Origin of the sequence: Nostoc sp. (genome assembly GCF_036917515.1) — a bacterium.
Taxonomy (GTDB): Bacteria; Cyanobacteriota; Cyanobacteriia; order Cyanobacteriales; family Nostocaceae; genus Nostoc.
The window spans coordinates 1-57,671 of record NZ_JBALDE010000189.1 but is presented as its reverse complement, the minus strand read 5'-3'; the positions used below and the strand labels follow the sequence as shown (position 1 = coordinate 57,671).

The 57,671-nt window shown below is 40.6% G+C and carries 54 protein-coding genes and 3 pseudogenes (1 of these 57 running past the window's edge); 34 read left to right on the top strand and 23 right to left on the bottom strand.

The window, feature by feature from the left end; genetic code table 11:
* The 3 genes from V7K89_RS25265 to V7K89_RS25255 all read right to left on the bottom strand — a co-directional run.
* On the bottom strand, positions 1-1,655 hold the 5' portion of the coding sequence (locus tag V7K89_RS25265) for a glycoside hydrolase family 15 protein (RefSeq protein WP_335192052.1). Its footprint begins 742 nt before the window's first position; 1,655 of the gene's 2,397 nt are visible here — the first part of the coding sequence; its start codon is at positions 1,653-1,655; its stop codon lies off the left edge, out of view.
* A 70-nt stretch (positions 1,656-1,725) separates the two neighbouring features.
* Positions 1,726-2,661: a cation diffusion facilitator family transporter gene (locus V7K89_RS25260; RefSeq protein WP_335192050.1), complete on the bottom strand. Its 936-nt coding sequence runs from the start codon at positions 2,659-2,661 to the stop codon at positions 1,726-1,728.
* Positions 2,662-2,822: 161 nt separating this feature from the next.
* Positions 2,823-3,635: an SDR family oxidoreductase gene (locus tag V7K89_RS25255; RefSeq protein WP_335192048.1), complete on the bottom strand. Its 813-nt coding sequence runs from the start codon at positions 3,633-3,635 to the stop codon at positions 2,823-2,825.
* Between the two features lie 771 nt (positions 3,636-4,406).
* On the opposite strand from V7K89_RS25255, the gene V7K89_RS25250 reads away from it, so the two are divergent.
* The 9 genes from V7K89_RS25250 to V7K89_RS25210 all read left to right on the top strand — a co-directional run bounded on the left by V7K89_RS25250 (position 4,407) and on the right by V7K89_RS25210 (position 12,312).
* Positions 4,407-4,901, top strand: coding sequence for a DUF2231 domain-containing protein (locus V7K89_RS25250; protein ID WP_335192046.1), 495 nt, complete (start codon positions 4,407-4,409; stop codon positions 4,899-4,901).
* Positions 4,898-5,503: a DUF2231 domain-containing protein gene (locus tag V7K89_RS25245; RefSeq protein WP_335192044.1), complete on the top strand. Its 606-nt coding sequence runs from the start codon at positions 4,898-4,900 to the stop codon at positions 5,501-5,503. The genes V7K89_RS25250 and V7K89_RS25245 overlap by 4 nt, the downstream gene beginning before the upstream one ends.
* 32 nt (positions 5,504-5,535) lie before the next feature.
* Entirely contained in the window at positions 5,536-6,456 is a 921-nt protein-coding gene (locus tag V7K89_RS25240; protein ID WP_335192043.1) for a cytochrome c oxidase subunit II, read from the top strand.
* Positions 6,446-8,104, top strand: coding sequence for a cytochrome c oxidase subunit I (locus tag V7K89_RS25235; protein ID WP_335192041.1), 1,659 nt, complete (start codon positions 6,446-6,448; stop codon positions 8,102-8,104). The genes V7K89_RS25240 and V7K89_RS25235 overlap by 11 nt, the downstream gene beginning before the upstream one ends.
* A gap of 103 nt (positions 8,105-8,207) precedes the next feature.
* Positions 8,208-8,873 carry a cytochrome c oxidase subunit 3 gene (locus V7K89_RS25230; RefSeq protein ID WP_335192078.1) on the top strand — a complete coding sequence of 222 codons (666 nt, stop codon included), beginning with the start codon at positions 8,208-8,210 and terminating at the stop codon, positions 8,871-8,873.
* A gap of 39 nt (positions 8,874-8,912) precedes the next feature.
* Positions 8,913-9,158, top strand: coding sequence for a hypothetical protein (locus V7K89_RS25225; RefSeq protein ID WP_335192039.1), 246 nt, complete (start codon positions 8,913-8,915; stop codon positions 9,156-9,158).
* Positions 9,159-9,312: 154 nt separating this feature from the next.
* Positions 9,313-10,677 carry an NAD(P)/FAD-dependent oxidoreductase gene (locus tag V7K89_RS25220; RefSeq protein WP_335192037.1) on the top strand — a complete coding sequence of 455 codons (1,365 nt, stop codon included), beginning with the start codon at positions 9,313-9,315 and terminating at the stop codon, positions 10,675-10,677.
* A 29-nt stretch (positions 10,678-10,706) separates the two neighbouring features.
* Entirely contained in the window at positions 10,707-11,642 is a 936-nt protein-coding gene (locus tag V7K89_RS25215) for a VOC family protein (protein ID WP_335192035.1), read from the top strand.
* 256 nt (positions 11,643-11,898) lie between these two features.
* Entirely contained in the window at positions 11,899-12,312 is a 414-nt protein-coding gene (locus tag V7K89_RS25210; protein ID WP_335192033.1) for a peptidoglycan-binding domain-containing protein, read from the top strand.
* 664 nt (positions 12,313-12,976) lie between these two features.
* On the opposite strand, the gene V7K89_RS25205 is transcribed toward V7K89_RS25210, so the two are convergent.
* The 3 genes and pseudogenes from V7K89_RS25205 to V7K89_RS25195 all read right to left on the bottom strand — a co-directional run.
* Positions 12,977-13,168 (bottom strand): hypothetical protein, encoded by a 192-nt coding sequence (locus tag V7K89_RS25205; RefSeq protein ID WP_335192031.1) that lies wholly within the window; start codon positions 13,166-13,168, stop codon positions 12,977-12,979.
* Positions 13,165-13,410, bottom strand: a complete 246-nt coding sequence (locus V7K89_RS25200; protein ID WP_335192076.1) for an SMP-30/gluconolactonase/LRE family protein — start codon at positions 13,408-13,410, stop codon at positions 13,165-13,167. Before V7K89_RS25200 ends, V7K89_RS25205 begins: the two co-directional genes overlap by 4 nt.
* 50 nt (positions 13,411-13,460) lie before the next feature.
* Positions 13,461-13,559 (bottom strand): annotated as a pseudogene (locus V7K89_RS25195) (IS1/IS1595 family N-terminal zinc-binding domain-containing protein); the annotation flags it as partial.
* A 486-nt stretch (positions 13,560-14,045) separates the two neighbouring features.
* On the opposite strand from V7K89_RS25195, the gene mutS reads away from it, so the two are divergent.
* Complete coding sequence (gene mutS, locus V7K89_RS25190; protein ID WP_335192029.1) at positions 14,046-16,640, top strand: DNA mismatch repair protein MutS; 2,595 nt, start codon at positions 14,046-14,048, stop codon at positions 16,638-16,640.
* 286 nt (positions 16,641-16,926) lie between these two features.
* Here mutS and V7K89_RS25185 read toward each other — a convergent pair whose 3' ends face one another.
* Together V7K89_RS25185 and V7K89_RS25180 are read right to left on the bottom strand one after the other, a co-directional pair.
* On the bottom strand, positions 16,927-17,496 hold the full coding sequence (locus V7K89_RS25185) for a peptidylprolyl isomerase (protein ID WP_335192027.1): 570 nt from the start codon (positions 17,494-17,496) through the stop codon (positions 16,927-16,929).
* Positions 17,497-17,616: 120 nt separating this feature from the next.
* Entirely contained in the window at positions 17,617-19,596 is a 1,980-nt protein-coding gene (locus V7K89_RS25180; protein WP_335192025.1) for a primary-amine oxidase, read from the bottom strand.
* A 195-nt stretch (positions 19,597-19,791) separates the two neighbouring features.
* Here V7K89_RS25180 and V7K89_RS25175 point away from each other — a divergent pair, with 195 nt between their 5' ends.
* Positions 19,792-20,295 carry an NINE protein gene (locus V7K89_RS25175; RefSeq protein ID WP_335192022.1) on the top strand — a complete coding sequence of 168 codons (504 nt, stop codon included), beginning with the start codon at positions 19,792-19,794 and terminating at the stop codon, positions 20,293-20,295.
* A gap of 379 nt (positions 20,296-20,674) precedes the next feature.
* On the opposite strand, the gene V7K89_RS25170 is transcribed toward V7K89_RS25175, so the two are convergent.
* The 4 genes from V7K89_RS25170 to rpmI form a co-directional block, all read right to left on the bottom strand.
* Complete coding sequence (locus tag V7K89_RS25170; RefSeq protein ID WP_335192020.1) at positions 20,675-21,199, bottom strand: tetratricopeptide repeat protein; 525 nt, start codon at positions 21,197-21,199, stop codon at positions 20,675-20,677.
* 83 nt (positions 21,200-21,282) lie between these two features.
* On the bottom strand, positions 21,283-22,098 hold the full coding sequence (locus tag V7K89_RS25165; protein WP_335192018.1) for a transporter substrate-binding domain-containing protein: 816 nt from the start codon (positions 22,096-22,098) through the stop codon (positions 21,283-21,285).
* 12 nt (positions 22,099-22,110) lie between these two features.
* On the bottom strand, positions 22,111-22,467 hold the full coding sequence (gene rplT, locus V7K89_RS25160) for a 50S ribosomal protein L20 (RefSeq protein ID WP_179065135.1): 357 nt from the start codon (positions 22,465-22,467) through the stop codon (positions 22,111-22,113).
* Between the two features lie 19 nt (positions 22,468-22,486).
* On the bottom strand, positions 22,487-22,684 hold the full coding sequence (rpmI, locus tag V7K89_RS25155) for a 50S ribosomal protein L35 (RefSeq protein ID WP_334916457.1): 198 nt from the start codon (positions 22,682-22,684) through the stop codon (positions 22,487-22,489).
* A gap of 115 nt (positions 22,685-22,799) precedes the next feature.
* On the opposite strand from rpmI, the gene V7K89_RS25150 reads away from it, so the two are divergent.
* Entirely contained in the window at positions 22,800-23,339 is a 540-nt protein-coding gene (locus V7K89_RS25150) for a GrpB family protein (RefSeq protein ID WP_335192016.1), read from the top strand.
* 5 nt (positions 23,340-23,344) lie between these two features.
* On the opposite strand, the gene V7K89_RS25145 is transcribed toward V7K89_RS25150, so the two are convergent.
* Positions 23,345-24,070 carry a hypothetical protein gene (locus V7K89_RS25145; RefSeq protein WP_335192014.1) on the bottom strand — a complete coding sequence of 242 codons (726 nt, stop codon included), beginning with the start codon at positions 24,068-24,070 and terminating at the stop codon, positions 23,345-23,347.
* A 437-nt stretch (positions 24,071-24,507) separates the two neighbouring features.
* Between V7K89_RS25145 and V7K89_RS25140 the strand changes: the two genes are divergently transcribed.
* The 4 genes from V7K89_RS25140 to V7K89_RS25125 all read left to right on the top strand — a co-directional run bounded on the left by V7K89_RS25140 (position 24,508) and on the right by V7K89_RS25125 (position 27,504).
* Positions 24,508-25,206 carry a HupE/UreJ family protein gene (locus V7K89_RS25140; protein WP_335192012.1) on the top strand — a complete coding sequence of 233 codons (699 nt, stop codon included), beginning with the start codon at positions 24,508-24,510 and terminating at the stop codon, positions 25,204-25,206.
* Positions 25,207-25,362: 156 nt separating this feature from the next.
* Positions 25,363-25,926 carry a leucine zipper domain-containing protein gene (locus tag V7K89_RS25135; protein WP_335192010.1) on the top strand — a complete coding sequence of 188 codons (564 nt, stop codon included), beginning with the start codon at positions 25,363-25,365 and terminating at the stop codon, positions 25,924-25,926.
* Positions 25,927-25,979: 53 nt separating this feature from the next.
* A complete protein-coding gene (locus V7K89_RS25130; protein WP_335192008.1) occupies positions 25,980-26,357 on the top strand; it encodes a DUF2358 domain-containing protein in 378 nt (125 codons plus the stop codon).
* 286 nt (positions 26,358-26,643) lie between these two features.
* Positions 26,644-27,504, top strand: coding sequence for a hypothetical protein (locus V7K89_RS25125; protein ID WP_335192005.1), 861 nt, complete (start codon positions 26,644-26,646; stop codon positions 27,502-27,504).
* A 72-nt stretch (positions 27,505-27,576) separates the two neighbouring features.
* Here the strand turns inward: V7K89_RS25125 and V7K89_RS25120 are convergent, their stop codons facing one another.
* On the bottom strand, positions 27,577-27,765 hold the full coding sequence (locus V7K89_RS25120; RefSeq protein ID WP_335192003.1) for a hypothetical protein: 189 nt from the start codon (positions 27,763-27,765) through the stop codon (positions 27,577-27,579).
* A 130-nt stretch (positions 27,766-27,895) separates the two neighbouring features.
* Here V7K89_RS25120 and V7K89_RS25115 point away from each other — a divergent pair, with 130 nt between their 5' ends.
* The 4 genes from V7K89_RS25115 to V7K89_RS25100 all read left to right on the top strand — a co-directional run bounded on the left by V7K89_RS25115 (position 27,896) and on the right by V7K89_RS25100 (position 33,538).
* The gene (locus V7K89_RS25115; RefSeq protein ID WP_335192001.1) at positions 27,896-28,270 is read left to right on the top strand and encodes a hypothetical protein; all 375 of its coding nucleotides are present in this window, start codon (positions 27,896-27,898) and stop codon (positions 28,268-28,270) included.
* 136 nt (positions 28,271-28,406) lie between these two features.
* Positions 28,407-28,688, top strand: coding sequence for a hypothetical protein (locus V7K89_RS25110; protein WP_292778263.1), 282 nt, complete (start codon positions 28,407-28,409; stop codon positions 28,686-28,688).
* 104 nt (positions 28,689-28,792) lie between these two features.
* The gene (locus V7K89_RS25105; protein WP_335191999.1) at positions 28,793-29,980 is read left to right on the top strand and encodes a TRC40/GET3/ArsA family transport-energizing ATPase; all 1,188 of its coding nucleotides are present in this window, start codon (positions 28,793-28,795) and stop codon (positions 29,978-29,980) included.
* Positions 29,981-30,235: 255 nt separating this feature from the next.
* A complete protein-coding gene (locus V7K89_RS25100; protein ID WP_335191997.1) occupies positions 30,236-33,538 on the top strand; it encodes a GAF domain-containing protein in 3,303 nt (1,100 codons plus the stop codon).
* Positions 33,539-33,686: 148 nt separating this feature from the next.
* Here V7K89_RS25100 and dnaN read toward each other — a convergent pair whose 3' ends face one another.
* Together dnaN and V7K89_RS25090 are read right to left on the bottom strand one after the other, a co-directional pair.
* Positions 33,687-34,850, bottom strand: a complete 1,164-nt coding sequence (gene dnaN, locus V7K89_RS25095) for a DNA polymerase III subunit beta (RefSeq protein ID WP_335191995.1) — start codon at positions 34,848-34,850, stop codon at positions 33,687-33,689.
* A gap of 56 nt (positions 34,851-34,906) precedes the next feature.
* A pseudogene (locus V7K89_RS25090) lies at positions 34,907-35,099 on the bottom strand (Uma2 family endonuclease); the annotation flags it as partial.
* Between the two features lie 449 nt (positions 35,100-35,548).
* On the opposite strand from V7K89_RS25090, the gene bchB reads away from it, so the two are divergent.
* The 3 genes from bchB (at position 35,549) to V7K89_RS25075 (ending at position 37,990) form a co-directional block, all read left to right on the top strand.
* Entirely contained in the window at positions 35,549-37,075 is a 1,527-nt protein-coding gene (gene bchB, locus V7K89_RS25085; RefSeq protein ID WP_335191993.1) for a ferredoxin:protochlorophyllide reductase (ATP-dependent) subunit B, read from the top strand.
* Positions 37,076-37,239: 164 nt separating this feature from the next.
* On the top strand, positions 37,240-37,623 hold the full coding sequence (locus tag V7K89_RS25080; protein ID WP_335191991.1) for a hypothetical protein: 384 nt from the start codon (positions 37,240-37,242) through the stop codon (positions 37,621-37,623).
* A 16-nt stretch (positions 37,624-37,639) separates the two neighbouring features.
* Positions 37,640-37,990, top strand: a complete 351-nt coding sequence (locus tag V7K89_RS25075) for a hypothetical protein (protein WP_335191989.1) — start codon at positions 37,640-37,642, stop codon at positions 37,988-37,990.
* A gap of 839 nt (positions 37,991-38,829) precedes the next feature.
* Here the strand turns inward: V7K89_RS25075 and V7K89_RS25070 are convergent.
* On the bottom strand, positions 38,830-39,633 hold the full coding sequence (locus V7K89_RS25070) for a hypothetical protein (RefSeq protein WP_335191987.1): 804 nt from the start codon (positions 39,631-39,633) through the stop codon (positions 38,830-38,832).
* Positions 39,634-40,674: 1,041 nt separating this feature from the next.
* Between V7K89_RS25070 and V7K89_RS25065 the strand changes: the two genes are divergently transcribed.
* Positions 40,675-43,842, top strand: a complete 3,168-nt coding sequence (locus V7K89_RS25065) for a plasmid replication protein, CyRepA1 family (protein ID WP_335191986.1) — start codon at positions 40,675-40,677, stop codon at positions 43,840-43,842.
* Positions 43,843-43,947: 105 nt separating this feature from the next.
* A pseudogene (locus tag V7K89_RS25060) lies at positions 43,948-44,094 on the top strand (ISKra4 family transposase); the annotation flags it as partial.
* 309 nt (positions 44,095-44,403) lie between these two features.
* On the opposite strand, the gene V7K89_RS25055 reads toward V7K89_RS25060, so the two are convergent.
* Positions 44,404-44,778, bottom strand: coding sequence for a hypothetical protein (locus tag V7K89_RS25055; protein WP_335191984.1), 375 nt, complete (start codon positions 44,776-44,778; stop codon positions 44,404-44,406).
* 398 nt (positions 44,779-45,176) lie between these two features.
* Here V7K89_RS25055 and V7K89_RS25050 point away from each other — a divergent pair, with 398 nt between their 5' ends.
* Both V7K89_RS25050 and V7K89_RS25045 read left to right on the top strand, forming a co-directional pair.
* Positions 45,177-45,554 (top strand): DUF6632 domain-containing protein, encoded by a 378-nt coding sequence (locus V7K89_RS25050; protein WP_335191982.1) that lies wholly within the window; start codon positions 45,177-45,179, stop codon positions 45,552-45,554.
* Positions 45,555-45,619: 65 nt separating this feature from the next.
* Positions 45,620-45,784 carry a hypothetical protein gene (locus tag V7K89_RS25045; protein WP_335191980.1) on the top strand — a complete coding sequence of 55 codons (165 nt, stop codon included), beginning with the start codon at positions 45,620-45,622 and terminating at the stop codon, positions 45,782-45,784.
* A 74-nt stretch (positions 45,785-45,858) separates the two neighbouring features.
* On the opposite strand, the gene V7K89_RS25040 is transcribed toward V7K89_RS25045, so the two are convergent.
* Both V7K89_RS25040 and V7K89_RS25035 read right to left on the bottom strand, forming a co-directional pair.
* Positions 45,859-46,431, bottom strand: a complete 573-nt coding sequence (locus V7K89_RS25040; protein WP_335191978.1) for a DUF3611 family protein — start codon at positions 46,429-46,431, stop codon at positions 45,859-45,861.
* 48 nt (positions 46,432-46,479) lie between these two features.
* On the bottom strand, positions 46,480-46,719 hold the full coding sequence (locus V7K89_RS25035) for a hypothetical protein (RefSeq protein ID WP_335191977.1): 240 nt from the start codon (positions 46,717-46,719) through the stop codon (positions 46,480-46,482).
* 640 nt (positions 46,720-47,359) lie between these two features.
* On the opposite strand from V7K89_RS25035, the gene V7K89_RS25030 reads away from it, so the two are divergent.
* On the top strand, positions 47,360-48,430 hold the full coding sequence (locus V7K89_RS25030) for an aldo/keto reductase (protein WP_335191975.1): 1,071 nt from the start codon (positions 47,360-47,362) through the stop codon (positions 48,428-48,430).
* Positions 48,431-48,515: 85 nt separating this feature from the next.
* On the opposite strand, the gene V7K89_RS25025 is transcribed toward V7K89_RS25030, so the two are convergent.
* Complete coding sequence (locus tag V7K89_RS25025) at positions 48,516-48,710, bottom strand: hypothetical protein (protein WP_335191973.1); 195 nt, start codon at positions 48,708-48,710, stop codon at positions 48,516-48,518.
* Positions 48,711-48,775: 65 nt separating this feature from the next.
* On the opposite strand from V7K89_RS25025, the gene V7K89_RS25020 reads away from it, so the two are divergent.
* From V7K89_RS25020 to V7K89_RS25000, 5 genes are all read left to right on the top strand, one after another.
* On the top strand, positions 48,776-49,453 hold the full coding sequence (locus tag V7K89_RS25020; RefSeq protein WP_335191971.1) for a DUF4142 domain-containing protein: 678 nt from the start codon (positions 48,776-48,778) through the stop codon (positions 49,451-49,453).
* Between the two features lie 241 nt (positions 49,454-49,694).
* Positions 49,695-49,907: a hypothetical protein gene (locus V7K89_RS25015; protein ID WP_335191969.1), complete on the top strand. Its 213-nt coding sequence runs from the start codon at positions 49,695-49,697 to the stop codon at positions 49,905-49,907.
* 52 nt (positions 49,908-49,959) lie between these two features.
* Positions 49,960-51,276: a Gfo/Idh/MocA family protein gene (locus V7K89_RS25010; RefSeq protein ID WP_335191967.1), complete on the top strand. Its 1,317-nt coding sequence runs from the start codon at positions 49,960-49,962 to the stop codon at positions 51,274-51,276.
* 212 nt (positions 51,277-51,488) lie between these two features.
* Entirely contained in the window at positions 51,489-52,646 is a 1,158-nt protein-coding gene (locus tag V7K89_RS25005) for an XdhC family protein (RefSeq protein WP_335191965.1), read from the top strand.
* A 5-nt stretch (positions 52,647-52,651) separates the two neighbouring features.
* The gene (locus V7K89_RS25000) at positions 52,652-53,284 is read left to right on the top strand and encodes a nucleotidyltransferase family protein (protein WP_335191963.1); all 633 of its coding nucleotides are present in this window, start codon (positions 52,652-52,654) and stop codon (positions 53,282-53,284) included.
* Positions 53,285-53,645: 361 nt separating this feature from the next.
* Here the strand turns inward: V7K89_RS25000 and V7K89_RS24995 are convergent, their stop codons facing one another.
* Together V7K89_RS24995 and V7K89_RS24990 are read right to left on the bottom strand one after the other, a co-directional pair.
* Positions 53,646-54,200 carry a PEP-CTERM sorting domain-containing protein gene (locus tag V7K89_RS24995; RefSeq protein ID WP_335191961.1) on the bottom strand — a complete coding sequence of 185 codons (555 nt, stop codon included), beginning with the start codon at positions 54,198-54,200 and terminating at the stop codon, positions 53,646-53,648.
* Positions 54,201-54,824: 624 nt separating this feature from the next.
* The gene (locus V7K89_RS24990; RefSeq protein ID WP_335191959.1) at positions 54,825-55,085 is read right to left on the bottom strand and encodes a hypothetical protein; all 261 of its coding nucleotides are present in this window, start codon (positions 55,083-55,085) and stop codon (positions 54,825-54,827) included.
* A gap of 124 nt (positions 55,086-55,209) precedes the next feature.
* Between V7K89_RS24990 and V7K89_RS24985 the strand changes: the two genes are divergently transcribed.
* On the top strand, positions 55,210-57,671 hold a 2,462-nt coding region (locus tag V7K89_RS24985), incomplete at its 3' end, for a tetratricopeptide repeat protein (RefSeq protein ID WP_335191957.1).

Below are 57,671 nucleotides of genomic sequence, written 5' to 3'. Positions count from 1 at the left end.
TAGCGTACTAATTGGAGAAATCCGCCATCGACAATTTCCTTGGCTGGAAATTCTGCTGGTTCACCAGCTGGTTGACTGGTGATGAAAACAGTTCCTTGGTTAGGATTGTCGTCGGCTTGAGGATTATTAATATCTGAGGGAGTAATTCGGATATAATGCCGTTTGATCCCAGGAACTAAAGTTCCTTCAGTAGTTACTGTCCAAGCTTCGATGTGAGATTCTAAAAAATCTGCGTATTCTTCTATAAACTTTGCTGTTGCTTCATCTCCATGTTGACAAACAAATTGAGCAGCACAGATTAAGGCGGCAATATTGGATGCTAGTGTTGATGGTGAATAACCACTGTTTTCTTCCCAGCGTTCTTGTTGAGTAACCGGGCCGTTACGAATTAAATAACCCGCTGCCCGCAGAACCATCGGATAAATATCGAATTTTAAACAAGTCTTCTGTTGGTGCAATAGCCATGCTAAAAGAATCGGAAATGCCACCTCATCTAGTTGGATACCTTTCCAGTAAGGTTCACCATCAACCCAGAAATTTTGGGCAAAACCGCCATCTTCCTGCTGACTAGTGGCGAGATAAATTAACGATCGCACTGCTGTTTCTGTTTGACCAGCAGCCACTAAACCTGATGCACTACTTACCATATCCCGCGTCCAGACAAGGTGATATCCTCCTTCGTCTTGGTCGTTTTTGGCTTCACCCCAAGGGATGGCAAGGGATGCAATCAACGCACCTGGATAAAGTTTGTCTTCATGTGCTAATAACAAACTAATGCTGTTGTGATACAACTTTCCATCGTTATATGAAACATCTTCTAGCGGTCGGATATTACGGCGCGATCGCTCCCACTGTTGGTTGTATTGCTGCTTCTGCTGTTCAAAAGGAATATCGAGCGATTGAAATAGTGTAGAAATTGCATTGTGCTGGTTTGTACCAAATGCCAGCCCTAAAGTAAACTCTTTAGTGCAATCTAGATTTAGTTTTCCAGTTAGAGCAAGGTTGCCATCTACAGCACGATCAAATTCCCAATCCATCTGGAAGTTATCAGCTAAATCTGTCCAGCCATCACTTTTACCGACGTAACCACAGGAAAGGCGGGTAAAGGGAACTGTTGCACCCAGCGCCAGCCATGTTCCTTGTTTCTCGGCTATCAGAATTCGATGCCCAGCAACTTCTACAGCGTAACCATTATTACCCATACCTCCAACTTCTAGATGCGGCGCACAAAAAGCATATAAATGAAGTTGGGAGATAAAATCACCCTCTCCTGTTAATTTTGTATGCTGTAAAATACAGGATAAATGCGGGTCGGCAATCACTTCTTTGATTACAGCATAACGTCCTTGGGGATCAGAATTAGTGATACGGTATCCTAAACCATGAGTCCACATCGGTTCCACTTTGGATTCGAGATGGCGTTTCTCTTCGTGGAAAAAGCTTTTATCATCAGAAATTAGATACTGCAAATCCCGAATTTGAGGTCTATCTACTGTGGGATAGTAGACTTCAGTAACAACACCATTCCAGATAGTAAACCAAACGCGACTAGAGGTAGAGTAAGCTGTTCCGACTCCATCTTTATTCGCTTGAGTCCATCGAGGTTCAATACCTGGCGAGCCAAAAGCTTCTGCTTGACCAATAATTTTTACCATATTTTCTTGTGTAGATAAGTTTTGAATATTTTTGGAAAATTTTGTATTTGATATTTATGTGATTAAAATTTTATTGATTTGGTGGAAATTTGCGAGCAGCAGTTAATGATTTTGCTTCTATAAAAATTTGTTTTATTTCAGGATGCTTTTGACTAATTTTTACTTCTAAACTTTCTACTGTTAATGCTATTTCCTCACCTGTCAAATTTTTAGAAAATTGAATTTCTAAGTTGAGTAATACTTCCTGGGGAGCAAGCTGCATTGTTAATATACGTATAACTTCTTGCACTCCAGGTTCAGTTTTTGACAAAGAACGGATATTTGCTATAGTTTGAGGATTAGCACTTTCACCAAGTAATAATCCTTTACTTTCTCTTGCTAGTATCACTGCTACTATAGCCAAGATAATGCCAATAATAATCGAGGCAATGCCATCAAAATAAACATTATTAAATAAATGTCCTAAAAATATTCCGATTAAGGCAACGAATAAACCTAAAATTGCAGCAGAATCTTCAAATAATATTGTAAATACTGTGGGGTCTTTACTATTTTTGATTGCTTGCCAGAAATTTTGTCTACCCTTGGTCGGCAAAAATTCTTTTAAAGCTACAGTCCAAGAAAAACCCTCTAATAATATTGCAATACCTAACACAATATAATTCCACTTTGGATTTTCTAAAGGGCTAGGATGAATTAAATGAGCGATTCCTTCATAAATTGACATGCCGCCGCCAATGGCAAAGATCAGGATAGCAACGATGAAAGTCCAGAAATAAAGTTCTTGACCGTAACCAAAGGGATGGCTATCATCTGCTGGCTTTTGGCTCCTGCGAATTCCTAGCAAAAGCACCAGTTGATCCCCAGTATCTACTATCGAATGAATCCCTTCAGATATCATGGCGGAACTGCCAGTAATAGAGGCAGCAATAAATTTAGTAATAGCGATCGCTAAGTTAGCGCCCATCGCTGCAAATATAGTTTTATGAGATGAATTAGATGCCATGAGAGTAAATAATAATTATGCAGAAACTTCTAATTCACCATCCAGATGGGTAACTTCCCACTGGGTTAGTGCGCCATCACCCCAAAACGTTTCTACAGCCAAATTTAATCGTTGATGGTTATTAAACCAGGATTGACAGTAACTTTTTTAAGCATTGTCAATTAACCATTATCCGTAAAACCTGGATACAAGGTCATACCACCGTCTACAAATAGTGTCGTACCATAGACATAATCAGAGTCATCAGAAGCTAACCAAACTGATGCTTTGGCTATGTCTTCCACTTCTCCGACACGCTTGGCTGGAATCAGTTTTAGTAACTTCGCTTCGGCCTCTGGAGTATCCCAAGCTGATTTATTAATTGGAGTTTTGATTGCACCAGGAGCAATACTATTGACGCGAATTTTATGGGGTGCAAGTTCTTGAGCAATACTTTGCATCATCATATTTATGCCACCCTTACTCGCGGCATAATTAACATGACCCGCCCAAGGAATTACCTGATGCACTGAACTGATACAAATAATCTTACCTGCGGCAGATGAAATATCGGGTTGTACACCTCGGCGCAAAAATTCTTTTGCAGCTTCCCTTGCACATAAGAATTGTCCTGTCAGGTTCACCCCAATAACTCTATTCCATTGGTCAAGGGTCATATCTATTAACGGTGAATCTTTTTGAAGACCAGCATTGTTTATTAAAATGTCAATAGTGCCGAATTGCTCGATTGTCTGGCTGAACATCGCCTTTATTTCGTCTTCTTTGCTGACATCAGCTTGAATAGCAAATGCTTCACCATCAGCCGCTTTGATCTCATCAACAAGTTTTTGCGCTGAATCAGCTTCTGAATGATAATTGACGGCTACTGCTGCACCTGAGAAAGCTAAATAGCGAGCGATCGCTTCACCAATGCCAGAACTAGCACCTGTCACAAGTGCTTTTTGACCTTTGAGCAGGTAAGGGGAATAGCTCATAATGCTTTCGATATTTTTAAAGCTTGTATTGGTTGTGAGTTCTTGAATATTTGGAAGGCTTTCATGATACTTTTGCTTTCTCGGCGTAGTATTGTAATATTACTTTGGCTATTTAAATTTTAAGATTCAGTTAATTCTGTAATTAAGAAAGCAAAACCTCTTTATAATTTTAAGAATCTATAGTATTTTTCTAATCTATCTAGAGAAAGATAAATAGCATATTGTTGGACTAAAAAATATTTCAATCATTTGTCATTTCTGTGACAACAGTATGTTTATTCTTTATTAAGATTTGCAAAATTGCAAGATTCAAGCTGATATTAATCTTAATAATAAAGATTTATGGTATATTCAAAGCAAGTTAGGCTATTGGTCAAAGTGAAATATTTTAGTTAATCAATCAATTGAAAATATAAAATGACCTAAATAAAAGAACCATAAAAAACGTTAAAAGCTTATTATCAGCCTCTCCAATGTCTGATAAGATTGGCTCTTTTCAAAGATTGCATTTAATCAAAAATAAGGTAGTTGTTTGAGCCAGTTATAACATTTGTTTGTGAAAAATAATTGCTGAAAAATAGGAAATATGGAAAAAGTTTTTTTTCAAAATTTACTTAAAGAATTTCAGTGCATCGGAAATTTTCAATATTTTTTAATTGGTTGATCTGTGGCGTTAGCACAGTATTCTTAAAAATATGAATGGTGCGTTAGGCGGATGAAAATTCCATGCAACGCATCTAAATAATATTTAGACCTATGAAGGAGAAAGCGATGCCTGCTCTGTCTCTGAATAACCAAAATTTACTGTACCCCGATCCTCTGCACCCGATCGTTGTCCATTTTGTAATCGCGATGGTGCTTTTTTCTTTCGTGTGCGATGTGCTGGGCTATTTCACACGCAACGTGCGTTTATTTGAGGTGAGTTTCTGGAATATGTTTGTGGCCTCAGCAGCTATCTTTATAGCGGTGATTCTTGGTCAGTTTGAAGCAGGTCTGGCGAACATCTACCCAGCAGTCCAACCAACACTGAATTTTCATACGTTGATGGGTTGGTCACTGGCGGCTATTGTCGTTGGCATTACAGCTTGGCGTTTCGTGATTCGCAAACGCACTCCACGGAAAGTACCACCTGCTTACTTAGGTGCTGCAACCTTTTTAGTCTGCCTAGTATGCTTGCAAGTCTATTTAGGGAGTAAGCTAATTTGGGTGTACGGGTTACATATCGAGCCAGTTGTGCAAGCGATGAAGCAGGGAGTTTCGCCATGAACTGGCAACTGATTGACCAGTTGAGATTGAGGTTGAATGCTAACGGATTACCTTATGAGATTCCGATACATCCGCAACTGGTGCATCTAACATTGGGTTTATTCATTCTTGCGATCATTTTTGATATTGCCGGAGCACTTTTTGCTTTAGAAAAACCAATCTTCAAATTTTTGGGTCTGCCTACCCTGCGTTCTGGTTTTTTTGATGTCGGCTGGTATAACCTTATAGGAGCAGCTTTTATCACTTTTTTCACGGTTGCAGCTGGTTTTTTCGAGCTACTGCTAGCAAATCCACCAATCGATCAAAAGAGCGCTTGGGGGTTAACTGCTGGTTGGACGATGCTTTTGCATGGTTTGGGTGGCGTTTCGCTGTTGGGAGCGATCGCAGCCATGACAGTATGGAGAGGTTTACAACGCTATCGCTGGCGCAAGGATGCTTCTAGGCAGGTGCAGTGGAGTTACTTATTAGCAGGTATTGCAATATTGGGCATCTTGTTTGTCCACGGAACTTTAGGAGCGCAATTGGGAGAAGAGTTTGGAATTCACGTTACTGCTGCGAAGTTACTCCAAGAAGGTAAAAATCCAAATTTACTACTCAAATAATCAAGCGGGAAGTACTCTTATATGAAATTATTATGTTTAGTTCTTTTGAATATGTACTAATAGCGTTTTATATAGCAGTACTGCTAATTGTCAGTCGATGGATTGGACAACAGGCGTTTTCTTGGATGCCTCCCCAGGCGACAGCAGAAGCACAACGCGTAGATGATTTATTTAGCTTTTTAGTCTCAATTGGAGCATTCATCTTGCTGGGGTTGGTTGGTGTTATTGTGTATGCCATAGTTTTCCATCGCGCCCCTCCGGAAGACTACACTGAGGGACACCCTTCTAGAGGTAATGGGAAGCTAGAAATATTGTGGACAGCGACACCAAGTTTGTTAGTAATATGGATTGCCTTCCAAAGCTTCAATATTTATCAGCAATTAAATATTCTCGGTCTAAGCCAAATTGTGCATTTGCACGCGCCCTTAGAATCTGCACCCGCCTACGCTGCAACCGTTAGCGATGCCCCCAAACCTGCATCTGAAACAATAGATGTTTTCGTTAAGCAGTCAGATTGGTCTTTTCGCTATCCAAATAATGTTACTAGTAAGGAATTACATTTGCCGATCAATCGCAGCACTCGCTTAAATCTGCAAGCACAGGATGTAATTCACGGTTTCTACGTTCCTGAGTTTCGCTTAAAACAGGATATTGTTCCAGGGCGCAAGATTGACATTGTGCTAACACCCATTCGCCCAGGCAAATATCGACTGAAAGATTCTCAATTTAGTGGTACTTACTTTGCCTTGATGGAGACAGATGTATACGTTGAATCTCTTGATAAGTATAATCAGTGGCTCGCGCAAACGGTGTCTAGCGAAAGTGGGAATGCTCCAAAGGCAGTTGCTGAAAATATCCAACCACCAAAGACATTATTCAAAAGCGGCTGGCATACTGTCACACCTGCTCAAAGAGCTATAGCCAATCAAAGGAAGATAAATAATGACACATGATTTGAGTGAAGCTATAGCCAAAAATAGAGAACCTGAGAATGGCTGGCGGGAATATTTCAGCTTCAGCACCGACCATAAGGTAATCGGTGTTCAGTACATGGTAATGACCTTCATTTTCTTTCTTCTCGGTGGACTGTTGGCGATGATCATCCGGGCTGAGTTGCTCACCCCGGAAGCAAATTTAGTTGACCGTCCCCTCTATAACGGTTTATTCACCATGCACGGGACAATCATGATTTTCCTGTGGGTTATTCCCTTCAATGCAGGTCTTTCTAACTACCTAGTGCCACTGATGATTGGAGCGCGGGACATGGCTTTTCCCCTGCTCAATGCCATCTCTTTTTGGATTTTGCCACCAGCCGGTCTTTTACTACTGTCTAGCTTTTTGCTACCTAACGGGACTGCACAAGCTGGTTGGTGGTCTTATCCACCAGTTAGTCTGCAAGTTCCAGGGGATCAGTTGATTAACGGTCAATTTATTTGGATAGTTAGCCTAGTACTAATCGGCATCTCCTCAATTATGGGGGCTGTCAACTTTGTTACCACAATCTTTTGGATGCGATCGCCAGGGATGACATTTTTTAGAATGCCCGTCTTTGTATGGTCAGTTTTTAGTGCCCAGTTGTTGCAGCTGATTAATTTGCCTTCCTTGACGGGTGCATTGATACTGCTGTTGTTTGACCTCTCCTTCGGTACACAGTTTTTTAAACCGGAAGGAAGTGGCGATCCGATTATCTACCAACATTTATTCTGGTTCTATTCTCACCCCGCAGTGTATATCATGGCGCTACCAGCTTTCGGTATTATTGCGGAAGTCCTGCCAGCCTTTTCTCGCAATCCTCTATTTGGCTATCGGTCAGTTGCTCTTGCTTCTTTAGGTATTGCTGTAGTCAGCATCTTCGTTTGGGTGCATCACATGTTCACCAGTGCTACCCCCGACTGGATGCGGATGACCTTCATGGCCACCTCGATGTTAGTTGCCATACCCACTGGTGTTAAGGCATTCGCTTGGACTGCTACTATCTGGAGGAGCAAATTGCACCTAGAGACACCAATGCTATTTGCAATGGGAGGTGCAGTGATGTTTATTTTTGGCGGTGTCACTGGTGTGATGCTTGCCGCCACCCCATTTGATATCCACGTCAATAATACTTACTTTGTAGTAGGTCACTTTCACTACATCGTTTTTAATACAATCACAATGGCAATCTTTGCCGGAATTTACTTTTGGTTTCCCAAAATAACTGGCAGGATGTACGCCGAGGGTTGGGGTAAGCTGCATTTCTGGTTAACCTTTATTCCTGCCAATATCACCTTTTTCTCCATGCACCCATTAGGTTTGCAAGGGATGTTACGCCGAATTTCCTCCTACGATCCCCAGTATCAGGGTTGGAACGTGATCGCTAGCCTGGGATCGTTCTTACTGGGAGCATCGACACTGCCTTTTATTGCTAACATTGTCGGTTCCTGGCTATATGGAGTCAGAGCAGTTGGTAATCCCTGGCACGCTACAGGATTAGAATGGACAACTTCCTCACCACCTCCGCGAGACAATTTTGAAGAGATTCCTGTGGTCAACAGACCTCCTTACGACTATGGCGATCCAAAATATTCGTTCGTGGAAGATTCTAATGATAGTGATCACTAGGAAATGGGAGCAGGGGAGAAATCAATTCAAAATTCAAAATTCAAAATTCAAAATTGAAGATTCAATCCCAATGCCCAATTCTTAATTCCCAATGCCCAAAATTATGCAACGTGGCAACATTCATATAGATGAAAGTCCGATCCGTTTTGACCAATGGCGGCGACGCTTACCGAATTGGTTACAGCGCTTTCTACCAAGTGGTGGCGGAAGTCATGAAGATCATCATGGCAAAGGAATGTTTGGATTTACTGTATTCCTGTTGTCAGAAAGTATCATTTTTTTGAGTTTGATCTTTACTTATATTGCTCTACGACTGAATACTACCAACTGGCTACCACCGGGTATTTCTGGACCAGAATTATCTAAACCCGTGATTATTAATACGGTAGTTTTACTTTCTAGTAGCTTTGTGATTCAACCAGCAGAAAATACCCTCAAGCGAAATCAACTGAGTAAATTTCGCGGGCTATGGCTGATAACGATCGCAATGGGAACCTACTTTTTAATTGGTCTATTAGTTGAGTGGAAAAATCTTGATTTCAAGATTACTACAGGATTAGTTGGTTCCACATTCTATTTGCTGACAGGTTTCCACGGTTTACACGTTCTAGCTGGTGTAGTGCTTCAGATAATCATGCTGATTCGCTCATTCATTCCAGGCAATTATAATAAGACTCACTTCGGTACAAGTGCGACAACTTTATTTTGGCACTTTGTTGATGTAGTTTGGGTCTTCCTTTTCTCGCTTATTTATCTTTGGCGAGCATAAAAATGTTCATGATTTCTAAGTATTTTCAGGAGTAATTTGATGAAGTTATTATTGCAAGAACTACCAGCATCAGAACTTGCCCCAAAAGCAGTTCAAGAAACACCAGCACCAGATAAAGATCCACTCATTGCACAAGGTTTACAAAAAGAGCAATATGTTGGCATTGTTGGGATAGCGATCGCTCTCATTGCTGCTGTAGGATTTTTTAGTCGTAGAGTTGAATACGCTATTGCTTTCGCTTTATTCCTCAGCGTCATTTTAATTGCGTTATTTATATTCATATAGTAGATTTGTCATTGGTCATTTGTCATTTGTACTTTTGCAAAAGTCTTAATTTTGACTGTTTCTTTGCACCTGTGCGTCATCAAACAAAAAAATCTGATTTCAATGCTTAACATCCTGGCGAAATCATAATTTGACAATACTTTGGAGATATTTTATGAACAGCCCAGTTTACCAAACTGTGATTGTCGGTGGTGGTTTCACCGGCTTATTTACAGCCTTACACCTAGCTCACGAACATTATCCTCGTTCTGTAATTTTGATTGATAAAAATGAACGTTTTTGCTTTAAGCCATTACTTTATGAGTATTTTGATGGTGAGATGGATACTTTTCAAGTAGTACCGCGTTTTTCGGAATTGCTTAAAGGTAGCGGTGTCATTTTTGTGCAAGATACAGTGCAATCGGTAGACTTGCATCAACGAGAAATAAAATTAGCTTCGGGAAACTCCTACAACTACAGTAATTTAGTCTTAGGTTTAGGCAATGTTACTGCTTATCATCATCTTGAAGGTGCCCAAGAACACGCTTTCCCTTTTTGGACACAAGAAGATGCGATCGCTCTTGACCGTCATTTACGCGACTGTTTACAAAAAGCAGTCAAAACAGAAGATATAGAACAACGCCGGAAACTACTAACAATAGTCATAGTTGGTGGTGGTGCTTCTGGTGTCGAAATGGCAGCTACTTTAGCAGATTTACTTCCACATTGGTATAGCGCTATGGGAGGAAATTCTCATGAAATCCGGGTAGTACTGCTTAATCATGGTCAAAAAATTCTTGATGCCGATATTAACGATCCACTACGCCCAATTGCTGAGAAAGAATTACAAAAGCGCACTGTACCAGTTGAAATTCTTATGGGAGCGGAAGCTACTGCTGTTCGCTCTAATGCAATTGAATATAAGAGCAATAATCAAGTTAATACACTGGCAACGTACACCACTGTCTGGACAGCTGGTACTTCTATTCATCCACTGATTAAAGATTTACCAATTTCCCAAGAACATCGCGATCGTCGCGATCGCCCCTTAGTTACTCCCACAATGCAACTACTTGACTTTCCAGAAGTCTTTGCAGGCGGGGATTGTGCAGCCGTTGAGAATAAATCACTGCCGCTAACAGCTCAAGTTGCTTATCAGCAAGGAGCCAATATTGCCCGAAATTTGAAAGCATTAGCGTTAGGCGAAGACCTCAAATCAGCAAGGGTAAATATACGCGGAACTCTCTTAAAATTAGGGTTAAATGATGCTGCTGCTAATATTTTTAATGTTTTGGAAATTACAGGCGAATCTGGGCATTTAATCCGTCAAGGCACTTATTTAACGCTATTACCAACTCCAATTCATGATTTCAAAGCTGCTAGTGATTGGCTGGATGAAGAGATTTTTCACCATCACCTTGATCCTAATAATGTAGGCAAAAAAGTTGTTCAAGCAGTAGAAGTGGTTGGTGCAGGAGTTCTAGGCGTTTTAGCTGCAAGAAAATTATTGAAAATGTTGGGTGAAGAGAAAAAAGATTAGAGACTGAAGGATAAAAGGGGCTTTTATTGATGATGCCTACTCATAGTAAGGAACAGGTGCGAAAAATTCGAGCTATTGGGTTAACAGTGACAAATTGCGATCGCTCTTTAAGTTTCTATCAAGAAGCACTGAATTTTAAACTAGTTTCTGACATTACTGTTGAAGGGCACAATTTCAGCACAGAAGATGTAACTCAAGCAAAAGTTCGCATTGTTACCTTACAACTTGGAGATGAATTTATCGAGTTGATCGAATATGTCAATATTCAGGGTAAACCAATTCCCAGCGATTCACAAAGTAATGATCTGTGGTTTCAACATCTGGCGATTGTAGTGAGTAATATGGATCGCGCTTATACTCACTTGCGTTCATTTCCCATTGAATCAATTTCAGTTGCCCCCCAGACAATACTACCTGATAATCAAGCATCTGATGGTGTCCGCGCTTTTAAGTTTAAAGATCCTGATGGTCATGATTTAGAGTTAATTTGGTTTCCGCCTGATAAAGGTAAAGATAAATGGCATCAAAATAGTGATAGCTTGTTTCTGGGAATCGATCATAGTGCGATCGCAGTTTCTCACACTGAGCAAAGTTTACACTTTTACTGCGACCTTCTGGGAATGCAAATTGATAGTCGCAGTCTTAACTGGCGTGCAACTCAAACTCGCTTGGATAACTTATCAGGAGCGAAAGTGAGAATTACAGCACTGCAACCAGTTGAAAATGGTGTAGGAATTGAACTGTTAGACTACATTTTGCCTGGAAAGGGCCGTCCGATACCAAGTGACTGGAAAAGTTACGATATTGCAAGTGTGCAAATTGAGCTTGTTGCCAATGATATTGAGCAGCTAATAGATAAGCTACGGCAGAATCAAATACCGATTGTAGATAGCTCTTTTTCTCATAAGCAAGGTTATTTAATAAAAGATCCTGATGGACATACAATTTGGCTGATTGCAGAATGATATTAGGGAAATTCTCATAAATCAGAGCGCAATTTTGGGCGACATAAATTTTAATACATTTAGTCATGCTTTTGTCACAATTTTGCAATAGCTTTGTCAATACAACGTGTGATGCTATAGCTCTGGCTTGGGAAATAGTCTTAGACTAAACCCACATACCAGAATCTACAGAGGAGAATCACTTAAGGCACAGTCCCTTATGAAGATGATTCAAATAGAAATTGCAAAATCTCATACAGTTGGAAGGAACAAGAAGATGAATTGGAAAATACTTGCTTTGCTCCCTGCTTTGACTCTAGCTACTGCTTTGCCTGCTTACTCTTTAACTAATAATAAAAGCCAAAATACAACGGCTACCGCTACCCACATTGCCCAAAGTACTCAGCAAGGCAACACTATGAAAAAGCCTAATGCTGTACCAAAGGTTAGTGCCAAGTACAAGTCCAATAATGTGGCAAAGCGTAGTACTGGTACTGTATTAAGGGTAGGCAGCAGGGGAGAGACAGTGAAAACTGTTCAGAATTCTTTAAAGCAACAAGGATTTTATACAGCAAGTGTGAATGGTGTCTTTGATAATAAGACTCGTGCAGCGGTAATGAAATTTCAGAAGTCTAAAGGATTAAGAGCAGACGGAATAATTGGACGCCGAACTTTAGCCGCTCTTAAATAAAATTGTTTACTAATATCCTCATTGCAAATATGTCTTAAAGACAAAAGGCTAGGAAATAAATTCTAGCCTTCAATTTTTCACAATGCCAAGCATATTGATAAATAATTAGGACTTGCGCAAAAACCGTCTTAAAGTCTCATTTCTCCGTGACCTCTGCGTACTCTGTGGTTCGTTTTCCGTTACCTGTGCGTAAGTCCTAATAATGTATGTATCAGCGTCCAAAAATTAAAGCATCAAGTGAATAAGCACCAGGGACTAAAATAGCGATCGCAATCAGCATAACGCAGTACATAAAAGCTTTTTCGCAACTTGGCGGTTCACCTTTTCCTAAAGGGCCTTTATACTGTTGTTCTAGGAATTAAGTATGGATCTTGGGCTACAAAAGGCTTACTTCCAGAAATGTCTAAATATGTCGCAAAAATCATTGAACAGAGAATTGGCAAGGTTGATAAGAGTGTCAGGAATCCAATCATTAGAAAAATTCCGCCACCTAACATCGATGCACCCTCTATTAATTTTCTCAGAAAATTTTCCAGTCTACTTTACACAATTGATTAGTATTACTAATTTCAGCTTGAGCCGATCACTTAAACTCACTTTTAAAATACAAATGTACTATTAAATAGCGCTCGCCTTGTACCAGTTACGTCACTCATGCCAATACTCATGTACTAAAATTTAGCGCTCGCCTGTGCCAGTTGCGTAAGTCCTGTCTAAGTAGCAAAAGTGCCAATCCTGGAAATCCGTCGGGATACACAAAAGAGAGTGAACTTAACAAGTGTGGGCCTAGTTGGGGTAAACTAAATGCAGCCAGAAAAAAGGCGATCGCTACACCCAGCCCAAATTGATAAATCATAGTTGTACACCACGGGTATTAAGGCCGATAGCATATAAAGAATGACCAGCTGTGATAAATAAGCGATCACGTTCCTTACCACCGAAAGTTACGTTAGTACTTGTCTCCGGGATAAGAATTTTTCCTAGCTTAGTTCCGTCTGGGGCGTATACCTGCACGCTGTCTTGAGAACTAGTAAAAATATTGCCATGTTCGTCAACCCGAAATCCATCCGGTTGTCCTAGATCGATGACTGCAAACACACGGCCATTTTTTACATGGCGATTATCTACAACTTCGTAAACGCGAAATTGATAAATTGACGACCACAATTAACACAAATGTGATTCTGTTTACCTCTTCACTTTCCGTTTTTTCTAATCTCAGTAGACTCACAGTATGGACAATGCACAGTAGAACACCTCAATTCCTCCCTATATTATGCAACGCCTAGATTTTTTGAGTCCATCCATTTCAATGGCCTTGATCACTTTTGCACGTAGATCGTAACTATAGGGTTGAGCCATTCTGAAAACCAGGAGACAGGGCTATGATTACTCTATCTTACGTCTTGATGGATCTGGCGGTTGCTATACTTCTAATTATCAATTAGAGGTCGTAGTAATTGATGTGACAGAAAGTCCAATAGAACGTCCTAAAAAAACAAAAAAAGTTTTACAGGGTTACGGAGGGGTAAAACCCTAGTTAATCAGCTATTTTAGACTTGTGTGTACACCGTAGCCAATACATCAAGGAGGGTTAGGGAGGGGTATTTTTGTACTTCATTAACTTGCAATCTGCTATGAAGGTAAAATATCCTTGAGCGATCGCCATTCAACTTTCACATCACGTTATCATCGGATCTTGGGGAATTTCCGTGCATAACTCGATAGCATCTATGACTGCCTCTCACTCCGAAACTCCATCTACCAAGCCCGATGCAAGTACTTTTATTTCTGACCATCAACAGGTGGATCGCAGTAAGCTAAGTCAAATGTACTTGCATTATGTCGAGACAAAGGATAAATATCCTCACGCGGTATTGCTGTATCGGGTAGGAGATTTCTTTGAATGCTATTTCCAAGATGCTGTAAAAATAGCGCAAGAATTAGAATTAGTTCTCACTAGCAAGCAAGCTGGGGAACAGGGGCGAGTGGCGATGTCTGGTGTTCCGCATCACGCTTGGGAACGCTACGCGACGATGCTGGTAGAAAAAGGCTACGCAGTGGTAATTTGCGACCAAGTAGAAGATGCTTCTGAAGCTGCTGGGAGATTGGTGCGACGGGAAGTAACGCGCATCCTGACTCCTGGGACTTTGCTGGAAGAAGGAATGCTCAAATCCAGTCGCAATAATTATCTTGCAGCAGTAGTAATTGCTGCAAATCATTGGGGTTTAGCTTATGCAGATATCTCTACAGGCGAATTTCTTACCACTCAAGGTAGCGATTTAGAACATTTGACACAAGAATTAATGCGCTTGCAACCTTCAGAAGTGTTAGTTCCGACAAATGCGCCCGATTTGGGGAGTTTGCTGCGTCCGGGAGAAACTTCGCCACATTTACCGGAGTGTTTGCCACCATCATTTTGTTATAGTTTGCGATCGCAACTTCCCTTTTCTCAAGGTGAAGCTAGACCGAGATTATTGCAGAAATTTAAAGTGCGATCGCTCGAAGGACTCGGTTGCGATCGTCTTCCCCTCGCCGTTCGTGCGGCTGGTGGTCTTCTAGAATACCTAGAAGATACTCAAAAAGAAAACCCTGTCACCCTCCAGAGACTCCGCAGCTATACTGTCACCGACTACCTAATTGTTGACAATCAAACCCGCCGTAACTTGGAAATTACCCAAACCGTTCGAGATGGTACTTTTCACGGTTCCCTACTTTGGGCGTTAGATAAAACTAGTACAGCAATGGGTGGGCGCGCTTTGCGGCGGTGGTTGTTGCAACCTCTAGTCGATATTAAAGGCATTCGGGCGCGACAAGATACCATCCAAGAATTAATCGAAAATACGCCCCTGCGTCAAGATTTACGCCAGTTATTAAGGCAAATTTATGATTTGGAACGACTCACAGGAAGGGCGGGTTCTGGTACAGCTAATGCTAGAGATTTAGTAGCTTTAGCAGATTCCCTCTCACGCTTACCAGAATTAGCCAACTTAGTAATTGAGACGCGTTCTCCTTTTTTGAAAGCTTTGCAGAAAGTCCCAAGTATATTGGAAGAATTAGCACAAAAGTTACACGCACATCTTGTAGAGTCGCCACCCATACTAATTAAAGAAGGCGGATTGATTCGCCCCAGTGTAAATCCTTTGTTGGATGAAAGAAAAGCGACCGTAGAAGCAGACCAGCAATGGATTGCCAACTTGGAAGTTGATGAGAGAGCTAAGACAGGAATTTCCACACTGAAGGTAGGATTTAACAAAACCTTTGGTTATTATATCAGTATTTCCCGCACCAAAGCCGACCAAGTACCTGCTAATTATATCCGCAAGCAAACCTTGACCAATGAGGAGCGTTACATCACCCCTGATTTAAAAGAACGAGAAGCTAGAATTCTCACAGCGCGAGATGATTTAAATCAGTTGGAATATGAGATTTTTACGGCGTTGCGGGAAGAAGTAGCACAAGAAGCGGAAGTAATTCGCAATTTATCTCGTGCAGTGGCGGCAGCAGATGTATTGTGTGGTTTGGCTGAGTTGGCGGTACATCAAGGTTACTGTCGTCCCGAAATGTTGCCAGGAAGGGAGATAAATATTGTTGATGGTCGTCATCCAGTGGTGGAACAATCTTTACCTGCGGGGTTCTTTGTGCCGAATTCAACGCAATTGGGTCAAGAGTCATTAGCAGATGACGAAGAACAAAAGACAAATGACAGTCCCGATTTGATTATTCTTACCGGGCCAAATGCCAGTGGCAAAAGTTGTTATTTGCGTCAGGTGGGATTAATTCAGTTAATGGCACAGATTGGTAGTTTTGTACCAGCTAGGTTTGCCAGATTGGGAATATGCGATCGCATTTTCACTCGTGTCGGTGCAGTAGATGATTTAGCAACTGGTCAATCTACCTTCATGGTGGAGATGAATGAAACCGCAAATATTCTCAACCATGCCACATCTAGGTCGTTGGTACTATTAGATGAAATTGGTCGTGGGACAGCAACATTTGATGGACTTTCCATAGCTTGGGCGGTGGCAGAATATATAGCAGTGGATATTCGGTCACGGACGATTTTTGCCACCCATTACCACGAATTAAATGAACTGGCTAGCATTATACCGAGTGTGGCTAACTATCAAGTGACAGTGAAAGAATTACCCGACCAAATTATCTTTTTGCACCAAGTCCAACCAGGAGGTGCTGATAAGTCTTATGGAATTGAAGCGGGAAGATTAGCAGGTTTACCAGCCGTAGTTATTCAACGTGCAAAACAAGTCATGGGGCAAATTGAAAAACATAGTAAGATTGCGATGGGACTGCAAAATCTCGATGGGTAAGCAAGTTTGTAGTAATATCATGTCCGCATGATTAGTTATGATTCCCCTAGTCATTACACTCCACCCCTTAATCCCCTCCCCACAAGCGGGGAAGACGAAGCGTAGCTTTGGCTATTTAGGGTTCTTCGGGTTTAATAAGTAATCAAGCGGACATGATATAGCCGTAGTCACATAGGTTAGGACATAATGACAAGCGTGAATGCGAAGAAAAGTAATAGTTTTACCTCCTGCCTCCTGCCTCCTGCTATATAAGCACTAAAATGTTTACTACAAACCGAAGTGTTAATTACTTCCGAAAAATTTCTACTTTTTCTAACACCACTTCTTGATTCGGACGATCTCTAGTTGTAGGCACATTTGCAATCTTGCTAACTACATCTAAACCTTCGACAACTTCACCAAAAACACTGTGATTATTGTCAAGGTGAGGCGTTGGTGCTTCTGTAATGAACCATTGCGAACCATTAGTACCGCGTCCCGCATTAGCCATCGACAGGATACCTGCACGAGTGTGTCTCAATTGAGGATGAAACTCATCCTGAAATTGGTATCCCGGGCCGCCAGTACCCCAGCGACTGGCTGTATCTAGATAACGACTCAGAGGATCGCCACACTGAATCATAAAATCAGGGATGACTCGGTGAAAGCGAACGCCATCATAAGCTGGAGTTCCCTTACCAGATTGACCAGTTTTCGGGTCTTTCCAGTCGATTGTTCCGGTTGCTAGGCCGACAAAATTTTTGACAGTGTTGGGGGTTCGCTCTTCTTCCAAACGAACTACAATTTCACCCAAGGAAGTAGTTAAACGAGCGTACAGTGTTCCATCACCGGGAATATTAATTTCTGGAAAATTCATGAGGTATCCTATTGTGAAAATTGCCAGTGTTTGACCTACGATAAGCTTATCAGCATTCAAGTTACAGGTTTACAGATTACAAAAAAACTGAACCAAGGGAAACTTTAGAAAACGAATATTTTACTCTGGCAAATTTATCGCTGGATTCCGGCTAAAGAATCCTCTAGGGACTAACTTAAAGCCAACTCGGTGAACAGGCATCACAGGCCAATCTTCCGATCGCGGAATATGAGTTACGCCCATTGTGTACCACAGTACGATATCTTCACCCAGCAAAGACTCATCATCTGAGATATATTTTGGTAAACCCTGTCCGGGTTTCGTTTGGTTGGGATAATCGCCCCCAGCATAAAGTTCAGTAGGTTTATATTTTGTTACCCAGAGGTGATGAGTTGCAAATTCTGCCCGTTGACGGATTTTTGAGCCTTCCACAGGGAAAAATATGGAGTTTCCTTCAGGCATCAGCATATATCCAGGTGCAGCCCCTAAAACATTCTTTTTGTCTGCACTAACAATCATCCATTCCCGACTGCTTTTCATATCTAAATCACGCACAGCAGCCGTTTCTTTGGCTAGCGGAGTTTCTGCAACTGCGATCGCATTTCCTAAAGGATTTTTCTCATCCATCCGCAAAGCATTCACATTCATTTCCATCACAGAATTCGCCTGACCATCAACATCGAAATCTAGGCGATAGTTGAAAAAATGCTGGTGATTTACTCCAAAGATATTTTTAGCAATTAACCGACCATAAGAATCATCATCAGATTGCTTTTGGGCAGCCGTTCCTTGCGCCAGTATAATACCCGTTAATTCATTTTGGACTTCCAAAGTCCCATCCTGGTGAAAGATCCAATTGATGCTGTAATCATAGTTGTCAATGGCTACCGTCATCTTCATCACTAATTCTCGACTGCGACGGACATCATTACGCTGAGTATTATACTCATAGTGTTTCCACAGCATTCCGTTATCGCGCTCGTAGATGCCGATAACCCCTGGTATTTGATAAGGTTCTCCCTGTTCATTAGCAAATACAGCATTTAGCAACAAGCCATTTTCAGGAATTTCTTTACCTAATTCCATCGTATTTGCTAGTAGACCTAAGTTGTATTCTCCAACATCAAAGGCATTTCTAAACGACCAAGTAGGTTCAGGATTGCCATAAGGTACTACCATTTCTGAGAGACTAGCGCGGTATAAAACTGGTCGAATCTTTTCTCCGTCATTGTGCGTCACTTGGTAAAGCATTAATCCATTACGAGGATGCATTGAATAGCGAAACTTCCAACCTTGCCAGTTAATTTCATTGTCTTTAATCTGGAAACTTATACCATTAGGTTGGAGGATTTTCAATGTTTTAAGTGGTGACAGTAATTTTCCCAAGGGTTTGATATCATAATTCCAGTTTTCTTGAGAAAAAGGTACGTTTTGTCTATCAACAAAACTAGCAATTTTACCCGTATTCAAATTTACTGTTGCTAAGACTCCTTCAATCGGACTACCGTAATAGTTCCAGCTTTTGCCTTTGTAGTAAAATAAGCCGCGACAAAGACGATTACCTGTTGCTTCTTCCTGTTGACTGAGAATTCCTGGTGCCCACCAACTAATTTTGACTTGCTCAAAATCAGTAATTCCCCGCCTTTGCATTGCTTTTTGCCATCGAGGATCGGCTTTAACTATCTGAGTTGCTAATTCATATTCTGAATTCACGATCGCAGGTTGAACAAACGCTATTTCTTTCCAAAAACTTAAGGTTTTGCTTCTGATGTCAACAATTCCTTCAAAGGTTTGGTTTTCTGAACGTTCATAGATTACCAAAAAAACTTTTCGCCCAAAGACTTTACCATGTGTAAAATTTAGAACTTCTTCTTTATCTGGTTCTTGTAAAGCAATAAGTGGAAAAGCTGCCATTTCACTCAAAGTTTTTTCTCTTTTGATAATCGAAACAGCTGTGCTAATTTCTGCCTCGGTTAATGAAGTGAGAGGATGGGAAATCGAAGCTTGTTGATCTGTCAATGTTTCCATTAATCCCAGTGAGATAAAAATGACGATAGTAATAGTAATAACTATCCCCAAAAAACGTAGCCTCTTAATCATCTTTTTACATTCTTTCAAAAAACCTATAGTTATTTATTTCTAAGCAATCGCTCAGAAACCGATAGATTAAAAAATTAATTTGCTAACGGTATCTGTAATTATCAAATCTATCAGTCTAATCAATTGTTGGTTTTACATTCAAACCTGGGAATACTGTATACAAGTAATCATGGTAGTAAATTGGAGTACACTGTCATGCAGCAAGCAAATTCAGGCATCGCATACATTCTTTGGTGTTTGTGCTTCTTTGGTATTTGTGGTGGGCAAAGATTCTACACCGGACAGATTGGTAGTGGTTTGATATATTTCTTCACTATTGGTTTTTTTGGGATTGGTCAACTAATTGATTTGGCTCTTATTCCTGGTATGGTTGACAAGCGAAATATTTATCTGCGTGGGTTACATGGTAATGGAACCCCTAGTGTCAATCAATCAATTACGTTGAACATTAGTGAGATTCCCCAACTTCAACAGTTACAAACCATACAGCCACCAATATCTACAGGTAGTCCAATGCAGAAACTGCTCAAAGCTGCAAAGGAACATAATGGGCAACTTTCCATTGCCCAAGCGGCTATATATACTGAACTAGAATCAGAGCATCTCAAAGAGTTGCTTCAAGAAGCAACGAAGATGGGGTACGCTGAGGTCAACAACGATCCAAATACTGGAGCTATCCGTTATCACTTTGATGTGTAAGGTTTAAGAATAAATATTTATATATTTTTATATTTAGGACTTACGTATCAAGTATGAAATGCAGGGGCAATTTATGAATTGCCCCTACAGAAAATCAAGACTATAATTCAATACAAGTTTAGTTAAGCATTTCTTCCTTCTCTTTGCGTCCTCTGCGTCCTTTGCGGTAGCCTGCGGCAATCCCTTTGGGTGACGCTCCTACGTCGCTAACGCTGCGCTAACAGCAGTCGCTCATGGGGGAAACCCCCAAGACCGCGCTGCTTCACCGCTTTGCGTCTACGTTAAAAAAATTGACTTTGACAAAAAGTTTTAGCCTTGACTGAACAGTATTAGGCTATAATCCTCTGTTCATAACTGATCAATTATGATCCGTTAGCAATTAAGCAGAAACCAAACGGCGTAAAGATTCAGCACGACGTTTAGCAATAGAGTTATTTGGAGCAAATTTAAGTGCTTCTTCGTAACTTTGTAATGCCTGAGTATTTAATTTTTTCTTCTCGTAGGCATGACCGAGATTATTCAATCCTGTTACGTAGTCTGGTTTAGCTTTTAGGGCTTCTTTATATTGACGAATTGCTAGGTCATATTGCTCTTGAGTAAAATAAACATAACCCAATCCGTTGTAAATGGGGGCGATATTTTCTTCTCCGTCTTCTTGGGCAGCTTTGAGAGCTTTTTGAAACAGCGCGATCGCTGGAGAATACATTTTTTTTTCTGAATAAATACTGGCTAACTCATAATATTCTTGAGTCGTACCCTTTTCTTTCTCTAACTTCTTTCGCAACCTTGCAAAAGAGCCTTCAATCTTGCGAGTTTTGAAAATCTGGCGAAAAACACCCACGGCTGCAAGTGTGAGTAGAACCACCAAAATGGAGAGATAAACAACGGCTAGACTGTTATCCATTGCTACAAATACAAATATTATAAAGTTTGTTATTTGTCATTTGTCATTTGTCCTTTGTTATTCGTTAATGACTAATGACCAATTTACGGTAAACCCCAATATTCAGAGCGTTGCTGGAGCCAACCTGTTTCTAAATAACGAACGATCGCTTGATTCACGTTTCGTCTAAATTCATCGTACTGTAATCCCTTGGGCATTACTATAGCTAAAGGTTCAGTTGATAACTTAATTGGCAGTAGCCGATACTGAGGATATTGTTGCACCCAGCCGCTTAGAACACTAGCATCTGCGGCAAAGGCTACGGCAGCATTATTTTCTATTTTCTCTCGCGCTTCTTGATAAGAATTCACTCCTACTAACTCGGCTTTTGGCAGATAGTATCGCACTTTAGGAATGGTGCTAGAGTTGTTGAGTACGGCAATTTTTTGTTTTGACAAATTACTCAACTGCTGCACAGATAGATATTTTGTAACTAATACAGTGCCATCCAAATAGTAGGGAACACTGAAATTAACTATGCGGGCGCGTGACTCGGTTGCTGTGACTCTAGCGATCGCAAAATCAACTTTCTTGTCTAAGACTACAGACAGGCGATCGCGATTTGCTACAGGTTGAAATTTTACAGCTTCGGCTTTACCAACCAAGTCAACTGCTAAACGCTTGGCCAAGTCAATTTCTAAGCCTTGCAAATTACCGTTAGCATCTTTAAATCCCAAGGGACGCAAGTTATCTTTCACGGCAACATTTAAATGGCCTCGCTGCTGAATTGCTGACATTTCGGCAGCAGATGCAGTTAATCCCGTCCCCACTAGAGAAAAGCAAAAAATCCAAAAAATAGTGGCGGATAATACCAGATGTAACCAAGTAATTGCTTGCCGTCTGTTACATCTGTTATACATCCCTTACCACCTTTATCCTTTAGCTTGAATTGCCAATTCAGCAACTTTGCCGAAGCTAGCTGGATCGAGGACTGCCAATTGCGCCAACATCTTGCGATTTAGTTGGATATCAGCTTTTTTCAAGTTACCGATCAACTGGCTGTAACTCAAGCCGTGTTGCCTGGAAGCAGCATTGATGCGGGTGATCCAAAGGCGACGAAAATCGCGCTTTTTCTTTTTGCGATCGCGATAGGCACTTCGTAGCGCCTTCATCACTTGTTGGTTGGCAGTTCTAAACAGAGTTGAATGGGAACCGCGAAAACCTTTAGCTAGTTTGAGAATTTTATTGCGGCGTTTGCGAGCTACATTACCGCGTTTTACCCGAGTCATAATTTATTTCCTAAAATACTTACAAATATGGCATCATTAACCGCACGTTAGGTTCATCGCGTTCGTGTACAAGGGTACTCTTACGCATATTACGCTTTTTGTCAGAAGATTTGTGCTCTAAAAGGTGGTTTTTGAACGCTTTACGACGGACGATTTTGCCGGTACCGGTGGCACGGAATCGTTTTGCCGCAGCTTTGCGAGTCTTTAGTTTAGGCATAGTCTAGCTTTGATTCGACACGATCCACTATTATATACTATTAAAATTGCTATAACTGCAATTAAATAAAGGATTTAAGCAACCGCGATCGCTCTAAATCAAATTAATTTCACCTATGGATGAGGTCAATATAGTCGAATATGACCCATGCTGGCAGACTTTGTTTACAGAAGAAGCCGAGCGGATTTGGCAGGCACTTGGCAATGACTTCGTTGTAGAAATTGAACATATTGGAAGTACCGCAGTACCAGGAATGGCAGCCAAACCAGTTATTGACATTATGGTGGGAGTGCGTTCCTTAGAAGATGAAAAATCTGCTATTTTAGCTTTAGAATCTTTGGGATACGTTTATTGGCGTGAAAACCCAGATCCAAGACGGATGTTTTTTGTCAAAGGAATGCCACCATACGGAAAGCAACGTACTCATAATATTCACATAGTCGAGATTAACAGCGAATTTTGGGAACGCAAGCTATTTTGTGACTATTTGAGAAAGCATCCTGAAGAGGCGAAACGTTACGAAGTTCTAAAACGCGATTTGGCGGCAAGTTTTCGGAGCGATCGCGAAGCTTATACCAATGGAAAAAATGAGTATATCCGTGCTGTGATGGTCAAAGCACGGAATGAGGAGATAGGAAAAAGCCAAAGCCAGTGATTCATTTAACTTTTTTCAGTGGTGTTGACTTTGGGATCTAAAATTATTTGCGAAGTGGATTTATTCACATGGTAAGTCCAAGATTGCTCTTTAACCTTGACAATCACTTCCCAACCTTTCACGGGGTCATACTGCTCGGTGCAGACTTCGCCAAAGTTGAATTGACAGAGATTACCAAAGGTTTTTGGTGTAGTTTTAGTAATTTTTAAATTAGCAATTTCTACCCCAGAACGGCTTGAGGCATCGCTCAAAATTGCATCTGTGATCGCCTTGGGCAATGTTTGTAAAGTACTCACTTTCGGATCTAAAAGGATTTGCTTTCTAGATTTATCTACATGGTAAGTCCACGAATCTTGGCGGACTTTGACAACTACTTCCCAGCCTTCAATCGGGTTGTATTCCCTGGTACAAACTTCTCCAAATTTAAACTCACAGGGATTACCAAAGGTTTTCGATGTGACTTGGGTAATCTCTAATTCCCGTTTACCTAGACCGGAACGAAAGGATGCATCTCCTAAAATTTTATTAGCGATCACTTTCGGCAACTCATTTGCTTGTGATTTGGATAATTGAGTGCCGTCTGGGTAAGGAATAGCCCCAGCAGAATTGTTTTCAATGAGTCCGAATCCATAAAATAGCAAGCTTGTCAACACCAGCGTCAAGAAAATTCCTCTAGGTGACTCGAAGGTGCTTTGAATTACAGCAGATGCTTGGATGATTGATTTTTTCATATATTATATGTATTGATTGTTAAAAATTGAACGGATAATATCGCAATTCCAATCATAATTTGTTTGACGTTGCACTCTCAATTCAGTTTCAGGTAACTGATGGCACAGCGCGATCGCATTTATATAGTATATATATACTATATAAAACTGGTATACTCAGAGGTAATTGATAAAATTAGTAACAGTAATCGGCTGTATTAAGTATTCTTCAAATCATGAGAAAATTAGTTGAGGATGGATCAAATAAATTCTGTAGTTTATGAGATTTACTAAACTTATGCCACCTTCCAAACCGTGGAAGTAGCTTAATCTAAATCGGTATCACCAAGCATTGTTTTCTTGGTAGACTACTAGTGTAATTTAGCGTAATTACCACGTTAGTTTTTTGGGGTAAGTGGGTAGTATAAATTACCTAAAAACTAATTTGGTATATAGCGATGTTCAAGACTAAATTATCAGAATCCCGTACTTGGGGGGAACTTAATACCTCAAAGTTGATGGATCGCCATATTGGGGCGATCGCAGCTTTAATTTTAATTAGCTTACTGAGTTCATTGAGTGGAACACCATTTGACCATAGCATCTCTAACGGCTGGGAAGCCCTTCTCTGGGGATTGGCAGATCCAGTAATTAGCTTGAATTGTTTAATTGGTATTGTTGCCATTGGCTTACTCTCATCTGTGTTTGTTCGTGGCGCTGCGATCGCTGGATGTTTTGTCTTCGCAACAATTTTGGGTATTGTAATTCATTTATTCCAGCTAAATTTAGCAGGCACAGAAATAGCGTTCGCTGAAAGCGTTGGCGCAGCCATCGCCATCTCCACCATTGTTTTTGGTGCTATGCTGATGATGCCAAATCAACTAAACTTTTTGGTGCTTGCTCTGCTGGGCATCAGTGCTGGTGTATTTCAGGGTTACGCTAATGCTGAATCTATTGTTACGGCAGGAATGATATCAGTAGTTGCCTATATACTAGGTATTAGCTTAACTCTGTTTGCCGTTGCCATAAGTGCCAGAAAAATTGGTGTTGCGATGGGTATGGGAGAAATAAACCGGATTTTACCTTGGAAAATCAGCCTTGCTGGCTTCGCTTTTTGTGCGATCGGCATCGTGTTTTTGAGCAATTCGCTTATTTAAATCAGATATTTCAATTCAGTGGAATACATTCATTCGTGGGGACGTACATTTAGCTGTGCGCCCCCACTGCGTTTTCAGACTGGACAAGCAAGCGTTCTAGTGAATAAGTTGATGCACCTCTGCGGTAATCTAGAGACTATATCTAAATAAAAAGTTATGACACCTGAAGAAATTGCAGCTACGCTCACAGAATTATTTGACACATCGGCTGTTGCTACGACTGCTCCTGGATCGTGGCAAATAGACACTCCTACTTTTCGGCTGTTGGTGCTGCTTTCCGAAGATAATACTTGGCTGCGAGTTTTACTGCCTATTCTGCCCATCCAAGAAGCCCAACCATTTTTAGAACAGTTTCTAGAAGCTAACTTTGATGACACTCAAGAAGTACGTTACGCTTTATATGAAAGAGTAATTTGGGGAGTATTTCAACATCACAGTGGAACTTTAGTGAGTGCAGATTTATCCAATGCAATCAACCGACTTTTATCTCTCCATCGGGCTAGATTAGATAATGTCTTTAATCAACTAGTTGAAAGCCGCATCCGGCAAATTATTCAGGCAGCAAAACAGCAAGGACAATCTCTGCAAGCTACCATGCAAAGCTTAGAACGCTTTTATGCCGAAGGAATGATGGGTGAAATCGATCAAACTTCACAAGGGCAAGAAGAAGTCCTAACTGCTTGGCGGCGTCAGTTAGAACGTTTATGGAATGAGGGTTAATTTCCATTTTTCAGTTTTTATATTCAAGCAATTTACAGATATATTTATCTATCATGGATATCATTGAAATCCTCAAAGAAGACTATCAAAGATTCCCAGTCAATCAAACTTACAGTATTTACACTCCAGAAGTTTATTTTCAAGACCCACTGAATAAATTTCGTGGTGTTAAACTTTACAAAGCAATGATTAAGTTTATCGAAACTTGCTTTATAAATCCCAAGATGGACTTACATAATATTCAACGTTTAGGAGACACAATAAAAACTGAGTGGACACTTAGTTGGAATACTCCTCTCCCCTGGAAGCCACGGATCTCTATTCCTGGTTGGAGTGAATTAGGTCTTAACTCTGATGGTTTGATTGTCTCCCATATCGATTATTGGAACTGTTCACGCCTAGATGTGGTGAAACAGCATTTTTCCTCTTGAAAAAGTTAATAATTGATATGTCTGAAGAAATGATTGCTATTACACTAAACGTAACAACAAAAGCCATTAATCTTTATCAATGAGAAGTCAAAGGATACAAAGCAAGTAGAATAACTGAAGGCTAGATTGAAGGAATTGGGGGTTGAGCCAGAAGAGTTAGAGTAGCAAGCAATTTCGCTTAGTTTTACTTTGTACAAGCCAAGTAATTGATGGACATTATACTTTACCCTAGCAATTTTACTATTTTATGTTACATTTGACATATAAGTGTAACATAAAATTAATTATGGAAGTTAATGAAGTTAGAGATTTTGCTGATCGCATTAAAAAATCTTACTACTGTAGAGCGGATTTATGTGAGAAGTTAATAAGCGGAAATATAGGTCTTGAAGACCATAATATAGCTTTGCCACCCCAGGATTATAACCCTTTTCGCAATTTGTACATCGATTCTTACATTATAGGTTGTACAGCTTTAGATGGTTTATCATATATACATCAAGTACTTAATTCATCGGCAAAAACAAAAATCACTCACCAAGATAGGTTCGTCTCTTTTTTGCAGTACCTGAATGTACAGCAGTATTTAGAGCGAGTAAGTACACCTTTCCTAAATTACTCTTTAGAAAAAAAGGGAATAGAGGAACCTTTCAGGCAAGAAATTAAAAAGATATGGATAAACAATAAAGAAGATAAATGGAAGGGTGAATCCCATAGGATTTATTGTGATCCAACAATTGATGAGATAAAAATTGTATATGAGGATTGTCATGAACAAAACTCTATTCCACCTGAGATAACTCTCAAAGATATAAATAAGACGCTTAAGAAATTCACATACGCTGCGCTTATTTATAAGTTCTATCGATGCTCATTTGTTCATGAGTTTAGAGCTTCTGAGTACACTGCTATTTTTAATAAAGGGAAACAAATCTCTATAAGAGAGTTTGGAAGTTATATGCTACCTTCTGGGAAAATTGTAGTATTAGATGATGTTCAACCCCAGCTAGATGTAGGTATTGGTGTATTAACAGAAAGCATTAGAAAAGGTGCTAGTATAGCTCATGATCTAATAGTGCAAAAGCAATGCATTACTATTCCATACGACCCTAATGATGAAATTAAGATAGAGACAAAGGCAAAATAAATAGAGATATTGCCGCATCTATTTTATAGTAATCTGTTATGTACCTTGTCTATGCGGGAATTACTATAAGCCCTACTTATCTTTCTCTTCATCTAGTGCTTTTTGGATAGCACGACGGCAAAATTCTGGCGGGTCATCTTTAGCTTTTACTTCTTCCTTCATAGATTCGGTAACACGAAAGCTGAGATTCGCTATTAACTTTTCCTCTCTGTTTGATTCAATAGGGTTTAAATTTTCTGGTGTTCCTTTAGGATTAGGCATTTATATAGAAACGTAAATATAGCTTGAACGATATGCGCGCATAACAATAGATTGTATTTAAGGTAGGTGTTCACCCTGGAAAAGTTGACACCTACCAATATCCACTATCAAAAATGGACACTTCTATTTTATGTTTACGCGTTCCGAACTTGAAATCAAAACCATCCGAGAGTTACGTGACTTATGCCAACGCTACGGTATCAAGCCGACAGGAAACCCAGGATACAAAGTTTCTTACATCACTTCTCTGATGGTATTCCCGCAATTAGCACTACATCAGATGCAACAGGGAAGAGGGTTAAAGCCTCCCACTTTCACGACTTTTCAGTATATTGGCGCAGCGATAGATGAGATGAGTTCACCTACAGATGAGCAAATAGCGCTGATTCGGCTAACGCTCGAAGGTAGGAAAATGACTTACCCAGATAGATTTGAACAGGAAAAGCTGTTGAACTTGCACAAGGCTAAGATGCTTGTTGAGCAAGCTTTTACAATGTTGAGCTAGTAAACAGCCCTGATCGCAATTTTCAGGTAATGAAACTATAGTGCAAGTTAGCACAGTGCTGCTCTACGGGGGATTGAAACAAAATCCCCCAATACTTTAGAGTGAATAATAAACTCAACTCGAAAGCGCGATCGCAATGACTGATAAAGAACTCAAACATCTACTCGAGAGTAATGCTAAAACAGTCCAAGCTATGTTAGATGAAATGGCGGAAGCACGTCAGGAACGCCAAGAACTCCGAGAAGGAATGCTGCAAATTCAAAATGCAGTAGCACAATTAACAAATATACAAGAGAGAATAACCAATTTACTAATTTCTATTGATGGCGATCGCCCTACAATTCTCAAAAAACTCTCAGCACTGGAAACTAAGCTTGACCAGTTATTGCAGCAAAACCCAACGGATGAGTTAGGGTAAATACTCATAATAATGCCTATACGTGTTGAAACAACATTTATTTTCCTTAAACAGTCGATAATGTAAATAAATGTCAAAAATCCTCAGGCAGGACAGAAGCATCTATGCGTGTAATTTTGATGACGGGTAAAGGCGGTGTGGGCAAAACTTCCGTCGCTGCTGCAACTGGACTTCGTTGTGCAGAACTCGGCTATAATACATTGGTTTTAAGTACAGATCCCGCCCACTCCCTAGCAGACAGTTTTGATCTGGAAATGGGACATACACCTCGAAAAATTCGCCCAAATCTGTGGGGTGCAGAACTAGATGCGCTGCAAGAACTGGAGAGAAACTGGGGTGCTGTGAAACGTTATATTACCCAAGTTTTACAGGCAAGGGGTTTAGAGGGCGTACAGGCGGAAGAATTGGCAATTTTACCAGGCATGGATGAGATTTTTGGCTTGGTAAGGATGAAGCGCCATTACGATGAAAGTGAGTTCGATGTCTTAATTATCGACTCAGCCCCCACCGGCACAGCACTCCGCTTGTTGAGTTTACCTGAAGTCGGTGGCTGGTATATGCGCCGTTTTTACAAACCATTTCAAAACATCTCGGTGGCACTTCGACCTCTGGTTGAACCTTTGTTTAGACCAATTGCTGGTTTTTCGCTACCTGATAAAGAGGTAATGGATGCACCTTATGAGTTTTATGAACAAATTGAAGCTCTGGAAAAAGTATTAACAGATAATACTCAAACCTCAGTGCGTCTTGTCACCAATCCCGAAAAAATGGTGATTAAAGAGTCACTCCGCGCCCATGCTTATCTGAGTTTGTATAACGTTGCAACAGATTTAGTCGTGGCTAATCGGATTATCCCTAGTGAAGTCCAAGATCCATTTTTCCAACGTTGGAAGCAAAGTCAGGAGCAATATCGCCAAGAAATTCATGATGATTTTCACCCCTTGCCTGTGAAAGAAGTTCCCCTATTTCCTGAGGAAATGTGTGGATTAGCTTCATTAGAACGCCTGAAAGAAACTCTTTATAAAGATGAAGATCCAACTCAGGTTTATTACAAAGAAACAACTCTTAGAGTGGTACAAGAGGAAAACCAATATAGCTTAGAACTTTACTTACCTGGTATTCCTAAAGACCAAGTTCAACTCAGTAAAACCGGAGACGAATTAAACATTACTATTGGCAACCATCGTCGTAACTTAGTTTTGCCACAAGCTTTAGCAGCACTACAACCAGGCGGAGCAAAGATGGAAAATGACTATCTAAAAATCCGCTTTGCTGACAACACAAGAGCTTAATTTTGTTGAACGTTACTCTGTCAACAAAAAATTAAAACTAAAAAGCAAGAATTTTCTCTTGTACTTAGTACAGACGCAACTTTTTTAGCGTCTTTTTTTATAATTTTTTGGTAAACTTTTATAAAAGGCAAATAAATATTTTTACTAGTGATTTGACCGTAGTTTTACTGAAGACAAAATGATGAAATAAATTTCAAAATGTCTTTAGATTTAATTATGTCAATTTTCAAAATATTAATTTATTTTTCTATAACAATGACCTCCAATCCTGAACCAGATTTGTCCTTATGTCGCCATGAAGAAAGTTTACTACGCCGCATTACAAACCGTATCCGACGAAGCTTAGAGTTGGAAGAAATTATCACAGTGACAACGGCAGAGGTGCGATCGCTATTAAAAACTGACCGAGTGATGATTTACAAATTTCATCCTGATGGTAGTGGTCAAGTGATTGCTGAGTCAATTTACGAAAATCGTTTGCCATCACTACTAGGACTGAATTTCCCTGCTGATGATATTCCACCCACCGCTCGTGAACTATTTATCAAATCACGGGTGCGTTCTGTTGTAAACGTTGATACTAAAGAGATTGGTCAAATTCACCTGCATGACTTGGATAATGGAGAAACTATATCAGAGGAGATCCGTTACCGCCCTGTAGACCCCTGTCATGTTGAATATTTGACGGCAATGGGGGTAAAATCCTCTGTGGTAGTACCTATTCTCTATCAAGATCGGCTTTGGGGGCTGCTAGTGTCTCATAACTCTGAAGCGCGTTTGATTTCAGAATATGAACTAGAAGCAATACAAATGGTAGTCGAGCAGCTATCAATGGCGATCGCTCAAAGTACCCTTCTGACTCAAGTTCGCAAAACAGCCGAACGAGAAGCGATCGTTAATCGTATTGCGACTCTCCTACATTCACTGCCAACAATTGTATTACAGCCAGCCTTAGAAGAGGCTGTTGCTGCCTTTAATGGAGTTGGTGGCAGGCTTTGCCTTAGAAATGAAGCTTTTGATTTCCACAATGGCAACGCTATCAGCTTAATAGAATGCTTAATACCAGGAAATACTTGTATCAAGCTTTATATCTGTGGAGAGCAACCCGTAATGCCAGAACAAACTATATATCCACTTATAGAACAGTATAGTATCTGGCAAGAACACTACAAGTCTAATAAATACGATGTTTGGGCAATTTCAGATATATATAAAATTTCTGAGTTGCGAAGTTTGCAAGTTGCTTTTCAACCAACTAGAATTCGCAGTATGTTGATGATCCCGCTCCAATATCGTCAGCAATTACTGGGCTACTTAAGTATTTTCCGCAGCGAAATAGATACAGAAACTCTCTGGGCGGGGCAGTATGATAGCGATCAAAGGCAACAGTATCCCCGACAATCCTTTGAGGTTTGGCGCGAATTTAAAAAAGCACAAGCTCAAAAATGGACGGTTGAAGAGATTGAACTGGCTAGAAACCTCAGTAAACACTTTGCTTCCGCAATTCAGCAGTATGAATTATACCAACAAGTACAAGTCTTCAATGAAAATTTAGAAAAACAAGTTAAAAGACGCACTGCTGAGTTACAACGGACAGCCGAACAACAACAGGCTGTGTTTAAAGTTATTGCCGAAATTCGGGAATCTCTGGACACAAATACGATTTTTCAAACTACTACTAAAGAAGTTTGTCAATTAATCAAAGCCGATCGCGTTTCTGTTTATCGTTTCGATTCTAATTGGGGTGGTGAATTTGTCGGAGATTTCGAGGCTGCTAGTCCATATTGGTCGAATGAGTCCGAACTAGGTATTAATACAATTTGGAATGACACCTTCTTACAAGATACACAGGGAGGACGTTATCGCCACAATGAAACATTTGCGGTCGATGACATCTACAAGATGGAGTTTGCTCAGTGTCATATCGACAATTTAGAGCAGTTTCAAATTCATGCTTTTGTGCTTGCTCCAATTTTTGTTGGGCAAAAACTTTGGGGTTTACTAGCAACTTATCAACACACTGGCCCCCGGCAATGGAAAACTTCTGAAGTTAACTTTCTCAGTCAGATTGCAGCCCAAATGGGCGTAGCACTCCAGCAAGCTGATTTACTCTCTCAGACACAACAACAGACATTAGATTTGCAACAAGCAACAGAACAACAACGGGTATTGTTTGAAGTAGTGGCGAAAGTTAGAGAATCTCTCGATTTAGATGCGATTTTTCAGACAACCACCCAAGAAATTTGTAAATCATTACAAGCAGATCGAGTTGCAGTCTACCGCTTCCAGGCTGATTGGAGTGGTGAATATATAGCCGAGTTTGTGGGTGATAACTGGTTAAAGCTAGTAAGTTATGATACCAATACAATTTGGCAAGATAGCTATTTACAGGAAACCCAAGGTGGGCGATATCGTCACAATGAAACCTTTGTAGTTGATGACATCTATGAAGTTGGTCACTCTCAATGCCATATTACGGCTTTAGAGCAAATTCAAGCAAGAGCTTATACGATCGCACCTATATTTATCGGGCAACAGCTATGGGGCTTGTTAGCAGCTTACCAGAATTCTGCACCCCGCCATTGGGAAGCCTCGGAAATTAAGTTTATTACTCAAATTGCCAATCAGCTTGGGGTTGCACTTCAACAAGCTCAATTACATAATCAAACCAAAGAGCAGACCCAAAAGCTGGCTCAAGCTTTGCATGATTTAAAGCAAACTCAAACCCAACTGATCCAAACTGAGAAAATGTCCTCACTAGGTCAACTGGTAGCTGGTGTTGCTCACGAAATTAATAATCCGGTGAACTTTATTTATGGCAACATCAATCATGTCAATGATTACACCCAAGATTTACTTAGTATCCTAGAGCTCTATTTACAAAATACTCCCAACCCTAGCCCTGAGATTAGCGATCGCGCCTTCGAGATCGACTTAGAATTTATCATGGAGGATTTGCCTAAAACCCTATCTTCCATGAAAATTGGGGTTGATCGCATCCGTCAGATTGTTTTGGGTTTACGGAATTTCTCTCGCCTTGACGAAGCAGAAAAAAAACCAGTTGATATTCATGAGGGCATTAATAGCACCCTGCTAATTTTGCAGCATCGCTTGAAAGCAAAACCAGAAAGTCCGGCGATTAAATTAGTTAAAGAATATACTAACCTTCCTTTAGTAGAGTGCTATGCTGGACCGCTAAATCAGGTATTTATGAATGTTTTAAGCAATGCGATCGATGCTTTAGAAGATTACTCTCAATCAAAACCTCATAGCAATCAAATTACTATCCATACTGCTTTTGGAGAACTTGAAGATAATATCAAGAGTGTAGTTATTCGCATTGCAGACAATGGACCAGGAATACCTGAAGCTCTTAGAGCAAGAATCTGCGATCCCTTTTTTACAACTAAGCCAGTGGGAAAAGGCACTGGCTTGGGGTTGTCAATTAGTTACCAGATTGTCGTAGATAAACACGGTGGTGTGTTTAGATGTGATTCTCAGCCAGGGTTAGGTACAGAATTTTGGATTGAAATTCCGATTACACAAATTAGTCATTAGTCATTTGTCATTGGTCATTGGCAAAGACTTTTACCTTTAACTGAAACATATTGCCGATCTCCGACTTTTTGAAGAAGTTGGGAATCTAAATCAGGGTTAAATGACATTTCATCTTACAGTAATTGGATTTTTAGGTGATAAATCAGTTCTAACTTCTAAGTTGCACAGGCATAGCTAAATAGGTCATTTTCAAACCACCCAATGGTGTAAAAATTACTGGAGTTAGGCTTTGATTTAAATGCATTTGAATTTCTGTAGATGGTAATTCTTTTAAGCCTTCCATCAAATATTTAATGTTAAAAGCAATTTCAATATTTTCACCAGAAATTTGTGCTGGCATCGACTCTCTACCACTGCCTACATCTTGAGCTTCACAAGATAAGGTAATTTCTTGAGCTTCGCTATCAATACTGAGCTTGACAATATTATTTTTTTGATCCGCTAACACAGCAATCCGCTCCAAAGTGCTGACAAATTGTCGCCGTTCAATTGTTACTTGTCGCTCAAATTGGCGTGGAATTAATTGTCGATAAGCAGGATATTGCCCTTCTAATGTGCGACTAGTCAAGCGTTGATTTTGCCATGCATACACAACTTGACCTTGATCGAAATATAAAGCTACAGGTTCATCTGATGAGGCGCTATGAGCCAACATTCTTTGGAGTTCCCGTAATGCTCTAGCTGGTACTGTCACTTCTAGTTGACTAGTTCCGCCTAGAGGACGCTCGTTGCTAGTTTCTACGACTGCGAGGCGATGTCCGTCGGTAGCTGCAAATTCTAGAGTATCTTGTTTGACTGTTAAATGTACTCCTGTGAGTACTTGCTTGGTTTCATCAGCACTGGTAGCAAACAATGAACCGCGTAATCCTTCAATTAATGCGGTGGTGGTGAGATGGATTACTTCTGTATTTTCAATTATAGGGAGTTCGGGAAATTCTTCTGGCTCCATTGCTCGGACTTGGTAATGTCCACTTTTGGGTGTGAGTGTGACTATTAAACCTTCTCCACCAGATGTTGCACCTGTGAGGGCTGATTCATCATCGAGAGTGATTTCGCCTTCTGGAAGACGGGAGGTGATGTCTACAAGTAATTTAGCAGGAAGTGCGATCGCACCACTTTCCCATACCTCTGCGTTAAAGCTGGTGCGGATTCCCAAGCTGAGATCGAAGGCTGTTAAGCTTACTTGGTTAGTTTCAGCATCCGCTTGCAACAGCACATTGGCAAGTACTGGATGAGTTGGTCGTGAAGGTACTGCACGACTAACGAGTGAGAGGTTTGTACTGAGATCGCTTTGTGAGCAAACTAATTTCATAAGTCAGATTCAGCTGGTGAAAAATATCCTAACACCCTTATTGTTCATAGGCGATCAATCCAACTATGCGGTTGACCGTGACTTCGGAAACGCCCAGCAGCAGGCATTATATAGACAATCCCTTCGGTTAATTCAGCTTTTTTCTAGGTTAGGAGTGGCATTATAGCGATGCTCAAATTCATAGCGGGTAAGTTTGTCGCCATTTTCTAAAGGAGGAATTGTCCAAAGCTGGGAAGGTGTTTTCACCATAATTGTTGTGAAAATGAGCTTGTGTACATCTTAGTGAATTAGGTAAAAACGCAACTGACTAGGGAATGAGAGATAAATAAACAAATTTACCGGAACATTAAGATTTTTTTACAAAACTAACAGGAATGTTGTTTAAATTGATAGCTGCATCCTAAGCACTAACTAGGTTTCAGCTATATTTCCTCCCCTAAAACCTGCAACAAACCTTATTTTTTTTCAGCCAGCAGGTTTGAGAAAATCAGAAACGATTTAATAATCAAGCACTTATAAGTAAATGAGCTGAATTAAAGATAATACCTCTCTCCAAACCTCTCCCCTTCCCTGCTAAGGGTACGCTGGGCGATGCCTACGGCGGTAAACTACGCACCGAAGGGGTTGGTGGTAAGCTCTATCTTATATTTTTTACGCCCATTTACTTAGTTATTTGAGTTTAAAAGGGAGACACAAACATGAAATTGGCTTACTGGATGTATGCTGGCCCAGCCCACATCGGCACTCTGCGAATCGCTAGTTCTTTTAAAAATGTTCATGCGATTATGCACGCCCCACTTGGCGATGACTACTTCAACGTCATGCGCTCCATGCTATCGCGGGAGAGGGATTTTACTCCGGTGACAACCAGTGTCGTTGATCGCAACGTTTTGGCCCGCGGCTCCCAAGAGAAGGTGGTAGATAACATTACTCGCAAGGATGCCGAGGAACACCCAGATTTGATTGTGTTAACTCCCACCTGTACCTCCAGCATTTTGCAAGAGGATCTGCACAATTTTGTTGAACGGGCGCAGTTGGAAGCAAAAGGAGACGTAATGCTGGCGGATGTAAACCACTACCGCTACAACGAACTGCAAGCTGCCGATCGCACTTTGGATCAAATCGTCCAATACTACATTGAAAAAGCTCAAAAGCGCGGCCAATTGCCTGAAGGCAAAACAGCAAAGCCCTCAGTTAACATTATCGGTACAACCACCCTCGGTTTCCATAACAATCACGATTGTACCGAACTCAAGCGGCTGATGGCTGACTTGGGAATTGAGGTAAATACTTTAATTCCTGAAGGTGCTTCGGTGAATGACTTGAAAAAGATGTCCCAAGCCTGGTTTAACTTGGTGCCTTACCGTGAACTCGGTTTGACCACAGCCCGTTACCTAGAAGAACAATTTGGCACACCTTATATAGACATTACTCCAATGGGTGTAGTGGAAACTGCCCGTTGTATTCGCAAGATTCAGCAGGTAATCAACGCTCAAGGTGCAGAAGTTGACTATGAAGACTTCATCAATGAGCAAACCCTCTATGTCTCTCAGGCTGCTTGGTTCTCCCGTTCGATTGACTGTCAAAACTTGACTGGCAAAAAAGCTGTGGTCTTTGGTGACAATACCCACGCCGCCGCCATTACTAAGATTCTGGCGCGAGAAATGGGGATTCATGTTGTTTGGGCTGGAACTTACTGTAAATATGATGCAGACTGGTTCCGCGAACAGGTTAGTGAGTATTGCGATGAAGTGATAATCTCTGAAGATCATGGTGCAATTGGGGATGCGATCGCTCGTGTCGAACCCTCTGCCATTTTTGGCACGCAAATGGAACGCCACGTTGGTAAGCGCTTAGATATTCCTTGCGGCGTAATTGCTGCACCAATCCACGTCCAAAACTTCCCCATTGGTTACAAACCATTTATGGGTTACGAAGGCACGAATCAGATTACAGATTTGATCTACAATTCCTTCACTTTGGGAATGGAAGATCACCTATTAGAAATCTTCGGTGGTCATGATACTAAAGAAGTTATTACTAGGGGAATTTCTGCTGATTCTGATTTGAATTGGACAAAAGATGGTCAAGCAGAATTGAATAAGATTCCGGGATTTGTTCGCGGCAAAGTGAAGCGTAATACTGAGAAATTTGCGCGCGATCGCGGTTTCAAAGAAATAAATGCTGAGGTGTTGTACGCTGCCAAGGAAGCTGTTGGAGCTTAGTTTAGAGTTTAATTTATAAGATTGAGGGGTGAGGAGTTATGTATACTCTTTACCCTCATTTTTTTGCTTTATTGGTAAAAATTAAATTATGAGATATCATAGATTTAATATTAATTTTTATATATTATTTCTCTCAATAACTATTTAAAATAACTAAATTAAATATGAACGATGACAAAGCAGCATTGTTTGCGGCACTGTGTCAGACTGGTATTAAGCACAGTCCAGAAAAGGTTGTGCAGATTGCCAAGCAAGCTGATGGCAAAATCGTATTTTTAGAAGAGGGCAAAGCTGGTACAGGAGGAAGGGGACTCGCACACATCTTAGAGAGACATCAAGAGGACTTTGCCAGACGTGGAATCTCCGAAAATGAAATCCTGGATGCTGTTATGGCTGCTGTGACAAGAGGAAAGTTTTTGGGTTATCAAGGAACGATAGAACCTCGTCGAAAAATCTATGAAGTAATTTTTAATGAACAAACACAATGCATAGCAGTGACGATAGGTGATAATGGTTATATAGTCGGAGCTAATCCCGCCTCACCATAATTTCATTTGAATAGCTATGGCAGTAAAGATAAAACTAATGGCTGATTATGGGTGCGATCCTTTATGGTGGGCAGATGCTGATAAAGTTGGTAATATCGATCCAGCAAGACTACCCCTCAGTCAAGAAACTATTAGCCATTTGAGAAAATGGGCATCTGCTTACAATGAAACATTAAATTGGCAAGATCCTGCTAATTCACCAGATTTGAGTGCAGAAGCTGAAGCGGCTTTTGAAGAACAAGGAATTAGTCTATGGAAGCAACTGCAAACAGAACTCGCGCCTAATTATCAAGTTGTTTATTTCAGTGAGCCATTAGGCAAGGTTTTAACTCATCCTAGTGAATTAGAAGTTTTACGTCCTATTTAGCAACGAGCTAGTGCAGCACCTAGAAAATTAATTGCGATCGGGGCATTAAAGAGATATACCAAACTGAGGTCTTATACGCCGAGAAGAAAGCTATCAGGACATAGTTTCAGGGCTTAACAATATCCAGCAGTCAGCCCTCCAAGTTGACTGCTAAATTATTATGTGAGTAGAGTCAGTAAACTACCTGGTCTTTTTATAGTGTTTTGATTAGTTCTAGATACTTAGAAGTTTAAAGCACTTATCAATACCTTCGCCAATTTACGAGGGTGAATTGATGTATTAACTCCCTTGTCTGTTAGGTTTGGCAAAAACAATAAGTCCTACAAATTCCTTCCAGGTTTTACGTAAGGTTTTTTTAACGTATTATCCGCAGTATCAAGGGTTTGAGCCTCCAACCTACCTTATATACCTGACGTTGATGTATGGGTCATTTTGCCATTTTTGCCAAAATTTTTCTAAGCTCTTATTTTGGCAATGGTATTGACTTATCAATACTGATTTTAGCTAAGACACAATTCTCAAAGATGAACTAGATAGTTTACTAAAAACATCTCATTTACTTCGTTCGCCTAAAAATACAGTTTGTCTGTTAACTGCTTTGGAAAGAGCAAAAGCTAAAACTTTAAAATCTCAAAGTATTGACGAACTACGTCAAGAGTTGGGAATTGACGAAAAAGAAGAAGAAAGATGAAACCCAACCCTAGGAAAATAAAGTTCGAGATGCTGTAACCGTCCACACTAATAAATTTAATAATGTTATTTCGATTTTGTAACCAGACTGAAAAGCAAAAATCTTTTCAGTCCGTGAGAATTTGTTGCACAGCTGCAGTAACTAAGGCTTAATTTCGTTTTTGTTTTTGGATTTGTTCCCATTCCCCTTGAATACTTTGTAATGCCTTCAAGGTGCGATTTAAACGAGCTTTCTTTAAATCAGGAGTCTCTTTTTGGAATAAACTCGGAGAATTTATTACTTTATGTAGTTCAGATTGAGTAGAATGCAAGCGATCGCTTAAACAGCGTTCAAAGATTTCACCATTACCACTGCTCACATTTTCTACTAATTGACTATATATATACTCTTTAGAACTGATTTGACCTTCGAGGTCAATATTAACAATTTCCTCAATTAACTTGTAGTAGCAGTCAGATAGTGCAGTTGGCATAGGTTCTGCTGCTAGATTATTTGTTTCAGAAGTAGAAGGATCGGATATTTCTTCTTTAGTTGGCGTTACGAAAGTTTCGTCAGAATTAGGGAATTCTTCTTTAGTTGGTGTTGGTAAAGTTTTCCGAGAATTTGTAGGTGAAGAATTTGCTTTAGAATTAGATAAGTAATAATCTGCTAAAGAGCCGCAGAGAAACTCTTCACGAAAGCGGTTTATTTTGGCACGTGACTGGATTTTGTGGTAACGACGTTTTTGATACCATAAACCAGAAATTAGTAAGCCTGCGATCGCTCCTATACCGACTCCTGTCATCACAACCTTGGCATCTTCTAAAGTTTGATTTTGTTGACCAGATTCAACAGTGGGATTGGAAGATGCACTTTCAGCAATAGCATAGTTACTCACTGAACTTAGCTGCACGCTACTGGCGATCGCCGCAGCCGATAGTATAAATCTAAATATTAACTTTGATTTCCACATAATGTTACAGTTCAAAAATATGTTGTCATTTCTGGAGACTAATTACCTCCCCAAAGAGTGAATAGTTAATAATCAAACTAATTAGATCCCTCTTTTACTAAAGAAGTTCCACTCTACTCATATAGAAAATTAACTTTCTCAACAGTAATTTGCGGAAGATGTTCTTATTTTTTAACATTATTTGTGCGTCTAGGAATTTTGACAAAGCCATATATTATTACCATTTCTCAAACTATTTGTATGAGGTATTTCGTCAAATGGTGATGATTTATAGTGATCGCATAATCAAGCAGCATTGAGTTCAGTAGGCAATAGTCGAAGATGTGTGATTGTCACGAGGCTTTGTTAGTATTACATATTACTAAGTATCAAGTCTATAATCACATGAAATTGTTATTGCAGAAGCAGAAGTTGGCATGGATATCATCAGTGCGTCATCGATTTAATTTCTCTGTGTGCAGTTTTGTTTATAGAATAGGTGCTGTTTATAAAGCAGATTGAACTCATTTGGAAAGTTGTTATTTATTTTACCTCTAATCAGCTTTTGGAGTTACCGTGCTACTTGAGTAAAAGTGTTACGTCAAGATATCTGTACTAGCTGCGATCGCAAAGAGAAGTTAACACTCAAGGCTATCTCAAACCTTTGGAGCGAGGTTAAAGGATTCTGTAGTGCAAGCGTTTTTGTCTTTATTCATTCAAAGAGATCATATTTTACAGATGAGGTAGGGTACAGGTGGAGGCTCAGTGTCAAGCCTTTTTGAACTTGATGAATATATTACCTCATAGTGATACATATAGCGATCGCATTCCTTAACGCAAAAATTTACTGATAAATAAAAATTAAAAGCGAACAAATATCACAATACAAAATTATTACTTTGGGAATCTAATAGGCAGAATAACCCACTACAGCTTTAACCGATGTGTCTCCAGCAACAAAGTAATAAAAGCATCATAAAAGCTCCGCAATTTGGCGTATTAAAAAAAAGCAAATGCATGTTACTGTTTTAATTTCATTGTCTTCCCTTCGGGACTTTCCCTATGCATCTGCACTATTTACACCCCCAACACCTTGAAGAATTAGTCAAGAGTAGTGGTATAGACTTACACTTAGTGCATCTCAATTTTAGGTCGCTCCAAGGTGTAACAGCTTATGAGTACCTGTTGATTTCTGGACTACTCCCTCGCACCAATAGCGGAATGGTGAAAAGTAGTTGGTTGCAGCGTTATGCTCACATCACAGAAGGTGGTTGGTGGTGTTCGGGACTAGACCCTCTGAATAATTGGCAAATGATGGAATGGGGATGCTTTAAGCCAAACCAACCCCGACAAAATCACAATGGCAAGTCCATCAAGTACGAGCATCCCCCAAGCACACCAACGCGAGTGTTTTGTTTGCGGGTAACGTTGCAAGTCTGGCAGCAAGTCGCTGGACGTTACAATCTAGTCATGCCCGATTATATCACCATTACTCCTGATGGCGAGGCTGGAGGCTTTTGGCAATGGGTGATGCAACAGAATATCCCCCTTGTCATCTGCGAGGGTGTAAAGAAAGCAGCCACGTTGTTGACGCAAGGATATGTAGCTATTGCCATTCCCGGAATTACCAGTGGTTATCGGGTTGTGAAAGATGAATTTGGTAAAGTTACCTGTCGTCAGCTAATTCTCGATTTAGCAGCGTTTGCAATTACAGAACGCAGCTTTTACATTTGCTTTGATTTTGAAACTCAACCCAAGACAATTACTGCTGTTAACAATGCTATTTCTCAACTTGGTTGTTTATTCCAGCAAAAAAATTGCCCTGTAAAAGTCATCGAACTTCCAGGAATAGAAAAAGGAGTTGATGAATTTATTGTTGCTAAGGGTGTGAGTAGTTTCGATAAAATTTATCACCAAAGTGTTGATTTAGAAATTTATCTTGCTCAAACCAAACCCCACACCGAGTTAAGCATTCCTGCTGCACTCACCTTCAACCGTCCTTATATAGGTGAAATACCTTTTCCTACCTCTGGATTAGTAGGAGTCAAATCAGCAAAAGGAACGGGGAAAACGACAGCACTACAAGACGTTGTTCGGCAAGCAAAAACTAAAAATCAACCTGTTTTATTAATTACTCACAGAATCTTACTTGGACGATTCTTGTGTGAAAAAATTGGTATTCAATGGGGAACATATAAAGAAGATGGGGAGAAAAAGATTAATAAAACACTTACCCCCGCTCCTCCTATCCTCCGCTCTCCCTTTCCTCAGCAATCCCTCGGCTTGTGCGTTGATTCGATTTGGAAACTTAACCCAGAAAATTGGCGCGGGGCAATAGTAATTTTAGATGAAGTAGAGCAATCTTTATGGCATCTGCTAAATAGTAATACTTGTAAGCATAAACGGGTAAAAATATTAAAGTTATTCCAGCAACTCATTGCGACAGTTTTAACAAGCGGGGGGTTAGTAATTGCCCAAGATGCTGATTTATCAGATGTTTCCCTTGAATATTTACAAGGATTGGCAGGAATTAAATTAACACCTTGGGTAATTCTCAATCAGTGGAAGCCTCAACAAGGTTGGGACGTGACTTTTTATGATTCGCCAAACCCAACACCGCTAATTCACCAACTAGAATTGGATTTACTTGCTGGACGTAAATGTTATGTTACTACCGATAGTCGGGCCGGGCGTTATAGTTGTGAAACAATTGAACGTTATCTGAAAGAGCGGCTACAAAAGTTACGGCAACAATTTCCTAAAACTCTGGTAGTTAGTAGTCACACTATAAATACACCTGGTCATGCAGCGGTTGATTTTATCGCTGCGATTAATCAAAAAATATCTGAATATGATGGCGTTTTTGTTACCCCTAGCCTTGGTACAGGAATTAGTATTGATGTCCAACATTTTGACCGAGTTTATGGAATTTTTCAAGGGGTAATTCCTGACTCGGAAGCAAGACAAGCGCTAGCAAGAGTCAGGGATGATGTACCGCGTGTTGTCTGGTGTGCTAAACGAGGTATTGGTCTAATTGGTAGTGGGAGTACAAATTATCGCTTGTTATCTGATTGGTATCAAGAAAATCAAAAAGAAAACTTAGCTTTGCTGAGTCCCCTACATAAAATAGATGTAGATTTACCCTTAGTTTACGATCCGATTCATTTGCGAACCTGGGCAAAGTTATCTGCAAGAGTAAATACTTCTATTCGCCTCTATCGGCAATCAATGCAAGATGGTTTAATTACTGATGGGCATCAAATTCAGATGCGGAGTAATGCGGTTCACAATAATATTATTCGGGATTTACGTTTAGCCTTTCTGGCAACTGATACTGATGATTTAATTACTCGTAGAAGATTAATTTTAGAAATTGTTAAAGTTCAAAAAGATTGGGTACAAAGTCGTCAAAAAGCTAAAGAAATTAAACGCAAAATTAAAGAAATTAAGCAACAAAATCAACTATCGATAGCAACTGCTGTAGCTAATGCTAAAGATATCAATTATATGGAATATGAGCAGATGTTAGTTAAGCATTCCCTAACGGATGGAGAACGCAACCAAATCAACAAATATATTCTTACACAAAGGTATGGTGTAGAAATTACTCCTTGGCTAAAATTGCAGGATGAACAAGGATATTATCGTCAACTGTTAATTCACTATTATTTAACTCACGAGAGCGAGTATTTTCACATAAGAGACGAGCAAGAATGGCATCAGCAATTATCTTGGGGTGAAGGGAAAGTTTTTTTACCAGATTTAAAAACTTACACGCTAAAAGTTGAAGTAATGAGAGCTTTAGGAATGCTTCAGTTTCTTGAATTAACACGAGAATTTACTGAAAATGATCAAGATTTGATATTGTTAAAAAATCTCACTTTCCAGCATAGTAAGCATATTAAAAGAGCACTTGGTATTAATTTAATTGGAGAGAAAAAGCAGATTTCGGCAATAAAAATACTCAGCCGACTATTAAATTTGTTGGGTTTGAAGCTAAAGCGAGTAAATGATATTTATCAAATTGACCTAGAAACGCTATATGATGGCAGGGAAAAAATATTTACTGTTTGGCATCAACGAGATGAACTAATGTTGGCTCATGTTAAGAGTGTTGGTTATGAGTTTCCTGATTATTCTTCAAAGTGGAAATTTGAAATTACACAAACTAAGTCTGTAAAGGCAAACTGTATAATGTCTATGCCTACTCTTCCGTTATCAAAGATATAGCAATCCTGAATTATTCTTGAGTATTACAAGCCGCAGATACCCGACTTTGTAAGAGTTGTCGGGAATCATTGGACATCAATCTCTGCAATTAAGGGACTTCCAGATTTTTGTGCATATTTGAACAAGCATCGAAGTCGGATTATCAACTATGGCTACTGTCAGGCAAAACAGATTTGCTCTATTAGTTCTGGATTTATGGAGTCTGCTATTAAACAAATCGGTCTAAGGTTGAAACTTTCTGGTGCTCAGTGAAATCCTGTCAATGTGCCGTCCATACTACAACTTCGCTGTGCTATGAAGCGGGCGTTGCATAATTGAAGTATGAATTAGAGCGTAGGCGTAGCCCGTCGTAGACATCGCTATGCAGTATCCAAGGTGTGCATCAACTCATATCCCCGATACGAAGTTAAAAGATATTTTGCCGTGGATCTTTAACGTTAGGGCGATCGCATCTCTGATAAACTGCAACGCCAAATACTGCAAATGCGTAGGCATCGCCGAAATGATGAAAACTCAATCATCTGATTGGTGATCGCTAATTTTTAAACTCAATTAAGTTGATTAACTGGCGATCGTATCTGGCTTTTTCCGGGAAGGACGCTTGCGGTCTGATTTTTTCTTCAATCCCACCGCTTGAGCTTGATCGCTATCTGAACCATATTGCCCGCGCACGACTTCTTTCATCGCTAATACAGCATTATGAAATTCCCATTCTGCTAATCGAGCAGCATCAGAAGCAGCACGGTATAAAGCTAGTTTTTCGGTTTCAGTTTGTTGAGAAATCAACATCGCCTGATAAACTTCCTGTAACTTTGCAACTGAGGCATCAGAACGAGTCGTGTTGTAGGTGCTGACAGTTTGTAAACCGTGGAATGAGCTAATATCTTGACTAATGGTTTGAGGGCGCAAACGGCGTGTTGTATCTTGGATACTCATAAATGTATCTACTAGTAAAATCTACATTTAATGTATCCATTGCAACTTAAAATCTATCAGTAATATAAAATTTTAAATCGGGCAAGCTTAAACAAAGGGTAAGCATTTTGAATGCATCGGCTTGCATTGTGAATGTATCAGCTTGCATTGTGAATGTATCGGCTTGCATTGTGAATGTATCAGCTTGCATTGTGAATGTATCGGCTTGCATTATGAATGTATCAACTTGCATTGCGAATACATCGACTTGCACTCACAGTTGAATCAGTTTTAAACCACAAGGAGCATTAAAATTTCTAACACTTCAAAGCTGAAGTGTCACTAATGGGAATACAATCACAAAATTATACAGTTTTGTTAAGTAAAGACTGCACTAGAAAATAGCGGAGGTTAAAGCAATGGATGAGCGTGATCGGTACTTACGAATCGCTCTGGTTCTTATTGGAATAGCTTTTCTACTTATCTATCCGCTAAGTCAGGTCTGGGCATCAGGCTGGTTATGGCAACCAGGTCAGTACGAATACGAACAGATGATCATTGGTGTTTATGCAACGCTTGGTGTCTTTTTGCTGTTAGCTTCAAGGCAACCAGAAGCTCACCTCAGTTTAATCTGGTTCACCGTCTGGTCAAGTTTAGTCCACGGGCTGATCATGGCGGTACATGCAGTAATTGACCCTGTTGAACATGGACATCTGTTTGGTGATGTTCCAGCATTGTTCTTGGTAGCAATTGTCCTTGGCTTTTTAGCGCCCCGCAAAGTAGTGTCAAGTACATAAACGGGCTACGCCTACGCTCTATAGGATAACAAGCGCGTTATAGCAGACGAACGCAAGCGCCCGGTATGAAGTTAAAAGATATTTTGCCGTGGATCTTTAACGTTAGGGCGATCGCATCTCTGATAAACTGCAACGCCAAATACTGCAAATGCGTAGGCATTGCCGAAACGATGAAACCTCAATCATATGATCGGCGATCGCTAATTTTCAATCTCAATCAAGTTGATTAACTTGCGATCCCTTCCAGCGGGCGGCAAGGAATTTTTTTTAAGTGTATCGTTTTACTGACTTTTTGCTTTGGTGACTATTGCTCTAACCAGTTAAGCAGCCCAAGTGAAGTAGCGCCTCCGACAAAGTGAGCGCCAATCAGATTGACATTGGCCAAAACCACAAAAATATCTAGAGACCGTATGACATTTTCAGGTCTATAGACTCCTATTGTTTGAGGCAGAGCTAGCGTTTTCGCTAATACAGCAATAACAGTCACTTCAGATGCTAAAAAAGCTAACAATAGCCCTATAAAACTGACAATTAACCCAATTTTTAATACTTGAATTACGTCCTGTTTACTTGGATGTAATTCCCGATTAGGCAACTGTAAAAGTTTATCTAAACGCCTATAGCGGTTCATCCAGTAGAGTCGGAAACACAGCACTAAAATTCCAATAATTCCCAGAAATACTCCAAAACCCATAACCGAATTCGTTGTTGTTTGGGCAGTGACGTTACGGCTAAATATAGCCAGTAACAAAGCCAAGATAGAAACAGTACCTAATGCTAACTGTACCCAAAAGCTAATTGGTCTTACTACACTGAAAGTGGCTGCAAATTTTCGTTTAGTTGGTACAGGTAAGTAGGAATTTAGGTCATTTGTCATCTTTGTTCTCCTGAAACTTACGCCAATTGATCGTTGCAATCGAAACCTCTAATACATGATTGGCGAAGCAGACTTAGCTTTGCGTGTATTTTCGCTCAGGGAGTCGCTGATGATCTGCGCTTCTGGAGCGTCCGCTCTGGTACGATCAATGTTACTAGGCTGACTGATGAGCGCGAGGATTTCCGACACACCGAAGAAATTCGCAACACCCGCAACCTTACTGCTCACTCCCTTATAAAAGCCGATTTTACCTTCGAGTTCTGGCACGTCGCCACTTACGCCAAGCATTAAGACCAATTAATAATATTAAAATATCCAGATAAATCTTGAACAAGTATCTAATTGCTGAGATGAAAAGAGTAAAGCATATTCATATATAAGTATATTGAAAGATATACTCTTACTAAACCTGCTCTTTTGATATAAGTAACACTGTTTACTGGAACTATATATTGCAAAACCGTAGCACTCGCTGTTTTCAAGACAGGATATGGCAACGGTAGCCGCCAAACGCGAGTGTAGAATTGCAGATGTTACACAAGCGCGATCGCAGTGTTTTTTTTGGGCAATACATTAGAGCTAGGACTTTCTGACCTAATTGAAGAAGCTGCAAGATATCAAAAATAATCAAAAATATGATTCGAGTTAGTATCTATACATCTATACTAGTCAGAGCATAGTTAGCGGATAATGCCCGCTAACTATTCTCTCACACATTTTTTCGTTCATCTTTGTAAATGCATTGGCTTGCATTGTGAATACATCAACTTGCATTGGGAATGCATTAACTTGCATTGGGAATACATCAACTTGCATTATGAATGCATCTTGCGAAGTACGTTTAAAAACACACCTTAGCTAGAGTCTCTGTGTCAGATAGCAGTGATATTATATGGCTCATTCCTGTTGTTGCTTGTAGGAGACAATTATGGAAATCAGTAGACGCAGCTTGTTAAAAACTGCTTCTGCTTCGGGATTAGTGGCAGCAGGACTTGCAGTTTCGGAAGGATTTTTGCAACCGATCCTCGCTCAAGCAGAACCTGTTGATGAAAATACTCAACTGCTAGCCCAAAGTTCACCCGCTTCAACTCGACGCGGCGAAATGTTGTATCGCAACCTCGGACGCACCAAAGAACAAGTATCTGTGATTGGCTTGGGGGGGTATCACATTGGAAAAATTGAAGAGGAACAAGAAAGTATCAAGCTGATCCGCAGTGCGATTGATCGCGGCATCAACTTTATGGATAACTCTTGGGACTATCACAATGGACGTAGCCATCGTTGGATGGGAAATGCTCTTAAGAATGGTTATCGCCAAAAAGTCTTCTTAATGACGAAAATCGACGGTCGCACCAAAGCTGCTGCCAAAATGCAAATTGATGAATCGCTCAAAGATTTGCAGGTCGATCATCTTGATTTAGTGCAGCATCATGAAATACTACGCTTTGAAGACCCCGATCGCGTCTTTGCTCCTGGCGGCTCAATGGAGGCAGTCGTCGAGGCGCAAAAAGCGGGCAAAATTCGCTATATTGGTTTCACAGGACATAAGAATCCCCAGATTCACCTTCAAATGTTGGAAACTGCTGCACAAAATGGTTTCCGCTTCGATACCGTGCAGATGCCCTTGAATGTCATGGATGCCCATTTTAGAAGTTTTGAACGTCAGGTTTTACCTGTGCTAGTGAAAAATAACATTGGTGTCTTGGCAATGAAAACCATCGGGGAGTCTTACATTCTTAGAAGCAATACAGTCAGTGCGATCGAGTGCCTGCACTACGCAATGAATTTGCCAACCTCAGTTGTAATTACAGGCATCGATAGTATGAAAATTTTAGACCAGGCATTTGAGGCAGTCCGCACGTTTGCACCAATGGATCAGGCACGAGTTACAGCATTGTTAGCGCGTACCCGTGAGGCAGCAGCTAAAGGGCAGTACGAACGATATAAGACCACAACCCAAAATGATAGTACAGCTATGAATCCAGCTTGGCTGGGGTAAATATTAATACTATTTTTAACCATTTTGTTTAGGGAAACAGCGATGCCTTTGGCGGGCTACGCCTACGCAAATTCTCAAGTGTGAGTTACACCGAGTTGATGTGAGTCGATGTATTTTCACGACAAGCCAGACAATTCACTGTCATCTCAGAATTTATTGCTGCTGAGTCTATCGATTGGAAGATGTATTTACCCTCAAAGCCTTGAGATGTTATGGGAAGGATGGAGGGAAGATAACGCATCGGCATTATCATGATTTCAGCATTAGCTATCGTACTCAACGGTGCGATCGCGCTTATTTTTCATTCGACGTTTGAAAATATAGCTTTATCCAAGGAGAACAATTATGTCCAACTTTAAAATATTTTCTACTGGTATAGTAGCGATCGCCTTATCTTTGGCAACTGGTTGCACACCAACTACTCCCCATGACCAAACTACATCGGAAGCTCCATCTGCTGTGCCTGTACAAGGTACTGAGAGTCCATCACCAACTGCGTCACCAACTGCATCACCAACTACACCAGGGCAAAATACCCCCAGTTCTTCAGACAAACAGTTTATGACTGAAGCCGCTCAAGGTGGTTTAGCAGAAGTCCAATTAGGAAAACTTGCATCAAAACGTGGAGCTAGCAATGCGGTAAAACAGTATGGACAACGTATGGTTGACGATCACACTCCGGTGAATAATCAACTTAAACAGTTGGCGGCTCAAAAAGGTGTAACGCTGCCAACTAAGCTCAATAGCACAAATAAGCAAGTCCAGCAACGCTTATCCAAACTTTCTGGTGCTGACTTTGATCGCCAATATTTGAATCAGATGCTTCAAGATCATGAAAAGGATGTCTCCGCATTTCAAACTGAAGCTCAACAGGGACAAGATGCAGATGTGAAAGCATTTGCGGCTGAAAAGCTACCAACCCTCCAATCTCACCTACAACAGGTTCGTTCCCTTGTTAATCCTGGAAATTCAACTAGTACCTCAACTCCAAGCAGTACCTCAACTCCAACGAGTACCCCATAAAGCAATACAGTTGAGTTAAACATTTCTTCTTTCTTTCCCTTTGCGTCCGCTACGCGTACTCCTGCAAAGCAAGCTACGCGTAGTGTTTCGTAAACAAGGCGATAGTCTGTGGCGAGTCGTGCATCTACGTTAAAGAGTTTTATTCAGAAAAATCTAATGTCTAGCGTTGCATGAAGGAATTAGATAATTTATTTCTTGAAATTCTCTAAGTAAAGTTTTGCGTAAGAGCGTAGATTTTTAATTGCAGAGGAATGCATTAGCTATTGTTAGACAACGCATTGGCATTGTTAAGCGACGCATTAGCATTGTTAGGCAACGCATTGGCATTGTTAAGCGACGCGTTAGCATTGTTAGACAACGCATTGGCATTGTTAAACGACGCATTAGCATTGTCAGGCGACGCATTGGCATTGTAAAGCGACGCATTGGCATTGCAGGGTATTTCCAAATTTAATTTGCTAAGAATTGTTGTACTAAATCTAAAATTTCATCATTAAGGAACCACGATGGCTGAAGTGTTTAAAGGAAAATTTTCTCGTCGTCAGATTCTCACTACTGCTGGGTTAGGAGCCATTTCAGCCACTGCAATTGGTAGTATGGGCGAAGAGGTTGTTGCCCAACAGCCAACTGGACAAGCCACCCCACGCGGAGGTTCCTTACCGCCTCAGATTGAGTTTCCGCCCATCTCGGAAAAGACTGAGGTTGATACAGGTGGTCCACCAACTGCATTACCTCCAGAGCGACGTTTGGGGTTTGCGATCGTCGGACTAGGGAGACTGACATTGGAAGAAATCATGCCTGCATTTGCAGAATGTAAACTAGCAAAGCCAACTGCGTTAGTTAGTGGCGATACTGCCAAAGCCAATCAAGTTGCCCAGCAGTATGGCATTAAACCGCAGAACATCTACAGCTATCAGAATTACGATAATCTCCGCAACAATCCAGACGTTGATGTGATTTATATTGTACTACCTAACAGCATGCACCGGGAATATACGGTGCGTGGTGCGAAAGCTGGAAAGCATATTCTGTGTGAAAAGCCAATGGCAACCACAGTCGAAGATGCTCAACTGATGATCGACGCGTGCAAACAAGCTGATCGCAAGCTGATGATTGCTTATCGCTGCCAATATGAGCCGCACCATCGCGCCATGATTGGGATGATCCGTAGCAAAGAATTGGGAACTGTGAAGGTGATTCAGGCAGATAACGGACAAAACCAAGGAGGTGACTTAAATCAATGGCGATTGAAACGTGCCTTAGCTGGAGGTGGCTCTTTACCGGATGTGGGAATTTATTGCTTGAATGCAACTCGCTATTTAACGGGAGAGGAACCGATCGCAATTAGCGCCCAAATCTTCAGCACTCCTGGTGATCCTCGTTTCAAAGAAGTTGAAGAAAGTGTCACCTTCCAGCTGCGGTTTCCCAGTGGGATACTAGGGATTTGCTCCACTAGCTACGGTTTCCACGAAGCACGCCGCTTTCGCGTCTTCGGTTCTGATGCTTGGGCGCAGCTTGATCCAGGATTCTCCTACAACGGTTTGCGAATGATGATTTCGCGCAAATCGCCAACCAATAGCATGGCAGAAAACATTAGCGAAGTGCGGATAGGTGAGAAGAATCAGTTTGCCTTAGAAATCGATCACATGGCGGATTGTGTGATTCAAAATAAACAACCTCATACGCCTGGTGAAGAAGGTTTGCAAGACCAAAAACTGATAGCGTTGATTTACCAGGCGGCACAAACAGGCAAGACGATTACCTTACCTCGTGTGTCAGGATTGGATACTACTCGTGGCCCTGCTCCTCGAATCTTGAAGTAAATACTTGCATACCGCAGTCATGACAATCTCTACTTGGAGTCCGCTCCGTAAATCTTTGTTTCGCAAGCGCTCAATTGCCTCAATTGTCTCCAACGTTGAGGGTCTAGCAGCGATGCACAATTGCAAAGGATGGCACGAGTCATCACATTGTTATCATTAGGACTGCTTGCTCAAACTGACAAACTGCTAGAAACAGAAAAATAAACAATCAAATGAACGAATTACAAGCAATTTTAGAAGGCTTCGAGTCAAGTCAAAAAAGTGGTGAAATGACTTTTCTTGCGACTGTAGTTAAAACTCAAGGTTCAACCTATCGTCGATCGGGTGCTAAAATGCTGATGACAAATACAGGTCGGATGATCGGAACAATCAGTGCTGGTTGCTTGGAGAACGATGTATTTGAGCATACTCAACAACGAATGTCAGATGGTGAACCAATTGTTGTTACTTACGATAGCACCGCCTCTGAGGATATTCTTTGGGGCTTTGGTTTGGGGTGCAATGGGATAGTACAAGTTCTCATCGAACGCCTTGAGGGAGAAAGCACACCAAATGCGATCGCTTTTATACAGGAGTGTTTTCATAAAAAACATTTGGGTATTATTGCTACAGTCTTTGCCTTTGAAGGCGCAGTCAAGGTCAAACTTGGGTCGCGCCTCCTGCTGTATCCAAATGGTAAAATTATCACTGACATCAAAGATCCAAATTTAATTCAATCTCTGGTTGCAGATAGTCAAGCAGCCTTTGCTAATCAAAAGTCAAGAGTAAACAACTATCAGTTACCTTTAGGCAGTGCCGAAGTTTTCATCGAAGTCATCCAACCACCCACATCTTTAATAATATTTGGTGCAGGTTATGATGCTGTACCCGTAGCCCAGTTTGCTCAAGCATTAGGTTGGGACGTTACTATAGTAGATTGTCGAGCTAATGAGGCAACTAGATCGCGATTTCCTATACTTTGTGATGTTATTCTTAGTCGGCGAGAAATTGTACATAAACAGGTGTTTATAAATGCCCACACAGTAACTGTAGTGATGACGCATAATTACCTTGACGACCTAGAAATTTTGAAAATGTTGCTGCCATCTCCTGCACCCTACATAGGGGTTTTAGGTCCAAAGCTGCGTACTGAAAGATTGCTTGAAGATTTACATCTGCAAGGAATAGATTATACTACCGAACAATTAAAAAGATTGCATGGCCCAATTGGGATTGACATTGGAGCAGATACACCTGAAGAAATAGCGATCGCGATTATTGCGGAAATTCAAGCAGTGCTAACAAACCGCAATGGTAATTTTTTAAGAAATCGCAATCAACCGATTCACCAATGTTATGAAAGTAACTCAAACTTGCTACTTACCATATAGTTTTTATGACTGCTATAGACAATGAGAAATCAACCATAGCCATTATGATTCTTGCAGCTGGTGCATCTACTAGGATGGGTACACCGAAACAACTATTGCTTTACCAAGGACGTAGTTTTTTAAAATATATTACAGAAATAGCGATCGCTTCAGTTTGTCAACCTGTGGTAGTAGTACTTGGAGCAAATGCAGAACAAATTTATCCCCAAATTAAGCAACTTCCCGTTACAGTAGTTAACAATCCAAATTGGGCTTGTGGAATGAGTACTTCAATCAAAAGCGGTATTGAATTGTTAAATAATCTTCTGCAAAAAATAGAAGCAGTAGTTATTACACTTTGTGACCAGCCATTTGTTTCTCACCAAGTTATTAATCAACTTGTTGATGCATACTATTCAACAAAAAAACCGATAATTGCTTGTGAATATGGAGGTACATTAGGTGTACCCGCTTTATTTAGTCAAATATTTTTTTCCGAACTTGCTGCTTTGAAAGAAACTTCAGGAGCAAAAAGAGTTATTAACGATAACCTCAATCAAGTGTTTTCTATTCCGTTTACGCTAGGGGACATCGACATTGATACACCAGAGGATTACGAGGAATTACAAGTTGTATTGCAAAAATCGATGCTTAAGTAAGTATTATATTCTTTCAAGAGACTAAAATGCGACTGGCTACGCCTACGCATTTGCAGTATTCGGCGTTGCAGTTGATGAGAGATGCGATCGCAAGTTATACCTAGTTGTATTCAAACATATTAGTTTTGGCACGCAGGGGAAGCAGAGAAGCTTTCTAGCAAGAGGAGAAATACCACAGATGATTGCAACTTGATATTAATCAACTTAATTGAACGCAAGTTCGACCAACACAACGGTAGTACAATTGCGCTTGCCTGTAGCTGCCATTAACCAGATATCCGACTGCTTGATGTGGATCGTCCCTAGAATCGGGGTTGCAACTCAGAAGTCAGATATCTCGTTTCACTGTTTACTCTGCGGCTTACTGTTTGCGCCGACGGATGTAGGCACAAGCGACACCTGCAAGCGCTAGACCTGCAATTGTGGTCGGTTCAGGAATAGCACGCGTGTTTGTTTCATTTGCGGTAGATAATCTCAAGGTAAAATCAACAGGCGATCCATCGCTGACTGTGCGCTGAATGCGGAACACTTGACTAGGGTTGACGCGCGCGCCTGTGAATGTTGCAACGGAGTTGTTTTCAGATAGCGTCACCTTGTAAAGGTTTGAAGTAACAGTGCCAAACTGAGCATCAGGGCTTAACAGACGATACACAATATCACCGACAGAGACATCCAAGTTATTTAGGTTATTATTAATTCTTAGTGCAGGTCCCGATCCTGTCGTCAGAGTAGGACTAATATATGGTAGGGACGTAGCTCCTAGCTGGGTGAAACTGAAAACAGGTTCACCCAAGGGAGGCGCTGGGAGAACGTCTAAGGCTTGATTGACAAGCGAGACTGCTCGTGCAGCCGTTGCAGTGCTAGCTAAGGTAGCTAATGCTATAATAGTCGAGAGTGCGAGCTTTTCAGTTTTCACGATTTTGAATAGTCTCCTAATTAGAACTACAATCATCAAAGCTAGCCAATTGAACTTGAAGATCCACAGGATGGAAAAGAGGGATTTAATTGGCAGTCATCAGCACAAAATTTTCTACTCAAGGCAACTTGAGTAAAAAATTTTGTAGAGATAACTAGATATCTATGGTCTTCCTACTAATTTACTCTCACTACAGCATCCTTAAAAATCACCAGTATAATAATAGATTCACTGAGCTTTTTGTTGTCTTCTTTACTGGCTTCACAAAAACTTTAAAGTAATTGATCGCCCTCTTAAGTCACCTTCAGTAGACCGAAAAAGGAGTGCGATCACTAATCGGATGATTGAGCTTTTATCGTTTCGGCGATGCAGTTGATCAGAGATGCGATCACGCTAACGTTAAAGATCCACGGCAACAAATATTTTTTAATTTCGTATCAGGCGCTTGCATTCGTTTACTACAACATGCTTGTTAGTCTGCAATCGCAATTGCGATCGCCTTTGCTTGCCCTCCATATTTCTCTAGCAAGTTGTCTTACAGCAATAATTAGAGCGAATCGATCCTGCTTCATACTCGCGCTTTAGCAATACTGTAACATTCCATTCACCTTGGCTCTAAGTTAACTATTTCTTTTTTTCCCTTGTTGGGCTTATCATCACAGGCACTAAAGTTTTAACTAGACGCGTAATCGCCACAATCACAGTAGCAATTCCCCCAATGGATAATGAAGTTAAAAATGCCGCCGCGAGGATGATTTCAGTAGGACTGTATCCATCTCGCATCCAAGTAGATGAATTCTCTACCGATGTTGGCAAGGCGGGGATTGATTGCGAAGTTTGGGTGGTTTGATTGGAGTTGACTGGAGTTGTTAAGGCAGTTTTCACGGCTCAAACTTATTTTAAATGTTTCTATGCAAATCGTATTTCTGCCAGAAGAAGAGGAGATTCCCTAGAAATGGAGACAAAGTAGAAATTAAGTAGAATCGAGAAGAAATCTCACAAGCTGTCTATGCAATGGGCTGATTTTTTAGCCAATGAAGCTGCTACTAATAGCTTATCCCCAGAACAAACAGCAGCTTTTGTGGAGCGTTTGAAGACTGAAAACTCAAGGAAGAGTGAAGCAAAACTTGCCAGCGAATTAAACATTGGTGCGGCTGCTTTCAAAAAGCGGATGACTGAGGTGTATGATAAGTTCGCCAAGAGCTATCCTGAATTAGCGACTTCTAATAGTCGCGGTAAGCTAGAAAAGTTACGGGCTTGCCTGACAGCGAAATATAATGGCGGGCAAGATACTCGTCCCATAATTAAAGAAATTCATCACAATATTCCGCCTGCTGTCCCATTTGAAAAATTTGTGGGACGTAAGGAGGAACTACAAAACCTGCACTCCTCATTACAAACATCTCGGCAAGTTGCCATTGTAGCTGTGGCGGGTATGGGTGGAGTAGGCAAAACTGAACTCGCTATCCAATACGCCAAACAGCATTTGCAGAATTATCAAGGTGGGGTTTGCTGGTTATCTGCACAGGGAATAAATGTCGGAATTCAGATTCTCAGATTTTTTGAATTAAAATTCAACAAAATTGTACCGGACGATTGGAAATTAGCAGATAGGCTGAGATACTGCTGGCAAAATTGGCAACAAGGTGAAGTATTGCTGGTGTTTGATGATGTCACCGACTACAAAAAACAGGTTCAGCCTTATCTACCCTTAGAATCACCCCGGTTTAAAGTATTACTAACAACGCGTCTGGGGTTTGATAGAACTTTGCCGCAATTACGTTTAGATGTTCTCAAACCATTGGAGGCAATGAAATTATTAAAGTCGCTGGTTGATAGAGAACGACTGAAAAGCGAACCTTGGATTGCGAGAGAAATTTGTAAATTCTTAGGATATTTGCCTTTGGTGTTAGAGTTAGTGGGGCGATATCTGGATACAATGCTAGATTTGTCTCTGGAAAAACTGCTGAAGCGGCTAGAGAAAAAGCGACTGGAACACGAAGCAATAGCCAAGGCTAACCCATTAATGCGTTATGAATATGGCGTTGCTGAAGCTTTTGCATTGAGTTGGGAACAGTTAGATGAGAAAGCACAAGGCTTAGGCTGTTGGCTGAGTTTGTATGCCTTGGCTAATATTCCTTTTTCTGTTGAGTGGATAGAAGATGACGAAGAACAAGAACTTTGGGAGAAAGCTATAGCGCAGTTGCGGAAACTGCATTTAATACAATGGCAAGGTAAAGGAATTTATCGTCTACATCCACTGATTCGGCAATTTTTCCAAATGAAGTTGGATGAGTCAAATGAGGCGGATAAGCTGAAAACTGCTTTTGTAGCGATAATGATAAACGTGGCAAAGCGAATTCCTCAACAGCCTAACCGTGAAGATATTTTCAATTTCACTCCATATATCCCTCACCTTGTAGAAGTTGCAACCCACCTATCCCAATATCTCAGCCACGAGGATTTAATTTGGCCTTTCAGAGGTTTAGGCTGGTTTTATTACGGTCAAGGACTTTATCAGCAAGCAGAACCTTGGTACAAACTATGTAAAGATATAGCTGAAAATCATCTTGGTTTAAAACATCCTGATGTCGCGGCTAGTCTGAACAATCTCGCAGAACTCTACCGTTCTACAGGACGCTACAGCGAAGCCGAACCGCTATATCAGCAAGCTTTGGAACTGACTAAACACTTACTGGGAGACGACCATCCCAATGTCGCCACTAGCCTGAATAATCTCGCATTACTCTACGAGTCTACAGGACGCTATAGCGAAGCCGAACCCCTATATCAGCAAGCTTTGGAACTGTACAAACGCTTACTGGGAGACAACCATCCCGATGTCGCTACTAGCCTGAACAATCTCGCATTACTTTACGACTCTACAGGACGTTACAGCGAAGCCGAACCGCTATATCAGCAAGCTTTGGAACTGTACAAACGCTTACTGGGAGACAACCATCCTCATGTCGCCAATAGCCTGGACAATCTTGCAGGACTCTATAAATCTAGAGGACGCTGTAGCGAGGCCGAACCGCTATATCAGCAAGCTTTGGAACTGAAAAAATACTTACTGGGAGACAACCATCCTGATGTTGCCACTAGCTTGAACAATCTCGGAGAACTCTACGCTTCTACAAAACGTTACAGCGAAGCCGAACCGCTATATCAGCAAGCTTTGGAACTGAAAAAACACTTACTAGGAGATAACCATCCCAATGTCGCTACTATCTTGAACAATCTCGCAGCACTCTACAGTTCTATAGGACGCTATAACGAAGCCGAACCCCTGTATCAGCAAGCTTTGGCAATTTGTGAGCAGACTTTGGGTGTAGGTCATCCCGATACGATAAGAGTTCGGGGAAATTATGCAATCTTGGTGTTGCATAATAAAGGGATGAGGAGAGGGTTCATACTGTGCATTGTCCATACTGTAAGTCTACGGAGATTAGAAAAAATGGAAAAAGAAGA

Coding starts and splice junctions, on each gene's coding strand:
- V7K89_RS25010 (WP_335191967.1), top strand. CDS start 49,960: ATGGCTGAAGTGTTTAAAGGAAAATTTTCTCGTCGTCAGATTCTCACT.
- V7K89_RS25120 (WP_335192003.1), bottom strand. CDS start 27,765: ATGCCTAATCCTAAAGGAACACCAGAAAATTTAAACCCTATTGAATCA.
- V7K89_RS25245 (WP_335192044.1), top strand. CDS start 4,898: ATGAACTGGCAACTGATTGACCAGTTGAGATTGAGGTTGAATGCTAAC.
- V7K89_RS25255 (WP_335192048.1), bottom strand. CDS start 3,635: ATGAGCTATTCCCCTTACCTGCTCAAAGGTCAAAAAGCACTTGTGACA.
- V7K89_RS25005 (WP_335191965.1), top strand. CDS start 51,489: ATGAACGAATTACAAGCAATTTTAGAAGGCTTCGAGTCAAGTCAAAAA.
- V7K89_RS25240 (WP_335192043.1), top strand. CDS start 5,536: ATGTTTAGTTCTTTTGAATATGTACTAATAGCGTTTTATATAGCAGTA.
- V7K89_RS25205 (WP_335192031.1), bottom strand. CDS start 13,168: ATGATTTATCAATTTGGGCTGGGTGTAGCGATCGCCTTTTTTCTGGCT.
- V7K89_RS25175 (WP_335192022.1), top strand. CDS start 19,792: ATGCAGCAAGCAAATTCAGGCATCGCATACATTCTTTGGTGTTTGTGC.
- V7K89_RS25075 (WP_335191989.1), top strand. CDS start 37,640: ATGGCAGTAAAGATAAAACTAATGGCTGATTATGGGTGCGATCCTTTA.
- V7K89_RS25140 (WP_335192012.1), top strand. CDS start 24,508: ATGTTCAAGACTAAATTATCAGAATCCCGTACTTGGGGGGAACTTAAT.
- V7K89_RS25145 (WP_335192014.1), bottom strand. CDS start 24,070: ATGAAAAAATCAATCATCCAAGCATCTGCTGTAATTCAAAGCACCTTC.
- V7K89_RS25185 (WP_335192027.1), bottom strand. CDS start 17,496: ATGAATTTTCCAGAAATTAATATTCCCGGTGATGGAACACTGTACGCT.
- V7K89_RS25055 (WP_335191984.1), bottom strand. CDS start 44,778: ATGAGTATCCAAGATACAACACGCCGTTTGCGCCCTCAAACCATTAGT.
- rplT (WP_179065135.1), bottom strand. CDS start 22,467: ATGACTCGGGTAAAACGCGGTAATGTAGCTCGCAAACGCCGCAATAAA.
- V7K89_RS25215 (WP_335192035.1), top strand. CDS start 10,707: ATGATGCCTACTCATAGTAAGGAACAGGTGCGAAAAATTCGAGCTATT.
- rpmI (WP_334916457.1), bottom strand. CDS start 22,684: ATGCCTAAACTAAAGACTCGCAAAGCTGCGGCAAAACGATTCCGTGCC.
- V7K89_RS25210 (WP_335192033.1), top strand. CDS start 11,899: ATGAATTGGAAAATACTTGCTTTGCTCCCTGCTTTGACTCTAGCTACT.
- V7K89_RS25020 (WP_335191971.1), top strand. CDS start 48,776: ATGTCCAACTTTAAAATATTTTCTACTGGTATAGTAGCGATCGCCTTA.
- mutS (WP_335192029.1), top strand. CDS start 14,046: ATGACTGCCTCTCACTCCGAAACTCCATCTACCAAGCCCGATGCAAGT.
- V7K89_RS25180 (WP_335192025.1), bottom strand. CDS start 19,596: ATGATTAAGAGGCTACGTTTTTTGGGGATAGTTATTACTATTACTATC.
- V7K89_RS25135 (WP_335192010.1), top strand. CDS start 25,363: ATGACACCTGAAGAAATTGCAGCTACGCTCACAGAATTATTTGACACA.
- V7K89_RS25110 (WP_292778263.1), top strand. CDS start 28,407: ATGACTGATAAAGAACTCAAACATCTACTCGAGAGTAATGCTAAAACA.
- V7K89_RS25235 (WP_335192041.1), top strand. CDS start 6,446: ATGACACATGATTTGAGTGAAGCTATAGCCAAAAATAGAGAACCTGAG.
- V7K89_RS25125 (WP_335192005.1), top strand. CDS start 26,644: ATGGAAGTTAATGAAGTTAGAGATTTTGCTGATCGCATTAAAAAATCT.
- V7K89_RS25225 (WP_335192039.1), top strand. CDS start 8,913: ATGAAGTTATTATTGCAAGAACTACCAGCATCAGAACTTGCCCCAAAA.
- bchB (WP_335191993.1), top strand. CDS start 35,549: ATGAAATTGGCTTACTGGATGTATGCTGGCCCAGCCCACATCGGCACT.
- V7K89_RS25000 (WP_335191963.1), top strand. CDS start 52,652: ATGACTGCTATAGACAATGAGAAATCAACCATAGCCATTATGATTCTT.
- V7K89_RS25220 (WP_335192037.1), top strand. CDS start 9,313: ATGAACAGCCCAGTTTACCAAACTGTGATTGTCGGTGGTGGTTTCACC.
- V7K89_RS25230 (WP_335192078.1), top strand. CDS start 8,208: ATGCAACGTGGCAACATTCATATAGATGAAAGTCCGATCCGTTTTGAC.
- V7K89_RS25260 (WP_335192050.1), bottom strand. CDS start 2,661: ATGGCATCTAATTCATCTCATAAAACTATATTTGCAGCGATGGGCGCT.
- V7K89_RS25130 (WP_335192008.1), top strand. CDS start 25,980: ATGGATATCATTGAAATCCTCAAAGAAGACTATCAAAGATTCCCAGTC.
- V7K89_RS25170 (WP_335192020.1), bottom strand. CDS start 21,199: ATGGATAACAGTCTAGCCGTTGTTTATCTCTCCATTTTGGTGGTTCTA.
- V7K89_RS25150 (WP_335192016.1), top strand. CDS start 22,800: ATGGATGAGGTCAATATAGTCGAATATGACCCATGCTGGCAGACTTTG.
- V7K89_RS25105 (WP_335191999.1), top strand. CDS start 28,793: ATGCGTGTAATTTTGATGACGGGTAAAGGCGGTGTGGGCAAAACTTCC.
- V7K89_RS25070 (WP_335191987.1), bottom strand. CDS start 39,633: ATGTGGAAATCAAAGTTAATATTTAGATTTATACTATCGGCTGCGGCG.
- dnaN (WP_335191995.1), bottom strand. CDS start 34,850: ATGAAATTAGTTTGCTCACAAAGCGATCTCAGTACAAACCTCTCACTC.
- V7K89_RS25065 (WP_335191986.1), top strand. CDS start 40,675: ATGCATCTGCACTATTTACACCCCCAACACCTTGAAGAATTAGTCAAG.
- V7K89_RS25030 (WP_335191975.1), top strand. CDS start 47,360: ATGGAAATCAGTAGACGCAGCTTGTTAAAAACTGCTTCTGCTTCGGGA.
- V7K89_RS25100 (WP_335191997.1), top strand. CDS start 30,236: ATGACCTCCAATCCTGAACCAGATTTGTCCTTATGTCGCCATGAAGAA.
- V7K89_RS25050 (WP_335191982.1), top strand. CDS start 45,177: ATGGATGAGCGTGATCGGTACTTACGAATCGCTCTGGTTCTTATTGGA.
- V7K89_RS25080 (WP_335191991.1), top strand. CDS start 37,240: ATGAACGATGACAAAGCAGCATTGTTTGCGGCACTGTGTCAGACTGGT.
- V7K89_RS25115 (WP_335192001.1), top strand. CDS start 27,896: ATGTTTACGCGTTCCGAACTTGAAATCAAAACCATCCGAGAGTTACGT.
- V7K89_RS25045 (WP_335191980.1), top strand. CDS start 45,620: ATGAAGTTAAAAGATATTTTGCCGTGGATCTTTAACGTTAGGGCGATC.
- V7K89_RS25250 (WP_335192046.1), top strand. CDS start 4,407: ATGCCTGCTCTGTCTCTGAATAACCAAAATTTACTGTACCCCGATCCT.
- V7K89_RS25165 (WP_335192018.1), bottom strand. CDS start 22,098: ATGTATAACAGATGTAACAGACGGCAAGCAATTACTTGGTTACATCTG.
- V7K89_RS25040 (WP_335191978.1), bottom strand. CDS start 46,431: ATGACAAATGACCTAAATTCCTACTTACCTGTACCAACTAAACGAAAA.
- V7K89_RS25035 (WP_335191977.1), bottom strand. CDS start 46,719: ATGCTTGGCGTAAGTGGCGACGTGCCAGAACTCGAAGGTAAAATCGGC.